This is a genomic window from Lysinibacillus sp. NPDC059133, assembly GCF_042755925.1.
Taxonomy (GTDB): Bacteria; Bacillota; Bacilli; order Bacillales_A; family Planococcaceae; genus Lysinibacillus.
The window spans coordinates 1-47,798 of record NZ_JBHZDH010000044.1 but is presented as its reverse complement, the minus strand read 5'-3'; the positions used below and the strand labels follow the sequence as shown (position 1 = coordinate 47,798).

Below are 47,798 nucleotides of genomic sequence, written 5' to 3'. Positions count from 1 at the left end.
GATAGGTGGCTCATATCGCATTTTAGAAACGAAAGAATGGATGGATGGAAAAGAGTAAATTTTAGTGGCTCACATTTTAATTAACAAATGGCTCACATTTAGCTTGCGAAATACAGTTACGCAGTATGTGTCGCAAGAAGATCTGATGCATCGGTATAAAGTGGCGAATAAGAAAAGTAGAAAATTAGAGAGAAAGGAAAAAGCTCTTTATTTGTTTGTAGCTTTTATATACTTTATAGCGGTAGCTGCCATCGAAATGGGTAAGAGCTTAGGATTGGAGATCGTTCCGTCTATCGGTTGCGCCGTGTTATTGATGGGTGGTATGTTTATGACGATAAAATTTTACAAAGAGATGAAAAAAGAATCGGGTGATTCGAGAGAGACCTATAAATGGTTGATGATTGTCGGTATTGCTTGGATATTTTATGCCGTTACTTCTTTTATATCTGTATTTCGACTTTTTAGTTGGCTTTCTTTCATTTACTTACTGCTTCTTTCACATATCTCCACATTTTTCTAGTTCGCAGAAGCAACAATCTATACGAAAACAGCCTTTAATAAAGAAAAAAAGAGCTGCATATGCAACTCAATGATCTTCAAGTAAAAGCACCCCGTTAGTTGAAGAAGATTTATGGTTCGCTAATTCCCATTGCTAATAGTAATAGATAAGCTGCAGCCAAAACAAATACATTCCCTATTAAGCCGACAATTAAAAGAATAAGTTGTTTAGACATTTTCCAAGAGAGTATAGCAAATAAAATACCAATAATTGATAAAATACCAAAGATGATGATAATAAAATAAATATTAGCATTTGGTCCTCTTTGGGCATAAAAAACAATGATACTTATTATCACAGATAAAATAGATGTAACACCTAAAATGTTTCCTACTTTTCTCTTATCCAAAACTATAAATCCTCCTCACTTATTTTTCTCTTCTCTTATCACGCTATTTACACTAGACGTTTATAGTCATAGATAGTAGTAGTTTTATTCACCTAACCTGCTCCGATAGTTCAATAAGAAAAGGCTGTTTTCTCAAAGATTGTTGCTAAAACAAATAATATTGATTTAAGTAAATATTTAAAGAAAGAGTTTAAACTAATTTTCACGGTGTTCTAATTTTTTAGTTACCTTTTTCTTTATAAAGCCTATACAACCAATAACAATCATAAGGATTGAAATTATTTCAAGAAGCGGAAAAGCATACACACCAAGTAAACCTGACCACGAATCTTGTGTTACATACTGAGTTATTCTTATAAGGAAAAAGCTGATTATAGGGGAAAAAAGTAGTACAGAGAACAGTCCCCATATAATAATCTTAGCTTGCCAAGAACGTTTATAAGCAAGACTAAAAGCCGTTATTATACAAAATATAGATAATAGAATTAGAAAAAATATCATCCTGGATATCATCCCCTTCTGCTTTTACAAATTATAACACTTCCATTTAAAGAAAATTAGAAATCTTGTGTACTAATATAAGGGGAAATGAAAATGCCTTTCCGCAAAACCATTTAGTTTGCAGAAGCAACGAAAACAGCCTAAGAAAAAAAGGGCTGCTAATGCAACTCAATGTTCTTCAAGTAAAGCACCCCTATAGTTTAAGTAGATTTCTTCACAAACTTGTCTTTTTTAAACCTAATTAATTATTACTATTTATATGCTTATTTATTTTTTCTTCTGTCAATGATAAACCATTTTAAGATTCCAATTATTAGTATTAAAAGTGGTATTGCCTGGATGAAGAGAAATCCTGCCCAAAAATCATTTGTAGTGCTGGTCGGGGAGTCTGTTGCCATTACACCTATAAATAAAGCCAATGGAGTTACGATTACATTCACTCCCAAACTAATCATAACAAATGATAATTTTTTACTTATAATCTTCGGTAATCCAGCCGACCAAAATGAAATTATTGCAACTAACAAAATCAAAACACCCCAAACACCCCAAACAGCCAAAACACCCAAAACCTCTACCTCCTAACTAAACGATAGCCCATCCCACTTCCCTGAAAGATGAAGATGCACCTACCGTCTACTATTTTACCATAAAAACCCATATCGTTGTTCAACTAAACTGCTTCGTTAGTTGAGTAAGACAAGGTAGAACAACAATCGTTAAGAACAAAATCATATAAAAAAGACCAATCATATTTTATATATATAATATGATTGGTCTTTTTATTTATATACGTTTGAAGGTTGTCACCCTAAGATAACTAACGGATGCAGTTTTATTTTTTTCTAAACAGTGTATCCCCAAGTGGGATTCCAACCACAACAACCAAAACCGTTAGAATTACCAGGGCTCTAAAAATAAAATACGCAGCTTGATCGAACATCGTATCTCTCCTTCTTTTCTTAATAATTCCTACCTTATATTCTGTAATTATCCAACTCCTATTGAAGAGTCAAACTAAACTAATAAAGCACAAAATCATTGTGCTTTTAATAATATAGTTTACTTCATTACAACGTATGTATGCAGTCGTCACTTTTTATATTTTGTGATCTTCAACAATATGGCGTGATTGTTTAATAAGCTTCGCTGTTCTTCTTAAACTCCCATGAAAGAACTTAATCATCTTTCATTTTCTGTGGTGAAGAGCAGATTTTTGCGCTTCATGGATGGCTAACGGGTGCTTTACTTGAAGATCATTGAGTTGCATAGGCAGCTCTTTTTTCTTTATTGAAATAACGGAGCAGTTTAGTTGAATGAGGAAAAAATTACATATTTAAAATAAGGCAATACATTCTTAAGAATTGATAGGTCAAATATTCTATGGAAAGAATTTAGAACGAAGGCGTTTCTACAACAAATGAAGACGTTTTTTTACTAACCGAACAGTTTAATTAAGAGGAAGGTATAATCAAGAATATGAGGAATACGAGGTGAAAAGTAATGTATCAATTCCAACACGAGGTACAAAGAAAAGAAAAGATATTTAAGGTATATGTCATTTTATTTATTATATCGGTATTGATAAATGTAGTTTTATTCTTTGTAGATGGTAGTATCCTTAGTGGAATAATTAGTCTTTTATTTTTTTCTATTGTTCTTCTCTATGGTTTACGAAAGAAAGTCTGGGCGGGATTTAGCTAAACACGTTATAAAATGAAAAGAATAAAATAATTTAAAAAAGCATTCAGGGAACAGTTCACCCTTGAATGCTTTTTCACTTCTTTTATTTAGAGTGGATTTCCTGTACAGGCCCAATCTGGCCATCTATAAGCCTGACTTTAATTCCGTGGGGAAGGGCGTCGAATTTGGTGAAAATATCCTAAACGATATCTCAGGTAATCTTCCCTTTTTCGATCCTTTTTTAACAATATCAACAGCTTTGCCTGGTAATATGTCTTCCCGATATTGTCCGTAAATTAGACACCCATTTTTCTACGGGTATTGCTTGTTTTTTTCGTTTGCTGGCTTTTCATTTTTTTTGTTGAAAGGTCGGCATTCTTTTTTCCTTTATAAGAAGAGGAATGGTTCTTTTTGTTTTCAAGCTGCTGTTTCACTGCCTCTTGCAGGCTGATTTTTTTTTGGGGTACTTCAGAATGATTATTCTCGGTCATAGGAAATGCTCCTTTTTGAATATGATTGTTAGTCTAGTATAATCTATTTTCTATCATTTGTGAAACTTTCCACTTTAACTTACAAAAAGTGAAGACGCTTTTTTACTAACGGAGCAGGTTACATCAAGAAGGAAAAAGTAATAAAGTATTGAATTTATATACAATACAATTAAGTTTTTTAGTTGTGTAAGGAGGGAAAACAATGCTTGAACAAATAATTCAAAATTGGAATCAGTATTGTAGAGATGAAAATTTTGTTGGCATAGGTTCTACAAGAAAAGTATATAGAGTTTTGGATTTTGTAATAAAAGTACATTTGCATCCAATCGGTTATAAACAATCAAAAAATGAATTAGAAATTTATACTTCAATGGCTGATAAAGGTTTCGCCACGTTACTCGCTCAGACATACTACGTTGATGAATTCATATCTGTGCAAAAATATTACAAACCTTTAGAACTAAAGGATAATCATTCGTATGAGGTAAAGGTTGAAGAATACCGACGCTTGATCCCGAATTTGTTTGATGAGGTTTTACAAATATTAGATAAAAACTTCGACTGTTTTGATTTAAAAGACAGTAGTAATTACGGTTTAAACAATGAGAGTAAACTTGTTTTTACCGATTATGGTATGACAAAGAGTTTATATGAAAAAGAGTGGGTTCCATTAGCCGAAGAGGGCATACTTCCGCAAATACATTTTGACTTTTGCAGCGTTTGTGGATTAGAAAAGGAACTTCGTATGTATGGAGATAATGACAAAGACAAATGTTGTTATGATTGTGGTAAGGAATAAGGAGAATCAGTATGCCGGAAAGTTTATGAAATATTGTACAAACTAACGGAGCCGTTACTTCAAGAAGAGGACATTGTGTTTAATGACATTTTTTTGGATATACAGGACATGCTCTCATAACGAGAGGTATTGTATGTTAAAAAAGATACTGATTATTGCTGGAATATTTATAGTGGGAATAGCATTATTGAACCTGTTAATTAAATCCTCAGTAGCTGATACTGCTGTTGCAAATAAAGAGAAACAAAAACCTTTAAGTACAAAAGAAGAACAAGAGATATCTACATTGAACAGGGTAACTGAGGCGTCATCTTTTTTGGTTCCACTGATTAAATTCATTATAAAAAAAATTACCCTATAAGAGAGACTTTTTATTAAGTGTCTACCTTATAGGGTACATTTTATTTTCAATCAAACTGTATTTCAAACCAACAGAAAGTGGCCTAGATAGTTGTCAAGGTCTCTGTTTTATGTAGCTGATTTTTTTAGAAATGATATGCAGATAAGGGCTGCTTACGCACTCCCGAAACTATCGGACAATGATAGAAAGTACGTGTTTTTATTCACATATTAAAATTTGACGTAAAAACGATTGCTTTTTAGCAATGCATCGATCTGCTATAACAAAACCTGCATCTTCTATCATGTCATCGATTGTTTCAATCGTAACGACAACCACCTTATCAGCAATGCGTCGAGCATGTTTTAGAATATCAAATTGATCTTCGGTTGATATATGCGTAAATAAGTTATAGGGTAAATCAATGATAGCGACATCATAATGTTCCTTAACTTCGGAGATTGGACCTAATGTAATGTTGCCTGTTAACCCAAAATAAGTGATGTTTTTTCTGGAGCCCTGGCAAACATTGTAATTAATATCTCGCCCTTCAATATTAATTCCCATAGAAAGGGCTTCAATTACTACTGTCCCTATACCACAACAAGGGTCGATTACACGAATATTTTGAGGCTGGGGAACGGCGATATTCGCAACAGTACGAGCTACTCTAGTACTAAGTGCCGTTGAATAACTGTTTGGTTTGTGTAAATGATTATGCCAAATGGATTCACTCTTCATATGCTTCCCAAAATACCATATGCCATCTATTAAAATAAGACCAAATACAATTTCAGGCTCATTTAGGTCTGGTTCGCCCTCCATGCACAATCCTACCTCACGTTCTATCAATCGACGCTCTGGAAGATGAATTTTCTTCTCTTCACCTATATCCATACTATTTAAACAAACTACTTTATAAGTTGCTTCCTTTACTGTTAAATCCTTCACCAATGTCTTGATGTTCTCTATGCTGTTTTCTTCATATAGCACTTCAAGTCTGTCTTGCATAAAAGGGCTACGACTTGGATCGATTTTAATAGGGCTTATTATATAGTTTGATTGGGAATCGAGATTAAAAAAAGAACGCATCTCCATTCTGCACAGATCATATTCATCAACATGATGTACATATGTGTATATAAATTTACTGTTATTTTGTTCGTTATTCAATTGATTATCATCCTTTTAAGTTGTTGTTCACTTGATTTCACTAACGCTCATAAAAAACAAATGAAGTTGTTTATTTGGTAATCGTATCATAGGTGACTCTATCAAGCCACTCGATATCAATATCGATTCACAATTATGTCGAGGCATAATTAACTAGAGGGAGTAGTGGAAATAATCTGCAAGAAGAAATAATATAAAAATAGACATCTATTCATTACAACAGGTCGAATTTTATGTTCCACACAAATACAGGAGGGTGTTAAATGGTTGTAAAAGAAGACGTTTTAAATAGAAAGGGAGCTAGAAAGGCTAGCGATATCCCAAGTGAAGTTTTAACGTTATTGAATCAAGGAAAAATAGAGAGTGTTAATTTAACAGAGTGGCAAGCGGTTCACCATATTACTTTAGTAAAAAATGTTCTACCATCCATAGGGCTAGAAGAAAAATTAGAATTTATACGAACGGAGATAGAGAACCAAAAAGTCGAAACGGGAATGAAGGCTATACGTTTAATTGGGAGCTTATTAGATACAGTCATGATAGATGAAAGTGCTACTAAAAAAGAGGATTTAATCAAAAAATGCTCTCATCATGTATCTGATAGTGTCCGATGTTGGGCAGCGTTTATGAATAAAAACAACGATTATTCTTTAGAAGAGAAATTGTTGTATATCCGTTCTTTCGCAGCAGATCATCATTTTGGTGTCCGAGAAATTGCATGGATGTCAATTAGGGAGGACCTTTCAGCAAATATTGAGCATAGTGTAGATTTGTTAACGGAATGGGCGACAAGTGAAGATGAAAACATTCGTAGGTTTAGTTTAGAATCAATCCGTCCTCGCGGAGTATGGACAAAGCATATAGAAATATTAAAGGAAGAACCGCAAATCGCACTTCCTATTCTACATTTACTTAAATCAGATCCGTCAAAGTATGTTCAAGATTCTGTCGGCAACTGGCTAAATGATGCTAGCAAAACTCAACCAGAGTGGGTAAAAAACCTTTGTGATGAATGGCAAAAAGAATCTCCAACCAAGGCAACTGAGAGAATCATTAAAAAGGCTCAAAGAACAATAATAAAAAGTTAATTGGTTATATATGATAAAACCATCCTTTTAATTCTAAAAAAAGGATGGTTCTTTTAACTTTAATCTCTATTTTATTTTCCAAAAGGATGTTCAAGATAAGGACCCTTCACTGTAATTCTCATGAGCTGAGTAGCCATAAATTTTGGTGAATAAGGCATATCGTTTTCTAACCACCAAACAATTACCTCGAGAAAGGCAGCAGCAAAATATCTGACAGCCAATTCACGAGGAACTGTGAGCTTTTTATCATCAGGCTGCGTAAAGTTTATCCCATTTGAGATAAAATCGATGATGATTTTCTTCAAGCCTGAAAAGAAATAAAGAATGTCTTTTTCAGTTAAAAACACTTTATATAATTTGCTATTTAAAGAAATTTGCTCGAATAAATGCATAAATGTATCGTGCGGCTCATCTGCATCTTTTGAAAAATCAAATTCCACCTTGTCCTCGAATGTAACGTTAAGATTGTTCAGTAAGTCATTTAATATTTCCTTTGTGCTTTGATAGAGAAGATCGAGCTTATCGCTATAATGTAGATAAAAGGTAGCACGATTTAAGGTCGCTCGCTCTGTAATATCCTGTACAGTAATCTTTTCATAGCCTCTTTCGTCAATTAATTCCACAAGTGCGTCTCTTAATAGTTGGCGCGTCCTCATAACCCGAGGATCCATTTTTTGTTTCTTATTTGACATTTTTAAGCTCCTTGTCTTATTTTTGCTATTTTTACAACACTGGCTATAAGTTCGTTGATAAAGCGTCGAATCTATGAAATGTGTTGTTTGCCCTTTTTATGAGTATTGATATACTTATATTAACGACACGATGTCGAGAATACAACTAGTTGTTAATATGTTCATGAATTAGTCGTTTTATTAAATGGAATAGATACCTAACAAATATAGAGAGGAAGTTTTAAAATGGGTCGTTTAAATGGAAAAGTAGCTATTATTACAGGGGCAGCAATGGGGATGGGTGCTTCTGAAGCAAAATTATTTGCTCAAGAAGGGGCAAAAGTTATCGCTACAGATGTTCAAATCGAGCCATTGAATCAATTAGTAAAGGAAATAAAAGAAAGTGGCGGGGATGCTATAGGGATCCAGCATGATGTGACATCTGAAGATGCTTGGAAATCCGTCATTGCCGAAGCAGTGAAGACATATGGTAAAGTCGATGTACTTGTGAACAATGCTGGTGTTTCTTCACCCAAAACGATTGCCAACATGGAAATGGATGAATGGAATAAAATAATGGACATTAACTTAAATGGCTGCATTATTGGTATGAAATATGTGATTCCTGAAATGCAAAAAGCAGGCGGGGGCTCTATTATCAATATTTCTTCCATTGGCGGTATTGTTGGTATGGCAGGTACAAGTCCATACACAGCGGCTAAAGGGGCACTTCGCGTACTATCAAAATCAGCTGCAGTTGAATACGGAAAAGATAAAATCCGTGTAAATTCCGTACATCCAGGTATCATCGTAACACCAATGACAGCACCAACGATGGAAGCAGGAGGCGCTCTTCCTTTCTATAAAACGTATACACAGCTTCCATACTTTGGTGAACCAGAAGATGTAGCCTATGGCGTTGTATTTTTAGCATCTGACGAATCACGCTTTATGACAGGTGCAGAATTAGTTATTGATGGTGGTTGGACAGCTATTTAATAAAGAGCAATTAAACTTGAGATAAAAAACTAGGTTTCACATAGAATGTGAGCCTAGTTTATTTGTTATTACATGCGGAAGTAGTAAAATTTCAATTGAAAAAGGAAGTGAATACCCAAATAGATTCTGGTGTGAAACAAAAAAATAAGTAAGCTAAAGAAATGACTAGATAGAGAATAGTTAGGGTAGCGGACCTTAATATTTATGGTAGGATAAAGATAAAAAGGGGTTTTATCCCTCGTTGTTTACAGGCGCAGAAAACGATGCTTGGATTGTATTAAAATCGTTTTAAATACTATTATCTGTATCTACCATTTGCAAAAGACGTAGATGGGAATATCTTTTGTATAGACCTTGATTCAAAACAAGTGGTTCTTATCTATTTAGATCTAGGAGAAGTGACTAACAGATTGGGGCTTTTTTGGCACAAAAGTTTTTTCTTCCTAAATTCCGTAATTACTCCTAAGGAAGTTTACTAAAGTACAAATCATAAGTAATGAAAGGGTATTCATTCAAAAGTCATATTTCGAATTTTAATAGCGAAAAAAAGGATAATACATAAAAATTCAAAAAAATTATTGACTCTATTTTTAATGTGTGATAAAAATGATAGTATCAATTCGGAAAATTAATATTTGGGCAATGATAGGATTAAGTAGTGAAAATCTCCCTTTTTCAGAGAGCTGGTGGTTGGTGCGAATCAGTATATAGATGATCATGAATTTCGACCTGGAGCATCTTTCATAAATCACACATGTTGTGAGGAAGTGGAAGACGGTAGTGAATACCGTTATCAAATAAAGTGGTGAAGAATTTTTTCACAACTAGGGTGGTACCGCGATATATATCGTCCCTACGTATTTACGTAGGGACGTTTTTTATTTAGGACTTATTCTTGTTGTATTTTCATAACTAGGGTGGTACCGCGATATTATATCGTCCCTACGTATTTACGTAGGGACGTTTTTTATTAAGGCTTTCCTCTTGTTATATCTTCATAACTAGGGTGGTACCGCGATATTTAATCGTCCCTACGTATTTGCGTAGGGACGTTTTTTATTAAGGTTTTATTCTTGTTATATCTTCATAACTAGGGTGGTACCGCGATATTTTTATCGTCCCTACGTTTTCGTAGGGACGCTTTTTATTTGAAAAGAAGTGATTGTAGGAGAAAGGAGTCCCGATAGACCAATATGAATAAAAACCGAATTGTCATAAACAAAGAAATAGAAGAAGAGAGGAGATAAAGAGATGGAATCACAGCAATGGACATCGAAATTAGGTTTCATTTTAGCCGCAGCAGGCTCGGCAATAGGTCTTGGTGCAATTTGGAAGTTCCCGTATATGGCCGGTATTGGAGGTGGCGGTGCGTTCTTCCTTATTTTTATCGGTTTTACTTTATTAATTGGTTTACCGTTATTATTGGCGGAATTTGTAGTTGGAAGAAGTACACAAAAAGAGGCTGTTGATGCATATAGAACTATTGCCCCTAAGACGCTATGGCCGTGGGTCGGAAAATTAGGGATTGCCACATGTTTCATCTTGCTTTCATTCTACAGTGTTGTAGGAGGATGGATTTTATTATATTTATGGAATGCAATTACAGGTAGACTATGGGAAGGTAATGGCGCGTACGAAGCCACTTTTGATGAAATCATTTCTAATCCATTTTTAGCGGTTGGATCACAGCTATTATTTATTCTACTTACTATTTTTATCGTAAGTAAAGGTGTACAAAACGGTGTTGAAAAAGTGAATAAATATTTCATGCCAGCACTGTTTATTTTATTTTTTGTATTAATTATTCGTGCTCTTACATTAGATGGAGCTGGAGAAGGGGTGCGCTTCTTCTTACAGCCTGATTTCTCACGTGTAACATCTGAAATTATTTTATATGCGATGGGTCAATCGTTCTTCTCATTATCTGTCGGAGTAGGGGTTATGGTAACGTATAGCTCATACTTACCGAAAGAAGAAAGTTTACCACGTTCCGCATTTTCTATCGTCGGTTTGACGCTTGTGATTACATTACTTGCAGGGCTTGCTATTTTCCCGGTAGTGTTCGCATTTGGAATGGAACCATCTCAAGGGCCAGGTCTATTATTTATTGTCTTGCCAGCGATTTTCAGTAAAATGGCATTCGGAAAATTATTCTTCATTATTTTCTTGTTACTATTTTTCTTTGCAACAATAACATCAGCCATTTCCATGTTGGAAATTAGCGTGGCCTCTTTAACGACAAAAGGTAAAGGGAAACGCGAAAAAATGGCATTGATTGTCGGATTACTAATCTTTGTTGTAGGGATTCCATCGGCGCTTTCATTTGGCGTATTAAGTGATGTGAAATTGTTTGGAAAAACAGTTTTTGATTTCGCAGACTATGCAGTAAGTAATGTTCTTATGCCACTCGGTGTATTATTAGTTGCGATCTTCGTACCGTTTAAAATGAAGAAAGATGTACTAATGAAAGAGCTGGGTGTAAGTAAAAATAAAGGCTATAAATTATTTGTATTATGGTTATTCTTACTTCGCTATATAGCACCCATTGCAATTATTATCGTATTTTTAAATGTAATTGGCGTGATTTAACATACAAAAGGCCCTAGCATATCGTTATGTTAGGGCCTTTCGCTATAAATTATCTGTTCTGCACTGAACAAAGTAAACGTAATGTAACTCCGGAATATATAATAAAAGTTGATTTTGGAGTTGTTTTTATTTACTTAACTTTTTTTCGCACTAGAAATTTTGATTTTAACCGCCACCCCAAAACTGTTCAGGTCCAAGAGGAAAGTGATCGGGTCAGCCGAAGAACTGCTCAGGTCCAAGAGAAAAGTGATCGGGTCAGCCGAAGAACTGCTCAGGTCCAAGAGAAAAGTGATCTGGTCCCTCAAAAAACTGCTCAGGTTCAAGAGAAAATCGCTCGGGCCACCCCAAAGAACTGCTCAGGTCCCCTCCTAAGAATACAGTCCTCCACGAAATAAAAGCACAAACCCACGCAAATCAAAGCAATACCCGCGTAAAACAGATAAAAAAACCAAAAAAGAATAGCTTGACATCATTCATAAATAGCACAAACATCACAATTTTTTCAGCATATCATAATGGAGAAAGCGTTTTCTTCAATTTATATAGAAGAAAGTCACTACAATTCAATCAAGTTTGCTGCAAAATACTTTGTTACAAATGCTAAAGATAAGTATGTACAAAAGTGTTCTTGATTAAGGTACATTTCGTCACTTGGTTTTATTACGATACAAAGAGAGAAAGGGCATGAAAATCAGATTCAGATAGTCATTTCCGAAGAGTTTCGATCTGTAGTTGTTGTAATAAAAATCAACATCTTGCTGTTGAAGTGATACACCTTTATACAATCAAAATTGCTCATCTTGATATCCATATGTAAATTCGTATAGACGTGGTTTGTTTTGTCATGTCAGATATACCATTAAAAATTCTGTAAATTAGATGAATTCAGCTAGTTCAGACGAATATTTGTGCGAATATAGAGAATTTACGAAAAAAATTTGCAAAAACCTTAACTATTTCATACGAAATCCGTATAATAAATCAAACAGTGCGAAAATTGTCCATTTTCTATCGACCGTAAATTGCGTGAATTTTTTAAATTGTATTGACGTGGAGAAGGATAATTTGTACACTGTGTACAATCAATTGTTTTTTGGAGGAATACATTCAATTTAAAAAGTTAGGATTTGATGGTTATGATCGTATGTAAATTTGGTGGAACATCTGTAGCAAATGCAGAACAAATTCAAAAAGTAGCAAACATTGTAAAATCTAATCCGGCACGTAAAATCGTAGCCGTTTCTGCACCAGGGAAGCGCTCTGGTGACGATATAAAGGTAACTGATTTATTAATTAATTTAGCAATGGCAGCATTAAAAAATGAAGAAATTGAGGAAGAATTGCAAATCGTTGTGAATCGCTTTATGGCGATTGCGGATGGTTTGGAGTTAGATTATACAATTTGTGATGTGATCGCTGAAGATTTACGTGAACGTGTACAAGGTGATAAATCGAATAAGGAATTATTTATCGACAGCATCAAAGCGGCAGGGGAAGACAATAATGCGAAGCTAATCGCTGCTTATTTTAATTCCATCGGTATGCCGGCACGCTACGTAAGTCCAAAAGAAGGTTTGGTTGTCAATGATTTACCTGAACGCACGTATGCATTACCAGAGGCTTATGCCAATTTAGCACCTCTAAAATATACCAAGGAAATTATTGTATTTCCAGGTTTCTTCGGTTACACTAAAGCGGGCATACTGCGTACATTTGACCGCGGTGGCTCTGATATTACAGGCTCTATTTTAGCAGCTGCTGTTGAAGCAGAGCTTTATGAAAACTTTACGGATGTGGACTGTGTATTTTCAGCTAATCCGAAAGTTGTGAATGATCCAGTGGAAATTAAAGAAATTACGTATCGCGAAATGCGCGAATTATCCTATGCAGGCTTTTCGGTTTTCCATGATGAAGCGTTAATGCCTGTCTACAAGATTGGGGTGCCCGTTAACATAAAAAATACAAATAATCCATCAGCCCCAGGTACTCGTATCGTACCAAGACGCTCTGTTACAGGACGTCCAGTTACAGGTATCTCGGCAGACAGTGGCTTTTCAACTTTATATGTGTCAAAATATTTGATGAATCGTGAAGTAGGCTTTGGACGTAAGCTTCTACAAATTTTAGAAGATGAAAATATTTCATATGAACACACACCGTCTGGTTTAGACGATATTTCTGTCATTATGCGTTCAAATCAAATTACATTTGAAAATGAAGAACGAATTCTTTCTCGTGTAAAAAATGAATTAAATGCCGATGATGTGCAAATGCGTCATGGTTTTTCTATGATCGTAATAGTAGGCGAAGGCATGCGTAATAACACAGGTCTAGCGGCACGTGCTGCAACTGCGATTTCTAAAACAGGTGCAAATATAGAGATGATTAATCAAGGTTCATCTGAAGTCAGTCTAGTATTCGGTGTGCAACAAGAATTTGAAAACCAAATTCTACAAGCACTTTATGAGGAATTTTTTGCACGTGTGAGAGTGTAGGGAAATGTTAATTAGTGGGGATGTTTTATCCCCGCGGATTAATAGTCTTCACTAATCGAGCATTTACGGGCAGTTATACTTCGTAAAATACATGGGTGGGGTTCTTGTACCTAACGCTTCATTTTTGGTAATACTGCTCGTTAATGCGGGGAAAACGCTAATCCTTGAATTGGATTAGTGTTTTCTTTTTGACGAGAATACGGTAAAATCGAGGGCGTACAAGATTGGAGGTTTTTCTTTTGAAAAAATTATCGATTGGTATGTTGCTATCAATGATTGGCATACTATTTGTTTGTTTAACGATCATGGATATTTTACCATCCTCGACTAAAACAATGAAAATTGTCTATATCGGTATTGGTTGGGTATTTATTATTGCGGGATCTGTTATTCGTTTTAAAACTTTAAAACAAAGACAATAACGGAATATCTCGAAATTGAATTGTGATAATCCGCGAATTTGTGATACAATTTCAAAAAAATAAATAATTTGAGTATTATGAAGTTGCGATGCTGTGCAAAAATTCAAAAGGTTTAAATTGGGGAACGATGATTAATTTAAGAATGAACAGTGCAAATTCTTCTTTGTAAGAATTTGTTTTTTTATTTTCTGAATAGGAGGCGAGATCATGCCAGTACTTCGCAAGGACGATATTCATATTTCTGACCATTATGTTGCCGTCCAAACAGATTCGCCGATGAAGGTCGTATCCTCAGCCGTACATAATCCGGGCTTTGGCTTTTATACACATTTGATGAATCGTTCAGTGCCCTATACGTATGATGAACGAAAACCACAGATAGAATTACAACGATTTTTACAGTCTGAGGGCTTTCCCATTGGCAATACGGTGGCGATGATGACGGCTGTCTATGCCCGGTATGCAACAATCCGTGAGTTTACATATGAAGGGATTCATCTTGTTATCATGATTACAGCTGGTCTTGGCAATGCCGTCGATATTACGCGTGCCTTTCATCGTCAGGAACAGTATCATGCGGGGACTATTAATACGTGGGTACTAATAAATGGGAGATTGTCGGATGAAGCTTTATTTCAGGCAATGATTTCTACGACAGAGGCAAAGGTCAAGGCACTTATTGATGAGGACATCACAGATCCAACAACAGGTACACAAGCTACAGGTACTTCAACGGATAGCTTGTTGATTGCTTCGACAGAGGAAGGCGACTACCATCAATATGCAGGGCCGATTACGATGCTTGGAAAAGTCATTGGCCATGGTGTTTATGAAACGATGCGTGAGGCCATTCAAAAATACAAAAAAGATAAAGAGGAGAATCCGTTATGATGTCACTGGTGATTGCCTGTATCATTGGGCTTGTTTTTGATTTACTAGTGGGTGATCCTCCTAAAATGCCTCATCCAGTACGCTGGATTGGAAAGCTCATTCAATCTCAAACAGAGTTATGGAATAAAGGAAGAATGAGAAAGTTTCGTGGCATGGTGATGGCGCTCGCTGTAGTTGGCACAACGATGTTTGTTGTGACGGCTATTTTACTTCTAAGCTATCAGGTTAGCCCGCTATTTTGCATAGTAGTAGAGGGCTTACTAATTGGGATTGGACTAGCACAGCGTAGTTTGAAGGAAGCGGCGATGGCTGTCTATGAACCGCTCGTTAAAGGTGATTTTGCTGAAGCTCGTGTGAAGCTTTCTTGGATAGTCGGCCGTGACACGGAGAAGCTTGACGAGGATGAGATTGTTCGTGGTGTTGTGGAAACGGTCTCAGAAAATACGAGTGATGGCGTAACAGCTCCGTTATTTTATGCCTTTTTATTTGGCGCAATAGGGTTATGGGGCTATAAAGCCGTCAATACGTTAGATTCTATGATTGGCTATAAAAACGAAAAATATAAAGATTTTGGTATGTTTGCTGCGAAGCTAGACGATGTACTAAATTTTATTCCTAGTCGATTAACTGGTCTACTGATGGTGCTAGGGACGAAAAATGAAACGAATGTATCTCTCGGGAAGCGCTTAAAACGGTGGGCACAGGATGCGAAAAAGCATCCAAGTCCTAATAGTGGTTATTTAGAAGCAGCTACAGCTGTTCAATTAGGTGTACAGCTTGGTGGAAAAAATACATATCAGGGTGTCGTTTCTTATCGAGCAATAATGGGCGAGAAATTAGTTCCATTAACAAAAGAGCATATTGCAACGTCTGTGATTCATATGCGCATTGCGACCTTGCTCTTTACGTTAGTTATGTTATCAATGGAGGTGTTAATTTTTGCAATTACCTAATCACGGAGCAAATCCGCAAAATGTTTATCATCAGCTAGGGCTTGTTATGCCTGAAGAGGTGTATGATTTTAGTGAAAATGTGAATTCCGCAGGGCCGCCTCCGTTTGTTGAGGCACGTTGGCGGACATTTTATCCGCTTATTCAACGTTATCCAGATCCGGACGGTGAGCCGTTTTTATCAAAGGTGACAGCTTTTCATGCTGTGCAGAAAGATTCTATATTACTAGGTAATGGTGCATCCGAGCTTTTTAGTGTTCTCGTTAGACGCTACGCCAATAAACGTGTTATTATCGTACATCCTACTTTTTCAGAATATGAACGAACATTAACAGCAGTAGGCGCTGAAATTGTGCCGATTATTGTTGAGGATATTGTTCACTACACATTGCCGTTGGAGCGTCTGAAGCGTGAAATGGTGAACGCAGATGCTTTATATATTTGTACTCCGAACAATCCGACGGGAGTGCTGCCAAAGAAAGAGGAGCTTCTCGAATTAATCTCTCACGGTGCAAAGGTCAATTGTGAGCTTGTCATTGATGAGGCATTTATTGACTGGGTAGATGAAGCCTATTCATTAATCCAGCATGTGGCAGAAAATCCTCATCTGATCATCGTTCGTTCGATGACAAAAATGTATGCGATTCCAGGATTACGCCTAGGCTATTTAGTGGCGAGCCCAGTAGTTGTTGCTGATCTAAAGTCTATCCTACCGCATTGGAACTTGAATGCCTTTGCCCTCGTTATCGGTACAGGCTGTTTAGATGAGCATGTATATTGTGAGCAAGCTATTGCCTATGCTAAAAATCAACGGGAAGCGCTGCAGAGCTATTTACAAGAAAATGGTTGTCAGGTGACAAATAGTGTAACGAATTATGTATGTTTTGCATTACCGAAAAATCAGCAAGCAGATACATTTTTTACATATTGTTTATCAAAAGGCGTCGTGCTGCGGCATACAAAAAACTTTATGGGCTTAAATGGTGAATGGTTCCGTATTGGGATTAAAGATATAGTAGCCATGACGTATTTACAGAATTGTTTACAGGCGTGGTTTAACGCAAATTAGGGGTGACAAAGGTGACGACTTTTTATTTAATAAGACATGGTGAAACGATGTGGAATAAAGAGCAGCGACTACAGGGATGGCTAGATTCGCCGTTATCCGAAAAGGGTATTTTACATGCAGAAAAACTTCGAGATCATTTGAAAAATATCACCTTTACAGCGGCAATTAGCAGTTCAAGTGGTCGTGCTAAGGAAACCATGCAAATTCTTCTAGCTGATCAACTGCTTCCACTTTATTATGAGGATAATTTACGGGAGATTTTTTTAGGAGATTGGCAAGGGAAAACAGTCGAGGACATCATGACTTCTCATCCTGATTATGAATTATATACCGATAATCCTGGACAATTCGTCGCAACTCATACGGAAAGCTTTGGTACGGTAACAGAACGAGCGATGTTTACGTTAAAGAAAATTGCAGAAAAATATCCAGAGAATAATGTGTTAATTGTGTCCCACGCTGTAACGATTAAATGTATTATTAACGCTATTTTAGGGCGAAGCGTCGATCAGCTGTGGGCAGAGCCATTTATTCATGGTACAAGTGTAACGATTATTGAACAAGCCCGGCAACAATGGCTCGTTAAAGAAATCGGTAACATTCAACATTTACAATAGGAGGCGTAACCATTGCCACTAATTTTCATTACTGGGGGAGTACGCAGTGGTAAATCCCACTTTGCTGAAAAAGCGGCTGTTACTCACTATCAAACAGAGTTTATGCAAGCACAACGACTTATTTATATTGCTTCCGGTGTAGCGTTGGATCGTGAAATGGAGAAGCGGATCATACGACATCAGGCAGACAGACAAGCACAAAATATCGAGTGGCTGACGATAGAAGCACCTTATGCAATCGCAGATACCCTGTATAAACTGACCGATGGAGATGTCGTGTTATGGGACTGTGTTACGACATGGCTAACAAATGCGTTTTACGAGGGTTTTGACACAGGAACTCCATGTGTGGAGCAGCCCGGCTGTTTAGAAAAGAAGCTTGAGGTTTTAAAAAAGGCGGTAAGGACGTTACTTGAGAAAAGAGTGACGTTTTTTATCGTCTCGAACGAATTATTCGATGAGCCTCCATATACGAACGAGGAAGTAGAATTATACCGACAAATCCTTGGGGAATTACATCAATGGTTCGTGTCCATAGCAGATGAGGCGTATGAAATAAACTATGGTGTCGTAAAGAAATGGAAATAATGAATGACGCTTTGAAAATAAAAAGAAGGTGGCAAGACGATGAAAAATTTCTGGCATAGCATACAACTTGCATTTCAATTTTTTACAGTTTTGCCGGTACATAAAGAAATTCCTTTAACGAAGGCAACGATTACAGGGATGTTCGCCTTTTTACCGTGGATAGGGGCACTCATGGGTACCGTAGTGGCAGCGGTGATCTATGGTTTAACGGAATGGACGGCAAGCAGTGAGGTCTTGCTTTCTTTTGTGATTATCGCATTATTTGCCTTATTTACTGGTGGTTTACATTTAGACGGTTTTATTGATATGGGGGATGCGTATTTTTCCTACCGAGATCGTGAGAAGCGGCTTGAAATTTTAGATGATCCACGTGTTGGTGCATTTGGTGTGCTTTCAGTGCTATTTTTAGTCCTTGGTAAATTTGTCATACTTCACGAATTATTCGTACAGCATAAGTTAGCACTGTGGATGCTTGTGTTTATTCCGTTATGTACACGAGTAGGTATGAGCTTTTATTTTATGTCACTCAAGTGCTCAAAGGAAAAGGGGCTTGCCTACTTTTTTAAAACACATATTAAGCCGGGTTTACTTATTTGCTTTATGTTTTTAACATTAATTGTAGCATACAGTAGCTTGTTGTTTGTAACGGGCTTCACAATGGTTCCATTCGTGTTGATGGCTGTATTAGCGATTGCCTTTTTAGTCTTTCGGCAATTTACTGTGCGCAACTTTGGTGGTGTTTCGGGAGATTTACTCGGGGCATCAATTGAAGGAATGGAGGTTGTACTGTGGGTGACGTTGTTACTGTGCACTTAATGAGACATGCACCAACAAAGGAAAATTTGGAGAAGCGTTATATCGGCTGGACAGATTCTTCATTAGCTGATGCATCTTTACTTACTATTGTAGATCAAGATGTCACGAAGGTGTACGGTAGTGATTTACTACGCTGTAGGGAAACAGCTGCCCATTATTTTCCGAATGCAACATACGTGTCTGATAGGAGATTTCGAGAGTCGAATTTCGGAGATTTTGAAGGGCTCACATATGAGGACTTACAATCCAATCGTCGTTATTGTGCATGGTTAGATGATCCTGTACAGTCACCGCCTCCAAGGGGAGAAGGCTTTGATGTCTTTTGTGCACGTGTTAAGGAAGGGTTCACAGTATTACCAAAAGGGGAGGATGTTTATCATCTCGTTGTCCATGGTGGCGTAATTCGAGCACTTCTCGTAGCCTTTGCACCGACTGAGCAACCTTTTTGGTCCTATCAAACACCGCATGATAAAATGTTTTCTTTAACGTTTACAAGAAAGGCTTGGGAGGAGGGAGCAAGATGCATGTCTTTATCGGAGGAGCCTATAGTGGAAAAACCGACTATGTTATGAAATTACTTGCAGGTCAAAACGTTGAGCTAGTGGATGGCACTCTACCTGATAGCACACCAACCTGTGATGTACTAGTTATTAAAAACATAGAGAAGTGGCTCGTAACACAAGATCTTGAGGATGATGAGCCCCTTGTCAGAAATATTTTGACAAGACTAAAGACACTTGAAGAAAATTGTGCTTTGTATATAATAGTGACCGATATGGGACGTGGCGTTGTGCCAATGGAAAAACAGGCACGATTGTTGCGTGATACATGTGGGCGTTTGTACCAGGCATTATTTGCTGAAGCCGAACAAGTCGCACGCATTTGGTACGGCATTGGGGAACAAATCAAATGATATAGTTTCATAAAGTAGGCTCTTCATTAAAAGTTGGGGATGACATGATTGGGATGAAAGCTGACGACTCCTTGGGATTAGCGGCTCATCGGACGCCCCAGCTCGGAACGGAAATCAACCCAACGTTTTTATGACGAGCCAAATATTATAGGAAAGAGGAAATGGAATGGATCGACAAAAATTGATGAAATTGACGCTCACTGCCATGGTAGCAGCAATTTGTGCAGTGGGTGCAGTCATTAAAATTCCAACATTTATTTCAACTGCAGCGCTTGATTCTGCACCTGCATTGTTGAGCGTTGTATTTTTATCTCCAGTATTAGCTGGTGTTGCGGGAGTCATTGGGCATTTTATCTCAGCCTTAACTACTGGCTTCCCTCTAGGGCCACTACATATTATTATCGCGGTAGAAATGTTTATTGTTGTATGGATCTTTGGGGTAATGCATAAAAAAGGAATGCATTTCTGGAAATGGCCTGTGGCACTTATATTAAATGGCGTTGTGGCACCTTTACCATTTTACTTTATCATTAGTCCGGCATTTTACTGGGCGTCACTGACTAGTCTTCCATTGGCAACACTCGTAAATCTGGTGATCGTTGCAATTGTGATGCCAATTCTCTCTAAGGTGTTTGTGCGTAAGGAAGGTCGAGTACATTGAGAAATGCAATAAAAATAGGTGAGCTGTTTGCTACAACAGATAATGCCGCAGCAATTGGCGAAAAACCACAAGATGTTGTGTCTGCCCCAGACAAACTAACGGCATACTTAACGGCGCGTGTTACTTTTTTAGAGCAGCTTGCTGCAAATGCTTTACCAAGACATATTTTACTTGCTAATTTTTCAGGGGATGCTGCATGGTCTCGTTATATTGCAGGCATTCAGCAGGTTTTTGATGAGGTGAGTCTTATTTGTCCGCCAATAGACGGTAGCACAGAGTCCAATATGCCGACTTTACAATCAGGTTTGTCTATAACGATGCTTGGTGAGCAGCAGAAACGCACAGTAACTAAGTATGAGCAGCTAAGTTGGTACACATATGGGATGCCGCTTGTAGGCAATGAAATCCTTGCACAGCCTGAAAATGTCGCACAGCTACAACCTATTTTTCAAGCGTGGAAAGAGGGAACCGTGCAGCAAGTCTGGCCAGTTGGATCAAAAGGTCTGCAAGCAGAATTTACCCTACTTTTTGGCGAGCAACAAGTCAAAAGTTCATTAGATGTTGAGAAAACGGCTGGTCCATGTGCAGTAGTTTTGCTAGGAATACAGTTAGAAAAAGAGCAGCTAGCACAAAAATATTTTCCTAGAAATTTTGAAAAACTACGTAAAACTGCATTGTAATTGGGCTTGCTTCGAGAAAAAGTAGCACATTATAACTTGCAAGGGGCAAAACGCCTATTGCAACAATAAACACAATATGTTAGATTTGTTTAGGAGTTAAAACACTATATATAGTATTTGGACGAGCGGTACCAATGTGGTTTAAAAGGGAATTCGGAAAAGAGTCATCTTAGGCCGAAGCTGTCCCCGCAACTGTAAGTGCTGACAAATGATGACTAGCCACTGTGAAGAACGGGAAGGCCATCATTTGGAGGAAGCATGAGCCAGGAGACCTGCCGAGTTGTTCAAGACAGCAACACATTCTTCGGGGATTGAGAAGTGGAGGCGAGAGATTTGTCCACTTCTTAGTGTGCATGTCCTTCATTTCCATTTCCGATTTTACAGCGATCACGTAACCGATAGATGTTGCGTGATCGCTTTTTGTGTTGCTGGAGAAAGAAAGGGAGAGAATGTATACATGACAATTCAAATCGAACAGCAAATTGCTAAGCTCAAGAAAAGTTATACGGAGGATGAACTTGAAAGTTTTGTAAGGTTATCGGATCGTTGGCTACGAAAAAACGACAATGCCACATTTGAAGCATGGGCGGATGCGATGATTTTACAAACGCTTAGCCTAATTGATGAGGAGGAGCCATACTGGACATTTGTCGCAGCTCAAATTTATTTAGAAAAACTATATGATCAATTTGCAATGCGCCGTGAAGTTTCAGTAAAGGATGTTTATAAGGTATTCCCAGAACAATTAGCACACTATACAGAAGCTGGTTTGTATCATGAAAGTTTAACAACAAAATATAGTGAGCAGGACCTTCAAGAACTCGCTTCCTATTTAGAATCAAGTCGAGATGAATTGTTTACGTATATTGGCTTAAAAACATTAATGGACCGCTATGTAGTCCGTGATTACACGAAAACACCAGTGGAGCTACCACAGGAACGCTGGATGGTCATTGCAATGACTCTTATGCAGGATGAGACAGAAAATCGTTTAGAAAAAGTACGTGAATCTTACTGGGCAATGAGTAATTTATATATGACTGTTGCCACACCAACATTATCGAATGCAGGTAAAACGCATGGTCAGTTATCTAGCTGCTTTATCGATACAGTAGATGATAGTTTACAAAGTATTTATGACACGAATACAGATGTCGCAACATTATCGAAGTACGGCGGTGGTATTGGTGTTTATATGGGCAAAATTCGTAGCCGAGGCTCATCGATTAAAGGCTTTAAAGGTGCATCAAGTGGTGTTTTACCATGGATTAAACAACTTAATAATACGGCGGTTTCAGTCGATCAGCTTGGTCAACGACAAGGCGCTATTGCTGTCTATCTAGATGTTTGGCATAAAGACGTCTTTACGTTTTTAGATTTACGCTTAAACAATGGAGATGAGCGTTTGCGTGCTCATGATATTTTCACAGGGCTATGCTTACCGGATTTATTTATGGAAACGGTAGAAGAGCGCGGGGAATGGCATTTATTTGACCCACATGAAGTGCGAGAAGTTATGGGCTTTTCACTAGAGGATTTTTATGATGAGAAAAAGGGTGACGGTGCTTTCCGTACTAAATATGAGGAATGTATCGCGAATCCATTGTTAAGTCGTGAAGTCGTTCCAGCCATTGATATTATGAAGCGTATTATGCGCTCACAGCTTGAAACAGGCGTACCGTTTATGTTCTATCGAGATGAAGTCAATCGCATGAATCCGAATAAGCATGAAGGGATGGTTTACAGCTCGAACCTGTGTACAGAAATATTCCAAAATATGTCAGCGACTGAATTTGAGTCTATTACCCTTGAAGATGACGTTATCGTAACACGTCGCAAGCCTGGAGATTTCGTTGTATGTAACTTATCATCTATCAATTTAGGCCGAGCAGTACCGGCTGGTGTTCTAGAACGATTGATCCCAGTTCAAGTACGTATGCTAGATAACGTTATCGCTCTCAATACAATTCCAGTAAAACAAGCAGAGCGTACGAACTTACGTTACCGTGGTATTGGGCTTGGCACATTTGGCTGGCACCATTTATTAGCTTTGAAAGAAATTCAATGGGAGTCTGAGGAAGCTGTAGAATTTGCGGACAAGCTGTATGAGGAAATTGCGTATTTAACAATTCGTGCTTCGAACAATTTGGCATGTGAAAAAGGGGCCTACCCATTATTTGAAGGCTCGGATTGGCATACTGGTGCGTATTTTGACAAACGGGGCTATGACAGCAATAAATGGAACGCGTTACGCGCCGCGGTTGCTGAAAAAGGTATGCGTAACGGCTATGTCATGGCGGTTGCACCGAACTCATCAACATCCATTTTAGCGGGCAGTACGGCTACGATTGATCCGATCTTCCAAAAGAGTTATTCAGAGGAGAAGAAGGATTACAAAATTCCAGTAACAGTACCAGATCTATCACCTGTGACGACTTGGTATTATAAATCTGCTTATTTCATCGATCAAAATTGGACAATCAAGCAAAATGCTGCACGAGCACGTCATATCGACCAAGGCATTTCACTTAATTTATACGTTCAAAATACGATTAAGGCAAAAGATTTACTAGCATTGCATATGAATGCTTGGGCGAGCGGTGTGAAAACGACCTATTATGTGCGCTCAACGTCTGTAGAATTGCTAGAATGTGAGTCTTGCGCGAGCTAGGAGGAAGTTAACAATGACAACAATTACAAAACGACAAATTATGGATAAAGAAGCACCAAACCGTTCAACAGGAATTGTCAACGGACGTTCTTCTAACATTTTAAACTGGGATGATGTGCGTTTTAGCTGGGCTTATCCAAAGTATAAAAAAATGCTAGGGAACTTCTGGACACCGTTTGAAATTAATATGAGCAATGATGTCAAACAGTTTCCACAGCTATCAGCAGATGAACAGGAATCCTTTTTAAAAATCATTGGCTTGCTAGCGCTATTAGACAGTGTACAAACTGATTTTGCGGGGAAAGTAGCGGATTATTTAACAGATTCAAGTTTAAATGCACTAATGATTATTTTAGCGCAACAAGAGGTGATCCATAATCACTCTTATTCCTATGTACTATCAAGTATTGTCAACAAAGACGAGCAGGATCGTACGTTTGATTTTTGGCGTACAGAGCCAGTGTTAGAGCGACGTAATGAGTTCGTTATTAAGGGCTACCATGCATTTTCAGAGGAGCCAACTGTTGAAAATATGCTAGAAGCGATTGTCTATGATGTGATTTTGGAAGGTTTATTCTTCTATTCTGGCTTCGCGTTCTTCTATCATTTAGCACGCAATCAAAAAATGGTGGCCTCGTCGACGATGATTAATTATATTAATCGCGATGAACAGCTACATGTCGATTTATTTGTGAAAATTTATCAGGAGCTACTAGAGGAATATCCTGAATACGATACACCAGAACGAGCAGCTCGTGTACAGGAAATCTTCCGTGAAGCCGTCCAACTAGAAATCGATTGGGCCAATGAAGTGATTGGCAATAAAGTTGAAGGCCTCGATGTGGAAGATGTGCATGATTATGTACACTTCTATGCAAACGTACGCTGTAATCAGCTTGGCGTAGAGCGTCCATTTGAAGGCTATCGCAAAAATCCATTGAAGTGGGTAAAAGCGTATGAGGATGTTGACTTAGGAAAAACAGATTTCTTCGAGCAGCGTTCTCGCCAATATGTGAAGGTCAATGTAGAAGATAACGGATTTGATGATTTGTAATACTAAATACACCTCAATGTTGAAATAACATTGAGGTGTATTTTTTAGCTTGAACAACAGCTAAAGTTACCAAAACCTACATAAATAATCAATCATGTCCCAAATATTACGAGACCCGAAAATTAATTACCACTTGAGAATGATTTTCAGTTATAATTAAGAGCGAATGTGATTTAAATGGAACGGAGACGAAAGAATGCAAGCAATTAAACAGTTAGGAGCGTTTTTAGGGCCCTATAAATTTTTTACCTTGATTGCACCATTATTAATGGTACTAGAGGTAACGATGGATTTACTTCAGCCGACGATTATGCAGCATATGATTGATACGGGTATTGCCAATGGCGACAATCCGTATGTGCTGAAAATGTTCGTCTGGATGCTAATGAGTGCGGTATTCGGACTAGTTGGTGGGGTAGGCTGTTCCTATTATAGTTCAAAGGCAGCTATCCATTTTGCATCAGATGTTCGTCAGTCACTTTATGAAAAAATGATGACGTATTCGGCAAAGGAACGTGACACTTTTACAACAGGGAAGCTTATTACGATCTTAACGAGTGACGTAGAAAGTGTTCAACGCGCGTTTATGATGACGTTGCGTATTTTTGTGCGTGGTCCTTTATTATTTATTGGAGCCGTTATTATTGTTTTTGTGACAGCACGTGAGCTATTTTCTATACTTCTTATTATCGTACCGCTATTAATTATTGCGATGTACTTTTTCACAAAGTACTCGGGTGTCCTGTATCGTCGTGTGCAGGAGACAATTGATGGTGTCAATACGAAGCTTCAGGAGAATTTAGCGGGGATTCGTGTCGTTAAGGCGTTCCGTCGTGAAACGCAACAGATTGAACAATTTAGTGGGCTAAATGATACGCTGACGAAGCGCTTTATTACAGCCGAGCAAATCGTTGGGGTGCTCGTGCCGTTTACGATGTTTGTTGTCAATCTAGGGATTGTAGCAGCACTCTGGCTTGGTGCCATTAAAGTAGAAGCTGGTACATTACAGGTTGGGGTGATTCTCGCTTTTATTAACTATTTAACGATTATATTAAATGGATTGATGACTTCTAGTATGGTATTGATGCAAATAGCACGTGCTATTCCTTCGGGAGAGCGTATTGTGGACGTCTTAAATAAAGAAGTAGCGGTCAAGGAAGCGGAAAACCCCCTTACAGCGCCAATTCAAGGGGCGATTGACTTTCACAATGTGAGCTATCGTTATTATGAATCGGCGGAGGATGTCCTAAAAAATATTACATTTTCAGTAAAGCCCGGGCAAACGGTAGGCCTGATCGGAAAAACAGGTAGTGGAAAGTCAACGCTAGTGAAGCTATTACCACGATTATTTGATCCAACGAGTGGAGAAATACACTTGGATGGCAAGCCTCTAAAGGATTATGCACTTTCCACTTTACGCAAGCATATCGGCTTTACTTCTCAAAAAGCTTTGCTGTTCTCAGGTGCAATTGATAATAATATCCGTGTTGGTAAGGAGGATGCAACGTCAGTGGAATTACAGCAAGCTCTAGATGCAGCATGTGCCACTGAATTTGTGGACCGACTGGATAACGGTTTAGCGCATGAACTTACACAGGGGGCAACCAATCTCTCTGGCGGTCAAAAGCAGCGACTAGCATTAACGCGTGCACTTGTAAGACAGCCGGCTATTTTAGTGCTGGATGATACAACATCAGCCCTTGATAGTGCCTCTGAAAAACATGTCCAACAAGCTATTAGCAATCAATATAATGACACGACGACGTTTATCGTAGCGTCTAAAATTGCTTCTATTCAGCAGGCGGACCAGATTCTAGTATTAGAAGACGGCGAAATTGTTGGTCAAGGTACACATCAACAATTATTACAGAATAATAAATTCTACCAAGCAATTTACGCTTCACAGCAAAAGGCTGGTGTACAACAATGAGTCAAAGTCAACCAAAGCAAATGAATTTTGGACGCGGACCACGTGTGGCTGGGCCAGCTGAAAAGGCTAGAAATCAAAAAGCCACGATCAATCGAGTGTGGCACTATGTGAAGCAGCAAAAAATAGGACTTTATTTCTCTATATTTTTTGTAGTAGCTTCAACATTTTTAAGCTTAGCAGGACCGTACTTAATCGGACATATCGTGGATGAATATATTATGAAGAAAGATATTGCCGGTACGATTCGTCTAGGTATAGTGCTAGCAGTTATTTATACAGCTGCGTCTATTTTTACGTGGCTACAAACGTATGTCATGATCCATGTGGCGATGAAAACAATTCGCACATTACGACTTGAACTATTTAAAAAGCTACAAACGTTAACACTGAGATTTTTCGATCAGCGAGCACTCGGTGATTTAATGAGCCGTGTGACAAATGATATCGATAATTTAAATACGGCACTTGCACAAAGTGTGACACAAATCGTTTCGTCAGTCTTAACGGTAATCGGTGTTAGTATTGCTATGTTCTCGCTTAGCTGGCAGCTAGCAATCGTGACGCTGATTATAATTCCACTAATTGTTTTTACGACGAAGCAAATTGTTAAACGTAGTAGTAAAAACTATGTGGCCCGTCAACGTGATTTAGGGAACCTGAACGGGTATATTGAGGAAATGATTACGGGTGCAGAGGTTGTGACGCTTTTTGGGACAGAACAACAAACGATTGAAACGTTCCATAAACAGAACGAAAATCTCCGTAACTCGGCACAGCGAGCAGAAATTACTTCAGGTCTACTTGGTCCCATTAATAACTTTATGAATAATTTAGGTTTAGCTGTTGTCATTGGCACAGGGGCATTTTTATCGGTAAAAGGGATCGTTTCAGTTGGGGTTATCGCCGCATTTGTCACGTATACACGTCAGTTTTTCCGTCCGTTGAATCAGTTATCAAATCTTTTGAATACCTTCCAGTCGGCAATTGCAGGGGCAGAACGAGTTTTCGAGATTTTAGATGAATCTTCGGAAGTAGCTGATAAAATGCATGCCATAGATTGTCAAAGTCTAAAAGGAGAAGTGGCATTTCGCAATGTTTCCTTCAGCTATTTACCCGAGAGGCCAGTACTGAAAAATATTAGCTTCCATGCCAAACAGGGTGAAACCATTGCACTTGTTGGACCAACGGGATCAGGAAAAACAACGATTATCAATTTGTTAAGTCGTTTTTATGACGTCGATGCAGGGGAAATATTAATTGATGGTCAAAACATCGAGGATTATAAAATGGCAACGATCCGTCAACGAGTGGGTGTTGTACTGCAGGACACGTATTTATTTTCCGGAACAATTCGTGAAAATATTCGTTTCGGTAAACTTGATGCTACGGATGCAGAGGTAGAAGAAGCGGCGAAAATCGCGAATGCCCATAATTTTATTAAACATTTACCAGCACAATATGATACACCTGTTCAGGCAGGTGGGGCAAACTTAAGTCAAGGTCAACGGCAATTATTAGCTATTGCCCGGGAAATTTTAGAAAATTCAGATATCCTGATTTTGGATGAAGCTACATCCAGTGTGGATACGCAAACAGAGGTTGATATTCAAAAAGGTCTCCAGCATTTAATGCAGGGACGCACAAGCTTTGTCATTGCACACCGTCTAAAAACAATCGAAAATGCCGACCAAATCCTTGTTATTCAACAAGGTGAAATTGTGGAGCAGGGCAATCACGAGCAGCTCATGCAAAAACAAGGTATTTATAGTAATCTCCAGCAAAAACTATTGCTTGAGCAAGTGGAATAAGATAGAGATGGCTGTCTATTAAGTAAGCTTAATAGACAGCTTTTTTATTTTCCGTAAAAAAATAATGCTGCTCACATTATGTACTTAAGCTATTGAGCATTAGTAAAATAAGTAATTTTCCTGTAAACGGGGAATTGAATTCGTAAAAGAACCATATAAAGCTATAAAAGGAGGAAAGTTTATATGAACAAAAATTCCCCTGCAAGTGTAAGTATGGTTTACATGATGACAAATAATGAAGTCATGAATCAAGTCATTGCCTTTTACAGGGACACAAATGGAATGCTCGCCTTTGTAGGTGCCTATCCAACTAATGGTAGAGGTACGGGCATAAGGAAAGTCTCTGCAGCAACGCCAAACAATGGTGTCGATCCCCTGACGTCACAAGGAGCATTAACCTTATCCCGTGATGGTCGTTTCCTTCTTGCAGTGAACGCTGGTAGCCATAGTATCAGTAGTTTTATTATTAGTGACAGCGGTGCACCAGTTCTCGCGGACGTGAAGCCATCGGGAGGTGCACAGCCAAATAGTGTAGATGTGTTTGGTAATCTTGTCTATGTTGCCAATGTTGGGTATGCCGCGAACAATTATGCATCGAATATCATGGGTTTTCGTATAGATGAACACGGGCGCCTTACTCCTATTGCCGGCTCCTCACGTTCTCTCAGTACTTTCAATGCCGAGCCCGCTCAGGTTCTTTTCACACGTGATGGCAGTAAGCTTCTTGTAACCGAGTATACTTCAAACCGTCTTAGCGTTTTCAACGTAAATCAAAACGGTACGGTTACAGAGCCAATCGTAAATGATTCTTATGGTGACGGACCATTGGGTGCCTATTTTCTATCCTCTGGAATCCTCTTAGTTACTGAAGCAAGTTCAAATGCCCTTTCTTCCTATTCAATGAGCAATGACGGGATTCTTCATGTGATCAGTGGCTCCGTACCAAATGGATATAAAACCGCATGCTGGGTAATCACAACTAGAGATGAACGTTTTGCATTCATAACTAATACTTTAAGCGGCACCATTTCCACGTACCGAATTGATCCCAATGGTGCACTGTCAGTAGCGGGGCATATTACCAGTACACCAATAGGTACAGCTCCAGGACTGCCTATGGATGTTGGTGTGAGCAAAGATGGACGGCATTTTTACACCCTAAATGGAAATCAGGGAACAGTCTCCGTATTTGCAATCCAAGCGGATGGAAGTCTAGTTAGATTGCAGGTTGCTGCATGGACTCAACTCCCTTATTTTGGCTCGCAGGGGTTAGCGGTTCTTTGATTTTAAGTTGGGTGATGAATAAAAAAAGTTGGGTGATAAATTATAAAAGTTGGTTGATAAATTAAAAAAGTTGGTTGATAAATTAAAAAAGTTGAGCGATAAATAAAAAAAGTTGGGTGATAAATAAAAAAAGTTAGGCGATAAATTAAAGTTAGGCGATAAATTTAAAAATTGGGGCGATAAACCTTGAATTTGTTCCGATAAATTGCTAAAAGACCCTATCAAACTAGCTTCGTTCGATAGGGTCTTCTAGCAATGATTCAATTACATGTTTTAATTGAAAAATAGAAGATTGTTGATTCTCGTTCTTCTTGTAAATAAAGACAGTCTCTATTTCTTTATTTAACTTCGGCAAATCGTAATAGTGAATGTTGGAGTAGTTATAAAGGTCAATTAGTTTTGTATTTAACACTGCAATTGTATTGTCTATTTGTAGGAAATCAAGGATACTACTTACCGATTTTATTTCCTTCATCGTAAATGGAACTTGATTCTTTTTTAACCACTCTGCCATCGCCCGTGTATACATACAGCCTTTACTTAACACAAGGAGTGTGAAAGGAGAACGTTTCTCGAAATCAATAATATATGAATCGTTCGAAATGACTTCAAATGTTTCAGTTGCAATCCTGTCATAATTTAAATCAGGGTAGTGTTTAATAGGATTACTCGTCAGTGAACAATCCATTTCGGCATTATGTATTTTTTCATTTAAGGAAGTGCTTGATTCCACGGTGAAATCGACATCTAAAGGAATATTATTTGTCTGCAAGGCATTCATAATGGATGCGCCATAAATTTTAATCGTTGTATGGGAAGTGCCGAAGTTAATTTTTGAATTTGTTTGTGCCGAACCAATCTCTTGTAAAAATTCATCGTACTCCTGTGTCATCAGCTTTAAAAATTTTAAATAGTGTATCCCTACATCTGTAATCTTCAAGCCCTGCGGTGTACGCTTAAACACTTCCTGACCAATTTCAGCCTCCATTTTCTTCACTTTTGAGGTTAAGGCAGATTGCGTATAATTCGTCATTTCAGCGGATTTACTAAGATTTTGTCTCTCCAAAATTTCAATCTTTATTGCTATTTCTTCTATGTTCATGTTGTATGTCACACACCTATAAATTTTTTTGATAGCCACTATCACTTTCCTCCATTTTACGCATTCATAGGGTACGCGTAAACTCAAATATGTAAAGTAAATATGAATTAGTGTAAGAGCATAGGAGGAATTTTTATGAATACATATTATAAGTGGGTCATCGTATTAGTGGCCACGCTGTCTCAAACTGCGGCAACTTTCGTGACGTACGGCATGGGACCAATCGCCACGTTTTATCAAATTGAATGGAATTTATCATCGCTCCAAACAGGATTTATCGTCTCTGCCGTTAATATTGGACCCATCTTTTCGATGATGATGTTCGGCTATTTAATGGATAAAAAAGGGGAAAAACAAATCATCGGATGGGGTTCCATATTATTAGGGCTCTCGGCTTTACTACTCATGTTGGTCAATAATTATATGGTGTTGTTATTTTTATTATTAATCGTAGGAGTTTGGTACGGCAGTGCACAAACTGGGGGGAGTACGGCTATTGTAAAATGGTTTCCAGACAAACATCGCGGGCTGGCGATTGGCATTCGACAAACAGGTATTCCAATCGGTGGAGCGCTAGCATCAGTCATTCTCACATATATATACCATCATTATAGCCTGTCATTCGTGCATCTTGTACAAGGATTCGTAGCAATTGCTGGTGGACTGCTCTTTTTACTGATTTATCAGGAACCTAAAAAACGCGTAGCAGTAGCTGCAACATCTATCACTTTTAAAGAGAAGCTCACGGCCATTAAAAATAATAAAGATTTATATCCAATCTATATTGTAGGAATCGTGATGATGACCTTACAAATGATACTCGTTGCCCATTTTATGAGTTATTTACATCAAGAAGGAGGCTATACCTTAACAGAGGCAGGGCAATATTTAAGCCTAGTATTAATCGGTGGGATGATTGGCAGGGTGGCCATTGCTTGGATTAGTGATCAATTTTTTGCGCAGAAGCGGGAATATTTATTAATAATCGTGATGGTAAGTGCAGTGATTCTTACAGTCATATTGCCATTTATGCTACATGCTAAAATATTGATGCTAGTATGTTGTTTCTTATTAGGCTTCGTAGCGCTTGGCTGGTATTCATTGTTTATCGCCTGTGTGACAGAGCAATCGAATCCACAATATGTGGGGCTAACTGTGAGTGCTGCCTTGACGTTGAATCAGTTTTTTATCGTCATTGCCCCTTCATTATTTGGATTCATGGTAACCTTTTTTTCAAGTTATCAATTGGCGATGGACATTGTCGCAATAGTTGTCGCTCTTGGTGCAATAAATTTACATAGGGCGACCAAAAATACGAAGATTAGTCCAGAAATGCTGTAGTTCCTTGGAGATTGCTTCGTAAACAAACAGCCGATCAAATTCAATGAATGACTTAGATTATTCGGTTCACATTCAGTTCATAAATTTATTGTATCATCCGTTTATAGACAATTAATAAAATCTATAAAAAACTTAAAAAAAGGATTTCCATCATGAAAAATGAAATGATGGTAGTAAGTGAGGAGGAATAGTAATGGGGAATGTGAATAGAATGAAAAGCCTGTTAGAGAATAGTGAGTGGGCTATTGAAGCACGTGGCCTAGTCAAACATTTTGGAGAAAATCGGGCTGTTGATGGTGTCGATCTAAACGTACGTGCTGGCACGATCTATGGGGTACTTGGTCCTAACGGCGCAGGAAAGACAACTACCATCAGAATGCTAGCAACTCTTCTACGAGCAGATGCTGGATCGGCACGAATATTCGGTTATGACATAGTGAAAGAGCCACATATTGTACGTCAATTAATTGGCGTCACTGGTCAGTATGCTTCAGTTGACGAGTCACTTAGTGCAACGGAAAATTTAATTATTTTCTCTCGTTTGCTAGGATTGGGACGTACAGAGGCCCGAAATAAGGCAGCTGAATTACTGGAAGAGTTCGGTTTATCAGAAGCTGCTAAACGTCCTTTGAAAAATTTTTCTGGAGGTATGCGTCGTCGCTTGGATTTGGCAGCCAGTTTGATTGCACAGCCACCGTTAATTTTCTTAGATGAGCCGACGACGGGGCTAGATCCTCGTACGCGTAATCAAATGTGGGATACTATTCGTCGTTTAGTAGATACAGGGTCAACTGTCTTGTTAACGACACAGTATTTGCAAGAGGTAGATGAGCTGGCAGATCGACTTGCCGTTATTGATCATGGTCGAGTTGTTGCGGAGGGAACAGTCGATGAGCTAAAGGCATCTGTAGGTACATCATCTTTACATTTGAACATTCAAAATCCTCAGGAGATCATAGTTGCTCGTGAAACCGTAGAACAAATACTCAAAGTAAAAACTACAGTTACACAGGACATTGGGAAGATTACGGCCCCGATGTCAAATGTTGACGCAGTTACGGATTTACTGATCGCACTTCGTCAAAAAGGAATACAACTTGATGAGTTAAGTGTACAAAAACCGACCTTAGATGAAGTGTTTTTGACAATTACCGGTGAGAATGTTCCCCAAGAACTCCAAGGCTCTGAGCAAGGAGAGGGGGAAAGAGTATGAAAAGTCAATTACTAAAGAAGCCGAGCTTCAATCAATCTTTAAGAAATTCGTTAACGATGGCCTATCGAGGTGTATTAAAAATTCGACGTACACCTGAGCAATTGTTTGATGTAACGCTTCAGCCGATTATTTTCACCTTGATGTTCACCTACATTTTTGGGGGAGCCATTTCGGGCAATGTGGAAAACTATTTGCCAGTCATCATTCCAGGAATTCTCGTGCAAACGGTCATCACTACCTCAATCGTTACAGGAGTCCAATTGAGGGAAGATATGGATAAAGGGGTGTTTGATCGATTTAAATCACTACCTATTGCACGTATTGCACCACTTGCTGGAGCTCTCTTGGCAGATACGATTCGTTATACTATTGCAACTGTACTTACTTTTACTATGGGATATATCATGGGGTATCGACCAGAAGGTGGATTGGGTCACGTTGTACTTGCGGGGCTTTTAGTTATTGTCTGTGCCTGGGCTATTAGCTGGATCTTTGCCTTCTTTGGTGTCATTGCACGTACAGCTTCGAGTGTACAAGGAATTTCCATGCTCGTTCTGTTTCCACTGACATTTCTTTCTAATGCTTTTGTTCCAGCAGAGACTTTACCAAATTTCCTGCAGTGGTTTGTGAAAATTAATCCAATTTCACATCTCGTCACAGCCGTTAGAGAACTTGCAAATTCGGGAGCTATAGGTTGGGATTTGTCAGCTTCACTTATTGGAGCTGCCATTGTTGTAATCATTTTTGCACCACTAACGGTTCGTGCTTATATGCGTAGAACATAAAAAAGGCTAAAAGCGTGTTTTGATCAAGCAATTGTCAAAACACGCTTTTTATTGGATTGTTTGCGTAAAAGCATAGCAAAACCTAAAAACAAAAATTAAAGTTGCAACTGTTGTTGATTCCTATAATAGGATAAAATGATAGAAAAATACATGAATTCAGCAAACGGAGGATGCGATAATGGATAAAGACAAAAGTTCGATTTGGATTGATGCAAGTATTGCTGCAGTTTGGCGAGCAATCACAGAGGAACAGCTACTGTCGCAATGGTACGCCCCAGATTCAACTTTGGAAATCCCTAAATTAGAGGCTGGAGAAGAGATGATTCTCACGTTACTGCCGAATGAACATAATCAGCTTTCAGAAAAATTACCGATGGTGTTAACGATTAAAAATGTAACGCCGAATCAAGAGTTTTCGTTTTACTTAGGCATAGAAGAAACACTGATCGCTATTGTCTTAGAGGAAGAACAAAATGGCACCACGGTCACTTTTAATACGAACGGCTACGAGGCTTCTCTCGCTAACTTACAAGCTTTAGTGGAGGGAAATGATAACCTTTAACATGTAAGTTTCATGGGGAAATTTGATTTTTCCATGAAACTTTTTCATTGTTCATCAGTCTAACTGTAAATGCTTTTTTGTAAAAGCAAAGGGGGCGAGCAAAATGTTAAAAGAACAGAAGGACGCTCACTTAACTAGAGCTATGAAAAAGTACGGAGATTATTTAATACGAGTTTGCTATATATATGTACAAGATTGGACAGTGGCCGAGGATTTGGTACAAGACACCTTTGTTAAATATTATGAGAAAATGGAGCAATTTCGTGAAGAAGCTTCCATCAAAACATATTTATATCGAATTGCGATTAACAATTGTCATAGTTATCTTTCAAGCTGGCGTTATAAAAAAATACAAGTCATTGATTATTGGAGTAAATTAAAGAGCCTTTCCAATAATCCTGAAAAAGAAGTATTGATGGGAGAGACGGATGCATTACTAGTGGCATCGATTGAAAAACTCCCGACGAAATACAAAGATGTACTACTACTATTTCACTTTGCAGAGTTTTCCTTAAAGGACGTTGCAGAACTGCTAAAGCTACCAGAAAATACGGTCAAAACACGATTAAGGCGAGCGCGTCAAATGGTTGGCATCACGCTATTGGAGGAGGGATTCGAATATGGATCAGATTCGTAATGCCATCAATAATATGTATAAGGAAGGTACATTTACTCATGAAAGCCATGTAAAAACCTTCCGAAAAATCAATCAGAAAACGAAGAGGCGGACACCGTCGTTAACGCCAATTATCCTAACAGTAGTCGTATCAGGATGTCTGTTAATCGGTTTAAAGCTAATGCTATCCCAAAATGATTTCCAATCAACGACGTCGGCAATTATCGATTCAAATCTTTATCCAGAAAAGTCTGGAAAGGTTAAAGACTATAGCGTCTTAACACGACCATGGATGGTGATAGGGTTAGTTAGTACGGTCTTCTTATTTATTTTTGCATTACTTGCTTTCATGAAAAAATGGTTTTGGCGAGTACTACTATGTATCGTCATTATTATTGCCATTTTAGGGAATATGTCTGAACGAATTGGCTATCGCGTTTACGTACAAAATGAAGCGGAAATTCAAAATGCTATAAAATGGGGACCATTCCATCCTAATACTGTTAAAATGAATGGTTCAATAACGATACAACAGTATAGAATTGGTTATTTTTCGGAGAATGGCTTTCAAGGTATTGCAATTTTCAAGCATGATGGAAAAGGTTATGCATTGGATCAGTATATACAGAGCGAATTAGATACCATGGATGCTATTTATTTGAAAGACATCCACCATATTGTTATACCATTAGTTGAAAATCATAACATTGAAAAATTAATATTAGACACTGGGGCCGAGCGTATTGAGAAAGCAGTTGATTCGAATGATGCGCAATTAATATTAGTGCCTCTAAAATCAGAAATTGCTACTTCTCAATTGCTGATACATGCATTGGATCATAAAGGGAATACTTCTATTCTCTATAATGCTTCACGTATTTTCACCTATTAACAGCTACCCCGTATGAATATGATGTTTTCATACGGGGTTCATTTTTGACATATCCATGGAATGAGTGCTTACTACGTCTTAGGTCTTAGACGAATTTAAAGCGGAGGGTCGTTTTTATATATGAAAATTCCTATATAATGAATTTATTGGAATATTATATAGTGGGAGGAAATTACATTGAAAAAATTTATGGGACTTGGTTTGGTTATAGGCGCCTCATTAATTGCGTTATCGGGGTGCAACTCAGTCATACCAGGTAAAACCAAAGATGAAACGATCCTAGTAGAAAAGGATAAAGCAGAAAAGTTGGATGTAGAATTAAATCTTGGTATTGGAGAAATAACAGTAGAAAAAGGTGCCAAGGATTGGGTGGAAGGTACTGCTGAATACAATATTGATAAACTTGCTCCAAAAGTAAGATATGACCTACGCGGCAAGACAGGTAAAGTATCGATTGACCATAAAGGTTCAACTAGCGTGCGTTTAGGGAAAATAAAAAATATATGGGATATAAAATTGAATGAAGAAATTCCAATGGATCTATCAATCGAAACTGGCGCATCGGATGCAGAACTAGATTTACAAGGGTTGCAGCTGGAAAAATTAAATATTGACACGGGTGTTGGCGATCTCAAAGTGAATTTAGGCGGTGATTGGAAAAAAAGCTTCGAAACGAATGTTGAAACAGGTGTTGGGGACACTACTGTCATATTACCGTCAAAAGTGGGGGTAAAGATTACGACAGAAGCAGGCATCGGCAGTTCAAATATAGAAGGTTTCATTTCTAAAGGCAAAGGGGTTTATGTAAACGAAGCGTACGATAAAGCAGATGTAATACTAGAGGTGAACTCGGAAATCGGAGTTGGCGACATTACTTTTAAATTGGATAAATAAAGAAAAGTTTAGTAGGCTACTTTAAGTTGAGGTAGTCTATTTTTTTTGGTAGAAATATAGGGATAGTTGGCAAAAGCGTTGGCAAGAACGATTACAGTGCAAGATAGAAGAGCCAAAATCGTGGATAGAACAGTCAAAGTCATGGATAGAACGAATAAAATGCATAGAAGAGCCGAAATGACCGATTGAACGTCACCCCAACATTTGAAGCAGAGCCGCTTTGGTCTATTTATAAGGCTGTTTTTCCGAAGATTATTGTTGTTAAAACTAAAAGGCAGATTAAATCTACAAAACGTGTAGAATAAATCTGCCTTTTTTGTTATTTTTTGAATCGAAATTTAACTAAAGCCCCCCCTATAAGAACCTTGCTACATTTTATTGTAATAAGGCTCTTTAAAGTTGTTTGCACTCAAAAAAATTTAATACTAAAATTGTTTAATTCTTGTTCAACTAACATACTTGTTGACCTTTTAGGTAAATAAACGTAAAATAATATTGACCTAGTAGGTTAATCACGTTTCTTATAAAGGGGTGACAAATGTTGACAAAATTATTAGATTTAGACTCTCAAAGAAGGAACGCAATTCTAAATGCAGCGTTAAAAGAATTTTCATCACAGGGGTATGACAACGCTTCAACAAATGTTATAGCAAAAGAAGCCGGAATTTCTAAAGCCCTTATGTTCCACTATGTAAATAGCAAGCAGGAGCTTTTTCTTATTGTGTATGATTACTTCTCTGACCTAATTAAAAAGGAATATTTTGAATTATTGAATTATGATACAAAAGATATTTTTGACAGATTGCGTCAATCATATCTTTTGCAAATTAAATTATCGGAAAAGTACCCTTGGATTTTAGAGTTTAATAAACTTTCACGAACAACTAATTCCAACGAGATTAATGAGGAACTCGAAAATAGAACACGCAAAGAACATTCAAACTGTTGTCCTAAATTATTTGATGAAATAGATGAAGCTAAGTTTAGAAAGGAGCTGGATATAGAAAAGTGCAAACAGTTTATACTTTGGTCTAATATTGGATTTACTAATGAAATATTAGATGATATTAGAAATTCAGAAACTCCGGCTTTGAACTATGAACTCGTTGTTGAAAAACTCGATGGATATTTTGATGAACTTAGAAAAGTATTCTACACGTCAAGCAATGAATAATGGGGTGGGAAATGTACGTTCAACACGAAAAAAATATATGCCTGCACGTATCATTATCCTATTGGGACTTGTCCTTGTAGCACTAGTCATTTTCAATAATATAGGTAAAGAATCGACGGGGGAGGGATATGAGATGATTGATGCGCGTGAGCCGATAATTGTAGAGTTTCCTTTGAGAGGAGAATGGCACTCTCCTAACACGCCAGGGACAAAAATTCCGAGTCACGGCACAAACAAATTAGCTTCAAGATATGCTTATGACTTTATACAAGTGGATTGGGAAAGAAAGGGCTGGCCCGCCTATCGCGTTAGTTTGGCGCAATATCTACTTTTTGGGGTTCCCTTAGATGAATATTATTGTTGGGGGCAAGACGTATATGCTCCTTGCGACGGGATCATTGTGCAAGCAGAGGATGGTTATAAAGAACGAACACGAACAAAATTGCTTTCAGATATGTCTAACGCTTATAAAAATGCTCATTATTTCGACCCGAAGAAAGATGACATACAATCAGTTGCTGGCAACTACATCATTTTAGAATGTGACGACAATGTATATGCAGGATTAGTCCATCTTCAAACAGGGTCAATTCAGGTTTCAGTTGGTCAGCGTGTAAAAAAAGGCGAAGTTATTGGTAAAGTTGGTCATTCAGGTAACTCCTTTGCTCCACATTTGCATTTTCAGCTTATGGATAGTAGTGATATAGCTACTGCAAACGGATTGCCTTTTGCTTTTGAACAATACGAAATATTTAAAAATGGCATATGGGAAAAAGTAAATAATGGGATTCCAACAAATAAAGATAGAATAAGATTTCAAAAATCTGATGAATGGGAATAAATTGAAACTGCAAAATGGGGTACCGTCAGGAAAACGGGCTTAGAGTTGTAAATCCGTATTTTCCTGATGGTACCTCTAAAATCAAGTGCAAAGTCACGAATTCTTTCTAGTTCACTATTGAGCTATCTAGCACCGTTTGTTCCAAAAGAAAAAAGTTGTCATTAATGACAGCCTGGATCTTCTGCTAATGCACAGGTAGTTGAACAAAAACATTTAGAAAATCATCCTTCTACTTTAGTTACAGTAACCTCATCTAACTTTATATCAAAAGTTATAGTAACTGGACCTTCTGGTGGATTATGAGGACCTGAATAAGTATCATATTTAATCTTTATTGTAAAATCATATTGAGAATATCCTCCAGTATTTCGTTTGACTTCTAATATCTCTGCATTCCATAACCCATAACTGCGAGATGGGTACGTATTGTTTATCGCTTTCCTAGTATATGGGTCTAATAAAACTAACAAAGCATCATAAAAATCAGTATGTTTTTCCTCGCCACTAATATTAGTCTCTGCGACCACTTGGTAAGACAATGATAAACTCCAGAATAATAAACATATAACAAGTGAAATTAGAATCCGTTTCATATATAACACCTCTGAATTATTCTCCCTAATCGATCGCTTCGTTATTCCACTAAATTGCACCGTTAGCCATCCATGAAGCGCAAAAATCAGCTCTTCACCACAGAAAATGAAAGATGATTAAGTTCTTTCATGGAAGTTGAAAAGCAACAATATTTTCGAAAACAGCCATTTATAAAAAGAATTTTATCAAAGTGAAACCTTTTCATTGAGTTATTGACTCTAAGTATTGAAAGGAGGGAACAGCGTGGAACATGACTTATCAATCGTCAAACAGGCTATTGCAGGGAATAAGGTGGCTTTTGAGCAGCTACTTATTCTAGAGGAAGAAAAATTATTTTATACTGCGCTTTCTTATGTTGGCCAAAAAGAGGATGCTTTGGATGCGATTCAAGAAGCAGCGTGTAAAGCCTTTCTAACCGTTCATCAGCTAAAGCATCCAGAATTTTTTTCTACATGGCTGTTTCGAATTTTAATACATGAGTGCTACCGGTTACTAAAAAAAGGGAATAAAATCATCCCCTATGAAGAAAGTGAATTATTAAATCGTTTACAGGAGCAAGAAAATGTTATGGCGAATCCAATCGATTTATCGGAATCCATACAGCAATTGAATCATTCTCAGCAAATGGCCATCATTTTATTTTATTATCACGATCTACCGATTAAAGAAATTGCAGAAATAATGGAAAAGCCAGTTAGCACGATTAAAACGTATTTGCATCGTGGAAAAAAACAGTTAAAACGAGAATTAGAAAGGAGTGCAACGTTCAATGAAAAAGTCATTTAATGAAAACGGACCCCTTCCAGAATTCCCAAGAGATGAGGTACGAGCAGCAATTGCCAAAGGAATACAACAAGCAGAGGAGCAAATAAATATGACTCAAACACCTGTACAAATGAAAAGAAAAAGCAAACGTAAACCATTATTATATGTAGCAAGTACCGCAGCCGCATTTAGTATTATGATAGGTTCCGCAGCATATGTATCACCAACATTTGCAAGCACATTATCACAGCTACCAATCGTCGGTTCGGTATTCGGTAACTCTGGTTTACCTGGGTTAAAACAGGCAAGTGAACAAGGGTTAACAAGCACTATTGGAGAAAAGCATACAATTAACGGTATTTCAGTAACGGTAGATGAAGTCCTTTATGACGAATCAAATATTACGGTAGGATTTACAATTGATTCTGAAATGGAATTAAGTAATGAATACTTTGGTGCAGGGCTTGATTTCACTATAAATGGTAAAAATCCTGATGCGAGTTCTGGTTCCTATGGTGAAAAAGTTTTAAGTCCTACAGTTCGTACAGGTATCGCGACATTTGATGTGAAGGACAACATGCCAGATTCCTTTGAAATGGGCTTAGTGCTGGAAGGCAAAGGAGGGGAAAAATGGGATTTCAAAGTGCCAGTTAAAAAAATTACGGATATTGTTTATGTTCCTGTAAACCATAAGCAACAAGCAGAGGGCATTCAACTGGATGTGTCCAAAATTTCATTCAGCCCATCAGGTATAGCAATTGACTATAAAGCTACTGAAAAGGGGACAATTGATAATTCACAAGTTGGTGCATCGTTTATAGAATTCCATATTACCGATCAGAATGGCAAGGAAATTACATCGCATTCAGGTGGAGGAGAAGGTCATTTCGATAATGATGTATGGAACTTTAGTAGTACCAAGTCCTTTGACCCGATTTCAGACGATGTTCAAAAATTAACGATTACCCCATATTTAATGCTTCCTTCAGGCGGAGGCGGTGTACAGACTGATAAGGATGGCACAGAAACAAAAATACCATTCGATAAGTCATCACTAAAAGAAGTGAAGTTCCAACCATTCACAGTAGAAGTTCCTAAACAAAATAAATAAAACATCAAGCGCCAAATACAACCTTTGTATTTGGCGTTTATTTTATGTTAGTTTATAGGAAGCAACTGAATGAAGGAGCGAACGGATTGAAGATTTATACATATAAACAACCAGCGGTAATTGAATCAACAGAGGCAGTATCAATTTTAAATGAAGCGGGGGAATTATCGTCGACTGTCCAACGTGTTTATTCGAATGGACTGAAAAAGGCATTTGACCGCACAATGGACTATCGCTATTTTGTACGTTTTGATGTCAGTGATGTCGCTGGTCAGCCTCTTTTCACATGTAAGAAGATGTCGCGTCGTGGTCGAGTTCATTTCAAAGGGAAGGATTTCGTTACAGGCAAAGAGTATATGATTGCCTATGATGGCTGGCAAATTATGATTCCTGACTTAATCATCACGGATGATGTCCAAACAATAAAACTCAACAAGGAAATGGAAGACTGGTCCGTATTTTCTCTAGAAGATCAACCGATTGCACGTTGGCAGGCTATTTTTTGTGAGACTCATTTTGAGATTACCTTGCAAATTGAAGATAACAGCCCAATACAGCATGAAGCCTTTTTTATTGCGATTGGACAGGCAGTGTTGTTTGTAGGAGCGTAAGATGTCGATAAATTTGAAGAAGTTTCCGATAAAATGAAAAAGTTGGGCGATAAATCAGAAAAATAGGGAGATAAACTGAAAAATTTGTGCGAAAGTAGCGCCTAAAAAGACGATACTCGTAACGCCTAATGTAACGAAGTCATAAGATCCTTCGTCAATCGTGAACATTAATTTTGTAACTAGAAGTTCAAGAAATGTCCCTACTGCCAGTCCATAAAGTACAAAGGATAACACTTGTGTCAAAATCAGCTTGATTAATCCACTTGGTGAAAGACCAATAAGTCGCTGAATCGCATAATCGCCACGTTTTGAGTGAGTATATAAGTTGATTGAAGTGGAGACAGGGCGACTCATCGGACGCCTCCAGGAAAGTGCTCAGTCGGAACAGAAATCAACCCTACTTTATGCTGTTGTTACAATTTATGGTTAAAAATGATTTGTTGCTATAATACCATTAATTGGTGGAAGTGATGGAGGTTTAAGAGGAAAGACGAAAAATAACTAACTAGAAGCATTTTAGAATAAAGGTACAAGATGAAACTAATTGCTGTATATAATGTGCGTATTTTAGGTCTCCTCTTTTTAGTAACAATAAAATAGAAAAATATTGAAGGAATTCATCTATCTTTAATAGAAGGTCATATAGACACAAAAATAAAGGGGTGATTCGTTGCGATTAACGAAAGGGATTTCAGGTTTTGATGCAGACCATCTTATCGAACAGGATATGCGAACTTTCCAGTCGATGGTTTATCATTTAGTGACAAGTGAACAACGAGCAAAAGCTGTACAATTTATTAATCAGCCTCATTTTGTTTATATGCAAGCAGTGATTCAACTGGAGGATGAACGTTTGACGATTCTTCACCATAGGCTAATGCCTTATATTGCGTTTGCTAAGTTCGATGAAGAGCTAACCTTTCAATTTTTAACGAAAACTCACTTACACAAATATTTTCCGATGCGTAAATGCCTTACTGCCGATACACTAAATACATTGTTGATGCAGGATAAGGAGTTGCACAGTTTATCTGAGGTGGAATGGAAATACATTTCACACTTTGATAGTAAAACAATTGGAGATGTTATCTTTAACTATTGGGATTAATATTTAAATAGAAGGAACAGCATATTTTTTATGACTGTTCCTTTTTATGTGTGTCAAAAGTGCTATTTTAAGTTTTGGGCTAGTCCATCTGTTTTATTTTCCGGATTGTATAATCTGCTATAAATTACATAAAAATTAGCTAGTTATTTCATTTAATGTAGAAAAAATTCCTGATACATCCAAGTTCTTCATTAAAATGGTAGATTACTAAGGGTATTCAAATTATGACAAAGCACATTTAGGTTTGCATTGGAAAATAAGGAGAATTTGAAATGGATTTTAAGTCTATTAGTAAAAGAATTGTTTTTTCATTCAGTATTGTAATAGCAATAGTCGTTTTATTCATTGGTTACAATTACTACGCAGTAAAACAAAGCAATAGCGCAACGGAACACATCGTTGATGAAGAAATGCAATTACTAATTGCAGATTATGAGCAAGCGCAAACGATTGCGCTAAGAATTGCTGCAGCTAGAGGGTATGTACTTTCTGGCGAAGAAAAGTATAAGAAGCTTTTTGAAGATAATGTAGTGCGTGCTGTCGAGAACGAACAAAAGCGTTTAGCAATAACGAAGTCAGGCGATTTCAGCAAGTTTGCGGAAATGGCGAAGGAATGGAGTAGCTATGTTGAAAAAGAGGTACTTGATGTTTATGATCGAGGTCAGATTGAACTAGCTACGAAAAATTTAGCTTCTATGAGTGAAAAGGCGACGGAAATACGTGAAGGCTATGAGGGATTAGCCGAACATCGTAAGCAATCGATTAATTCTTTAGGCGCAGATAATATTAAAGCAGGAGAGACTAAACAGCTGACAGGTATTATCGTTGGAATTGTCATTGTTATTGTGTCGATTATGATTGCCTTGTTAAGTGCTCGAATGATTTCAAGACCAATCATCGCAGTGACAAATCGTATGCAACGAATTACTGAAGGTGATTTAAGTGAGGCCGCTCTTGTTGTGAAATCCAAAGATGAGGTAGGACAGCTTACAGAAGCGACTAATAAGATGTCCGATATTTTGAATCGTTTATTAAAGCAAATTCAAACAGTATCTAATGACGTAGCTGCGCATAGTGAAGAGCTTATGCAATCATCGACAGAAGTGAAAACGGGCACGGAACAAATTGTCGATACAGTTACTGAAATTGCAAGTGGCACAGAAGTGCAGGCGAGTAATGCATCAGATGTGGCGACAACAATGACAGAATTTACCTTAAAAATGACAGATGTCAATAATAGTAGTACAGATGTTCAGCAATATTCACAAAATGTCATGGCTTTAACGAAAGAGGGCCAAGGTTTAATGGACGCATCTACTGCGCAGATGACATCCATTCATCATATTGTGAAGGATTCTGTTTATAAGGTTGATGAACTTAGTAAACAAACACAGGAAATTTCAAAAATCGTAGCTGTAATTCAGGATATAGCTGCACAAACGAATTTACTAGCTCTTAATGCAGCTATCGAAGCGGCTCGCGCAGGGGAGCATGGTAAAGGATTTGCGGTCGTTGCAGATGAAGTACGTAAACTCGCCGAACAAGTAGCCGTCTCAGTAGACGATATAACGGGGATTGTTCAAAAAATTCAACACGATTCTGACACGGTGACATCCTCACTGGAAACTGGCTATCAAGAGGTTGAAAAAGGTACGGCTCAAATCGCATCTACAAATGAAACATTCAACCAGATTGCAGAGGCTGTTTACTCAATGTCAACGAACATTGATAGTATGACGACAAAGCTAGAAGAGGTCGTACAAAATACGGTTACGATTAATAAATCAGTAGACGAAATTGCCGCTGTATCAGAACAATCTGCTGCAGGCATCCAAGAAACTTCAGCCACGATTGAACAAGCAGCAAGCTCAATGGATGAAATCAAAAATAGCTCAGGCAATTTAGCGGACATGGCAGAAAATCTAAACGACCTTGTTAGGAAATTTAAATTGTGATTAAGTCTAGTTGAATTTCGAACTTGCATCTGATGTGGAATCAAAGTAGTACAATCAGTAAATGCTACATCGAACAAAAGCAACAGACGAAACATAAGAAAATTGAAAATCGGTTAAACCAGCAATTGACGAGAAAATCGTGTGATTGCTGGTTTTATTTTATATTTAATTCAGAAGGAAGTATGCAATTTAGGAATTATATAATAGTACCCTTCCTTAAAAAATAGTATTGCCGTCTTATTAAAAAAGTACCGGTTGTAATTTATTTATACAAAATTGAATAATTGGAAGTTCAATGGGGCTATAAATAAAATAAAACCGACAATTAATTTCATGATTTCATGAAAAAGCTTCGATAAGGAGTGTGGAGATGGCGACACTTGTTGTAAAGAGAGGTATTATGCACAAATACCAAAGCATTGGGCAGGCGATTCAAGAGGCACAGCCGGGAGATTTTATTGAAATCCGGGAAGGGATCTATGAAGAAAGCTTCGAAATTTCTAAAAGGCTTACACTGTATGGAGTAGGGAATGTGACCATTAAAGGTGGCGTGTTTATCCGCTATCAGACACTTGTCAATATGCGGAATTTGCGTTTTACTCAAGGGCAGGGTATTTATGTAAAGGGAGATTTACAGCTAGAAAACTGTGTCATTGAGCAACAAATGGTGCAAACACAAGTAACCGTAAGCTTCGGAAGTCTAATGATGAAAAATGTTGATGTTTTAGCGAGCCCTGTCAATCATGTTGGCTTACGTATTGATAATGGTTCAAGTGTTATTCTAGTGGATACGACTATCCAGCATCATGTGAAGGCTCAAATTATGGTGCAAAATAGCGAAATAGCATTGACAAATTGCATGTTGTTGGAAGGGTACGCGAATGGTATTTATGCAATACAGGATGTGAAGATGGAGATGATGGATTGTGAAATTCATGGACATCCAAAGGCGCAAATTGTTGCAGCTTCCAGTTCAATTTCAATGATGAATACACTTATTCACCAAGGGCAAGATGTAGGGGTGCAAGTTTTCGATAGCTCGAAACTAACGATAGATGGCTGTGAAATCAAGCAACATCAAGACACGCAACTGGTTGTTCATCAAAGTGAGTTGTTAATGACGGATTCTATCTTTTCTGATGGGCAAGGGAATGGCATTTTTCTTGGGGAGAAATCTAAGGCGATATTGTACGATTGTAAAATCCATCGACATGCGAAGTCGCAGTTATTAATTGATAATAGTAAAGTGGAGTTTCGTACATGTAGGATAGATGAGGGAGAGGCAACAGGAGTAACGATTGTCAACGAAGCCGATGTATCGATGACAGAGTGTGATCTCCAAGAACATCCGCAATTTCACTTTATTATCGACTCAAGCGGGCTAATGCTCAATCAGTGCATGATTCAATTTGGGCAGGCTGGTGGTATTTATGGTAATGATCACGCCAAGATTACGCTTCAGAACACCATAATTCGAGAGCTCGAAAGTCATCATATTTATATCAATAACGCTCGACTCTTTACTGATAATTGTACTTTTGAACATATTAGCGGGAATGCGATTACTTGTATTGATGCTATTTTTGAAGTTGCGAATAGTGAATTTAAAAACTGTTATGAAGGCCCGCATACAATCGTTTGGTCTGATCAGTCAATGGGACGTATTGAGCATTGTACGATTGATGAGGCAGATCGTCCATTTTTAGCGATGTCCAATCAATCTTTACTTGAGATGGTGTACACAGATCTATCTACTGTAAAAATACCCGCTATTGTACAGGGGAAGAGTCAATTATTTATCGAAGGGTATACGAACGAGACAATGTGGAAGTGTGATGCATCGTCGAGAATAGTTTATTTGCCAGTTATTACAAGCGACAAGAGAAAGCGAGTAAATCGAGCAGAAGTTATGAATATCCAAATACTGGACGAAAAATCACGAATGCCGGGTGGGAATTTACAGAAACTTAACATAATACCACCAGGTAAATAATGTTAATAAAACAGTGTAGTAATCGAATAAAGAAGTAGGATAAGTAGTTTCAATTACACACGTGTTGATTAACCAAAATTATACAGTCGTTGAATGATTTATGTCCCAATGAAACATCAGGATTTCTTTCACCCTAATTCGCCATTCCAG

The 47,798-nt window shown here is 37.8% G+C and carries 47 protein-coding genes, 1 riboswitch and 1 other annotated feature; of the genes, 38 read left to right on the top strand and 9 right to left on the bottom strand.

Annotated features, from left to right (window positions below):
* The first annotated feature begins 64 nt into the window (after nt 1-64).
* Complete coding sequence (locus ACFXN8_RS19530) at nt 65-520, top strand: hypothetical protein (RefSeq protein ID WP_386847337.1); 456 nt, start codon at nt 65-67, stop codon at nt 518-520.
* A 109-nt stretch (nt 521-629) separates the two neighbouring features.
* Here the strand turns inward: ACFXN8_RS19530 and ACFXN8_RS19525 are convergent, their stop codons facing one another.
* The 4 genes from ACFXN8_RS19525 to ACFXN8_RS19510 all read right to left on the bottom strand — a co-directional run bounded on the left by ACFXN8_RS19525 (nt 630) and on the right by ACFXN8_RS19510 (nt 3,583).
* A complete protein-coding gene (locus tag ACFXN8_RS19525) occupies nt 630-908 on the bottom strand; it encodes a hypothetical protein (protein ID WP_386847336.1) in 279 nt (92 codons plus the stop codon).
* A gap of 764 nt (nt 909-1,672) precedes the next feature.
* Nucleotides 1,673-1,978: a hypothetical protein gene (locus ACFXN8_RS19520; protein WP_386847335.1), complete on the bottom strand. Its 306-nt coding sequence runs from the start codon at nt 1,976-1,978 to the stop codon at nt 1,673-1,675.
* Between the two features lie 1,217 nt (nt 1,979-3,195).
* On the bottom strand, nt 3,196-3,255 hold the full coding sequence (locus ACFXN8_RS19515; RefSeq protein WP_386847339.1) for a hypothetical protein: 60 nt from the start codon (nt 3,253-3,255) through the stop codon (nt 3,196-3,198).
* Nucleotides 3,256-3,388: 133 nt separating this feature from the next.
* Nucleotides 3,389-3,583, bottom strand: coding sequence for a hypothetical protein (locus tag ACFXN8_RS19510; RefSeq protein ID WP_386847334.1), 195 nt, complete (start codon nt 3,581-3,583; stop codon nt 3,389-3,391).
* Between the two features lie 202 nt (nt 3,584-3,785).
* Here ACFXN8_RS19510 and ACFXN8_RS19505 point away from each other — a divergent pair, with 202 nt between their 5' ends.
* A complete protein-coding gene (locus tag ACFXN8_RS19505; protein WP_386847333.1) occupies nt 3,786-4,382 on the top strand; it encodes a protein kinase in 597 nt (198 codons plus the stop codon).
* A gap of 133 nt (nt 4,383-4,515) precedes the next feature.
* The gene (locus ACFXN8_RS19500) at nt 4,516-4,743 is read left to right on the top strand and encodes a hypothetical protein (protein ID WP_376074252.1); all 228 of its coding nucleotides are present in this window, start codon (nt 4,516-4,518) and stop codon (nt 4,741-4,743) included.
* 198 nt (nt 4,744-4,941) lie between these two features.
* Here ACFXN8_RS19500 and ACFXN8_RS19495 read toward each other — a convergent pair whose 3' ends face one another.
* Entirely contained in the window at nt 4,942-5,895 is a 954-nt protein-coding gene (locus ACFXN8_RS19495; RefSeq protein WP_386847332.1) for a TRM11 family SAM-dependent methyltransferase, read from the bottom strand.
* Nucleotides 5,896-6,158: 263 nt separating this feature from the next.
* Between ACFXN8_RS19495 and ACFXN8_RS19490 the strand changes: the two genes are divergently transcribed.
* Nucleotides 6,159-6,983 carry a DNA alkylation repair protein gene (locus ACFXN8_RS19490; protein WP_376074254.1) on the top strand — a complete coding sequence of 275 codons (825 nt, stop codon included), beginning with the start codon at nt 6,159-6,161 and terminating at the stop codon, nt 6,981-6,983.
* A 71-nt stretch (nt 6,984-7,054) separates the two neighbouring features.
* On the opposite strand, the gene ACFXN8_RS19485 is transcribed toward ACFXN8_RS19490, so the two are convergent.
* The gene (locus tag ACFXN8_RS19485) at nt 7,055-7,675 is read right to left on the bottom strand and encodes a TetR/AcrR family transcriptional regulator (RefSeq protein WP_386847331.1); all 621 of its coding nucleotides are present in this window, start codon (nt 7,673-7,675) and stop codon (nt 7,055-7,057) included.
* A gap of 225 nt (nt 7,676-7,900) precedes the next feature.
* Between ACFXN8_RS19485 and ACFXN8_RS19480 the strand changes: the two genes are divergently transcribed.
* The 19 genes from ACFXN8_RS19480 (at nt 7,901) to ACFXN8_RS19390 (ending at nt 30,091) form a co-directional block, all read left to right on the top strand.
* Entirely contained in the window at nt 7,901-8,653 is a 753-nt protein-coding gene (locus tag ACFXN8_RS19480; protein WP_386847330.1) for a glucose 1-dehydrogenase, read from the top strand.
* A 633-nt stretch (nt 8,654-9,286) separates the two neighbouring features.
* Nucleotides 9,287-9,511 (top strand) — a binding site (T-box leader).
* 393 nt (nt 9,512-9,904) lie between these two features.
* Nucleotides 9,905-11,242: a sodium-dependent transporter gene (locus ACFXN8_RS19475; RefSeq protein WP_386847329.1), complete on the top strand. Its 1,338-nt coding sequence runs from the start codon at nt 9,905-9,907 to the stop codon at nt 11,240-11,242.
* Nucleotides 11,243-12,378: 1,136 nt separating this feature from the next.
* Nucleotides 12,379-13,737, top strand: a complete 1,359-nt coding sequence (locus ACFXN8_RS19470; protein WP_386847328.1) for an aspartate kinase — start codon at nt 12,379-12,381, stop codon at nt 13,735-13,737.
* Between the two features lie 239 nt (nt 13,738-13,976).
* Nucleotides 13,977-14,159 carry a hypothetical protein gene (locus ACFXN8_RS19465; RefSeq protein ID WP_376074258.1) on the top strand — a complete coding sequence of 61 codons (183 nt, stop codon included), beginning with the start codon at nt 13,977-13,979 and terminating at the stop codon, nt 14,157-14,159.
* Nucleotides 14,160-14,366: 207 nt separating this feature from the next.
* Nucleotides 14,367-15,050 carry an adenosylcobinamide amidohydrolase gene (locus tag ACFXN8_RS19460; RefSeq protein WP_376074259.1) on the top strand — a complete coding sequence of 228 codons (684 nt, stop codon included), beginning with the start codon at nt 14,367-14,369 and terminating at the stop codon, nt 15,048-15,050.
* On the top strand, nt 15,047-16,003 hold the full coding sequence (gene cbiB / locus ACFXN8_RS19455; protein ID WP_386847327.1) for an adenosylcobinamide-phosphate synthase CbiB: 957 nt from the start codon (nt 15,047-15,049) through the stop codon (nt 16,001-16,003). Before ACFXN8_RS19460 ends, cbiB begins: the two co-directional genes overlap by 4 nt.
* Nucleotides 15,990-17,069, top strand: coding sequence for a pyridoxal phosphate-dependent aminotransferase (locus ACFXN8_RS19450; RefSeq protein ID WP_376074261.1), 1,080 nt, complete (start codon nt 15,990-15,992; stop codon nt 17,067-17,069). The genes cbiB and ACFXN8_RS19450 overlap by 14 nt, the downstream gene beginning before the upstream one ends.
* An 11-nt stretch (nt 17,070-17,080) precedes the next feature.
* Entirely contained in the window at nt 17,081-17,686 is a 606-nt protein-coding gene (locus tag ACFXN8_RS19445; RefSeq protein ID WP_386847326.1) for a histidine phosphatase family protein, read from the top strand.
* Between the two features lie 12 nt (nt 17,687-17,698).
* The gene (locus tag ACFXN8_RS19440) at nt 17,699-18,274 is read left to right on the top strand and encodes a bifunctional adenosylcobinamide kinase/adenosylcobinamide-phosphate guanylyltransferase (protein ID WP_376074263.1); all 576 of its coding nucleotides are present in this window, start codon (nt 17,699-17,701) and stop codon (nt 18,272-18,274) included.
* 39 nt (nt 18,275-18,313) lie between these two features.
* A complete protein-coding gene (gene cobS / locus ACFXN8_RS19435; RefSeq protein ID WP_386847325.1) occupies nt 18,314-19,090 on the top strand; it encodes an adenosylcobinamide-GDP ribazoletransferase in 777 nt (258 codons plus the stop codon).
* A complete protein-coding gene (locus ACFXN8_RS19430) occupies nt 19,063-19,662 on the top strand; it encodes a histidine phosphatase family protein (RefSeq protein WP_376074265.1) in 600 nt (199 codons plus the stop codon). The genes cobS and ACFXN8_RS19430 overlap by 28 nt, the downstream gene beginning before the upstream one ends.
* Entirely contained in the window at nt 19,611-20,003 is a 393-nt protein-coding gene (locus ACFXN8_RS19425; RefSeq protein WP_386847324.1) for a bifunctional adenosylcobinamide kinase/adenosylcobinamide-phosphate guanylyltransferase, read from the top strand. Before ACFXN8_RS19430 ends, ACFXN8_RS19425 begins: the two co-directional genes overlap by 52 nt.
* Before the next feature lie 166 nt (nt 20,004-20,169).
* Nucleotides 20,170-20,664, top strand: coding sequence for an ECF transporter S component (locus ACFXN8_RS19420; RefSeq protein WP_386847323.1), 495 nt, complete (start codon nt 20,170-20,172; stop codon nt 20,662-20,664).
* Nucleotides 20,661-21,344: a hypothetical protein gene (locus ACFXN8_RS19415; RefSeq protein WP_386847322.1), complete on the top strand. Its 684-nt coding sequence runs from the start codon at nt 20,661-20,663 to the stop codon at nt 21,342-21,344. Before ACFXN8_RS19420 ends, ACFXN8_RS19415 begins: the two co-directional genes overlap by 4 nt.
* A gap of 109 nt (nt 21,345-21,453) precedes the next feature.
* Nucleotides 21,454-21,639, top strand: a riboswitch (cobalamin riboswitch).
* A gap of 162 nt (nt 21,640-21,801) precedes the next feature.
* Nucleotides 21,802-24,015: a ribonucleoside-diphosphate reductase subunit alpha gene (locus tag ACFXN8_RS19410; protein ID WP_386847321.1), complete on the top strand. Its 2,214-nt coding sequence runs from the start codon at nt 21,802-21,804 to the stop codon at nt 24,013-24,015.
* A 13-nt stretch (nt 24,016-24,028) separates the two neighbouring features.
* Nucleotides 24,029-25,069: a ribonucleotide-diphosphate reductase subunit beta gene (locus ACFXN8_RS19405; RefSeq protein ID WP_376074271.1), complete on the top strand. Its 1,041-nt coding sequence runs from the start codon at nt 24,029-24,031 to the stop codon at nt 25,067-25,069.
* Nucleotides 25,070-25,265: 196 nt separating this feature from the next.
* Nucleotides 25,266-26,999, top strand: a complete 1,734-nt coding sequence (locus ACFXN8_RS19400; protein ID WP_386847320.1) for an ABC transporter ATP-binding protein — start codon at nt 25,266-25,268, stop codon at nt 26,997-26,999.
* Nucleotides 26,996-28,807, top strand: coding sequence for an ABC transporter ATP-binding protein (locus ACFXN8_RS19395; protein WP_386847319.1), 1,812 nt, complete (start codon nt 26,996-26,998; stop codon nt 28,805-28,807). Before ACFXN8_RS19400 ends, ACFXN8_RS19395 begins: the two co-directional genes overlap by 4 nt.
* A 183-nt stretch (nt 28,808-28,990) precedes the next feature.
* The gene (locus tag ACFXN8_RS19390) at nt 28,991-30,091 is read left to right on the top strand and encodes a lactonase family protein (RefSeq protein ID WP_386847318.1); all 1,101 of its coding nucleotides are present in this window, start codon (nt 28,991-28,993) and stop codon (nt 30,089-30,091) included.
* Nucleotides 30,092-30,317: 226 nt separating this feature from the next.
* Here ACFXN8_RS19390 and ACFXN8_RS19385 read toward each other — a convergent pair whose 3' ends face one another.
* On the bottom strand, nt 30,318-31,232 hold the full coding sequence (locus ACFXN8_RS19385) for a LysR family transcriptional regulator (protein WP_386847317.1): 915 nt from the start codon (nt 31,230-31,232) through the stop codon (nt 30,318-30,320).
* An 81-nt stretch (nt 31,233-31,313) separates the two neighbouring features.
* Between ACFXN8_RS19385 and ACFXN8_RS19380 the strand changes: the two genes are divergently transcribed.
* From ACFXN8_RS19380 to ACFXN8_RS19340, 9 genes are all read left to right on the top strand, one after another.
* Nucleotides 31,314-32,534 (top strand): MFS transporter, encoded by a 1,221-nt coding sequence (locus tag ACFXN8_RS19380; RefSeq protein ID WP_386847338.1) that lies wholly within the window; start codon nt 31,314-31,316, stop codon nt 32,532-32,534.
* 193 nt (nt 32,535-32,727) lie between these two features.
* Entirely contained in the window at nt 32,728-33,747 is a 1,020-nt protein-coding gene (locus ACFXN8_RS19375) for an ATP-binding cassette domain-containing protein (RefSeq protein ID WP_386847316.1), read from the top strand.
* Complete coding sequence (locus ACFXN8_RS19370) at nt 33,744-34,532, top strand: ABC transporter permease (protein WP_386847315.1); 789 nt, start codon at nt 33,744-33,746, stop codon at nt 34,530-34,532. Before ACFXN8_RS19375 ends, ACFXN8_RS19370 begins: the two co-directional genes overlap by 4 nt.
* Before the next feature lie 178 nt (nt 34,533-34,710).
* Nucleotides 34,711-35,094 carry an SRPBCC family protein gene (locus tag ACFXN8_RS19365; protein ID WP_386847314.1) on the top strand — a complete coding sequence of 128 codons (384 nt, stop codon included), beginning with the start codon at nt 34,711-34,713 and terminating at the stop codon, nt 35,092-35,094.
* A gap of 103 nt (nt 35,095-35,197) precedes the next feature.
* Nucleotides 35,198-35,731 (top strand): sigma-70 family RNA polymerase sigma factor, encoded by a 534-nt coding sequence (locus tag ACFXN8_RS19360; protein WP_386847313.1) that lies wholly within the window; start codon nt 35,198-35,200, stop codon nt 35,729-35,731.
* Nucleotides 35,715-36,602 (top strand): hypothetical protein, encoded by an 888-nt coding sequence (locus ACFXN8_RS19355; protein ID WP_386847312.1) that lies wholly within the window; start codon nt 35,715-35,717, stop codon nt 36,600-36,602. The genes ACFXN8_RS19360 and ACFXN8_RS19355 overlap by 17 nt, the downstream gene beginning before the upstream one ends.
* A 177-nt stretch (nt 36,603-36,779) precedes the next feature.
* On the top strand, nt 36,780-37,496 hold the full coding sequence (locus ACFXN8_RS19350) for a toast rack family protein (protein WP_386847311.1): 717 nt from the start codon (nt 36,780-36,782) through the stop codon (nt 37,494-37,496).
* A gap of 538 nt (nt 37,497-38,034) precedes the next feature.
* Nucleotides 38,035-38,670, top strand: a complete 636-nt coding sequence (locus tag ACFXN8_RS19345; protein ID WP_386847310.1) for a TetR/AcrR family transcriptional regulator — start codon at nt 38,035-38,037, stop codon at nt 38,668-38,670.
* A complete protein-coding gene (locus ACFXN8_RS19340; protein ID WP_386847309.1) occupies nt 38,618-39,511 on the top strand; it encodes a M23 family metallopeptidase in 894 nt (297 codons plus the stop codon). Before ACFXN8_RS19345 ends, ACFXN8_RS19340 begins: the two co-directional genes overlap by 53 nt.
* 221 nt (nt 39,512-39,732) lie before the next feature.
* Here ACFXN8_RS19340 and ACFXN8_RS19335 read toward each other — a convergent pair whose 3' ends face one another.
* Entirely contained in the window at nt 39,733-40,050 is a 318-nt protein-coding gene (locus tag ACFXN8_RS19335) for a DUF3888 domain-containing protein (RefSeq protein WP_386847308.1), read from the bottom strand.
* A 298-nt stretch (nt 40,051-40,348) separates the two neighbouring features.
* Between ACFXN8_RS19335 and ACFXN8_RS19330 the strand changes: the two genes are divergently transcribed.
* The 3 genes from ACFXN8_RS19330 to ACFXN8_RS19320 all read left to right on the top strand — a co-directional run bounded on the left by ACFXN8_RS19330 (nt 40,349) and on the right by ACFXN8_RS19320 (nt 42,592).
* Nucleotides 40,349-40,891 (top strand): sigma-70 family RNA polymerase sigma factor, encoded by a 543-nt coding sequence (locus ACFXN8_RS19330; protein ID WP_376074284.1) that lies wholly within the window; start codon nt 40,349-40,351, stop codon nt 40,889-40,891.
* Entirely contained in the window at nt 40,875-41,981 is a 1,107-nt protein-coding gene (locus tag ACFXN8_RS19325) for a DUF4179 domain-containing protein (protein ID WP_386847307.1), read from the top strand. The genes ACFXN8_RS19330 and ACFXN8_RS19325 overlap by 17 nt, the downstream gene beginning before the upstream one ends.
* Before the next feature lie 86 nt (nt 41,982-42,067).
* Nucleotides 42,068-42,592, top strand: a complete 525-nt coding sequence (locus ACFXN8_RS19320; protein ID WP_386847306.1) for a tubby C-terminal domain-like protein — start codon at nt 42,068-42,070, stop codon at nt 42,590-42,592.
* Between the two features lie 54 nt (nt 42,593-42,646).
* Here the strand turns inward: ACFXN8_RS19320 and ACFXN8_RS19315 are convergent, their stop codons facing one another.
* Nucleotides 42,647-42,946 carry an FtsX-like permease family protein gene (locus tag ACFXN8_RS19315; RefSeq protein WP_386847305.1) on the bottom strand — a complete coding sequence of 100 codons (300 nt, stop codon included), beginning with the start codon at nt 42,944-42,946 and terminating at the stop codon, nt 42,647-42,649.
* Nucleotides 42,947-43,262: 316 nt separating this feature from the next.
* On the opposite strand from ACFXN8_RS19315, the gene ACFXN8_RS19310 reads away from it, so the two are divergent.
* The 3 genes from ACFXN8_RS19310 (at nt 43,263) to ACFXN8_RS19300 (ending at nt 47,648) form a co-directional block, all read left to right on the top strand.
* The gene (locus ACFXN8_RS19310) at nt 43,263-43,700 is read left to right on the top strand and encodes a hypothetical protein (protein ID WP_386847304.1); all 438 of its coding nucleotides are present in this window, start codon (nt 43,263-43,265) and stop codon (nt 43,698-43,700) included.
* Between the two features lie 272 nt (nt 43,701-43,972).
* Complete coding sequence (locus ACFXN8_RS19305; RefSeq protein WP_386847303.1) at nt 43,973-45,655, top strand: methyl-accepting chemotaxis protein; 1,683 nt, start codon at nt 43,973-43,975, stop codon at nt 45,653-45,655.
* A gap of 370 nt (nt 45,656-46,025) precedes the next feature.
* Nucleotides 46,026-47,648 (top strand): right-handed parallel beta-helix repeat-containing protein, encoded by a 1,623-nt coding sequence (locus tag ACFXN8_RS19300; RefSeq protein ID WP_386847302.1) that lies wholly within the window; start codon nt 46,026-46,028, stop codon nt 47,646-47,648.
* Nucleotides 47,649-47,798 lie beyond the last annotated feature (150 nt).

What these genes read in the sequence shown, in the direction of transcription:
- ACFXN8_RS19510 (WP_386847334.1), bottom strand. Translation starts at nt 3,583, where the DNA reads ATGACCGAGAATAATCATTCTGAAGTACCCCAAAAAAAAATCAGCCTG.
- ACFXN8_RS19505 (WP_386847333.1), top strand. Translation starts at nt 3,786, where the DNA reads ATGCTTGAACAAATAATTCAAAATTGGAATCAGTATTGTAGAGATGAA.
- ACFXN8_RS19500 (WP_376074252.1), top strand. Translation starts at nt 4,516, where the DNA reads ATGTTAAAAAAGATACTGATTATTGCTGGAATATTTATAGTGGGAATA.
- ACFXN8_RS19490 (WP_376074254.1), top strand. Translation starts at nt 6,159, where the DNA reads ATGGTTGTAAAAGAAGACGTTTTAAATAGAAAGGGAGCTAGAAAGGCT.
- ACFXN8_RS19485 (WP_386847331.1), bottom strand. Translation starts at nt 7,675, where the DNA reads ATGTCAAATAAGAAACAAAAAATGGATCCTCGGGTTATGAGGACGCGC.
- ACFXN8_RS19480 (WP_386847330.1), top strand. Translation starts at nt 7,901, where the DNA reads ATGGGTCGTTTAAATGGAAAAGTAGCTATTATTACAGGGGCAGCAATG.
- ACFXN8_RS19475 (WP_386847329.1), top strand. Translation starts at nt 9,905, where the DNA reads ATGGAATCACAGCAATGGACATCGAAATTAGGTTTCATTTTAGCCGCA.
- ACFXN8_RS19470 (WP_386847328.1), top strand. Translation starts at nt 12,379, where the DNA reads ATGATCGTATGTAAATTTGGTGGAACATCTGTAGCAAATGCAGAACAA.
- ACFXN8_RS19460 (WP_376074259.1), top strand. Translation starts at nt 14,367, where the DNA reads ATGCCAGTACTTCGCAAGGACGATATTCATATTTCTGACCATTATGTT.
- cbiB (WP_386847327.1), top strand. Translation starts at nt 15,047, where the DNA reads ATGATGTCACTGGTGATTGCCTGTATCATTGGGCTTGTTTTTGATTTA.
- cobS (WP_386847325.1), top strand. Translation starts at nt 18,314, where the DNA reads ATGAAAAATTTCTGGCATAGCATACAACTTGCATTTCAATTTTTTACA.
- ACFXN8_RS19425 (WP_386847324.1), top strand. Translation starts at nt 19,611, where the DNA reads ATGCATGTCTTTATCGGAGGAGCCTATAGTGGAAAAACCGACTATGTT.
- ACFXN8_RS19420 (WP_386847323.1), top strand. Translation starts at nt 20,170, where the DNA reads ATGGATCGACAAAAATTGATGAAATTGACGCTCACTGCCATGGTAGCA.
- ACFXN8_RS19410 (WP_386847321.1), top strand. Translation starts at nt 21,802, where the DNA reads ATGACAATTCAAATCGAACAGCAAATTGCTAAGCTCAAGAAAAGTTAT.
- ACFXN8_RS19405 (WP_376074271.1), top strand. Translation starts at nt 24,029, where the DNA reads ATGACAACAATTACAAAACGACAAATTATGGATAAAGAAGCACCAAAC.
- ACFXN8_RS19400 (WP_386847320.1), top strand. Translation starts at nt 25,266, where the DNA reads ATGCAAGCAATTAAACAGTTAGGAGCGTTTTTAGGGCCCTATAAATTT.
- ACFXN8_RS19395 (WP_386847319.1), top strand. Translation starts at nt 26,996, where the DNA reads ATGAGTCAAAGTCAACCAAAGCAAATGAATTTTGGACGCGGACCACGT.
- ACFXN8_RS19390 (WP_386847318.1), top strand. Translation starts at nt 28,991, where the DNA reads ATGAACAAAAATTCCCCTGCAAGTGTAAGTATGGTTTACATGATGACA.
- ACFXN8_RS19375 (WP_386847316.1), top strand. Translation starts at nt 32,728, where the DNA reads ATGGGGAATGTGAATAGAATGAAAAGCCTGTTAGAGAATAGTGAGTGG.
- ACFXN8_RS19370 (WP_386847315.1), top strand. Translation starts at nt 33,744, where the DNA reads ATGAAAAGTCAATTACTAAAGAAGCCGAGCTTCAATCAATCTTTAAGA.
- ACFXN8_RS19365 (WP_386847314.1), top strand. Translation starts at nt 34,711, where the DNA reads ATGGATAAAGACAAAAGTTCGATTTGGATTGATGCAAGTATTGCTGCA.
- ACFXN8_RS19360 (WP_386847313.1), top strand. Translation starts at nt 35,198, where the DNA reads ATGTTAAAAGAACAGAAGGACGCTCACTTAACTAGAGCTATGAAAAAG.
- ACFXN8_RS19355 (WP_386847312.1), top strand. Translation starts at nt 35,715, where the DNA reads ATGGATCAGATTCGTAATGCCATCAATAATATGTATAAGGAAGGTACA.
- ACFXN8_RS19345 (WP_386847310.1), top strand. Translation starts at nt 38,035, where the DNA reads ATGTTGACAAAATTATTAGATTTAGACTCTCAAAGAAGGAACGCAATT.
- ACFXN8_RS19340 (WP_386847309.1), top strand. Translation starts at nt 38,618, where the DNA reads ATGGATATTTTGATGAACTTAGAAAAGTATTCTACACGTCAAGCAATG.
- ACFXN8_RS19325 (WP_386847307.1), top strand. Translation starts at nt 40,875, where the DNA reads ATGAAAAAGTCATTTAATGAAAACGGACCCCTTCCAGAATTCCCAAGA.
- ACFXN8_RS19315 (WP_386847305.1), bottom strand. Translation starts at nt 42,946, where the DNA reads ATGAGTCGCCCTGTCTCCACTTCAATCAACTTATATACTCACTCAAAA.
- ACFXN8_RS19305 (WP_386847303.1), top strand. Translation starts at nt 43,973, where the DNA reads ATGGATTTTAAGTCTATTAGTAAAAGAATTGTTTTTTCATTCAGTATT.
- ACFXN8_RS19300 (WP_386847302.1), top strand. Translation starts at nt 46,026, where the DNA reads ATGGCGACACTTGTTGTAAAGAGAGGTATTATGCACAAATACCAAAGC.